This is a genomic window from Neolewinella agarilytica (genome assembly GCF_900110645.1).
Taxonomy (GTDB): Bacteria; Bacteroidota; Bacteroidia; order Chitinophagales; family Saprospiraceae; genus Neolewinella; species Neolewinella agarilytica.
The window spans coordinates 346,030-403,700 of the sequence record NZ_FOFB01000001.1; the positions used below are offsets into that span (position 1 = coordinate 346,030).

The following is a 57,671-nucleotide window of genomic DNA, read 5'->3' on the forward strand; positions in this document are numbered from 1 at the left end:
ATCGGACGCACAGCGTTGGGCAGAAACCTCATGTGCCAACGTAAACAGGGAGAGGAAGGTAAATAAGAAGATTATTTGGTTGGTCCGTACAAACAGACTATCCCCATAATTGGGGAATGGCAGAATAGAAGACATAGGTTTACTTTTTCAGCGTATGGATGAATGAGAGAGAAAACAAAAATAGGGGGAAGAAAAAAACACAAATTGTAACCCTCGTAATGAGTAGGAGGGTTAAAGATGACAAAATCTCATATAATTTCCAATAAAATGTATAGCTGGTCTACAATCAAAGGACAAGATCCGGGGAAGATTGACTTGCGGAACTCAACCGCTACCGGAGCAGCATCTCCTACCCTGTCCGGTTAAAAAAGGCAATGCCCGTTACGAAGGGCCTTAGCGGAATGGAAATGTTTGGAGGGGGCGCGGCCGCGGGTGCAAGGAAAGTCCTGGAAAAGCAAGGTGTTTGGTGGGCCGCAGTAATGACCTGGAGGAACTTTCGATTAACCGTAGCATCGTACACAAAAGCGCTCGGAGTCTATCTACCGATATACTCCGAGCGCTGGCCAATCGTAAACAATGACATTTAGCGAATCACGAAGCCAGTTCGTCCACGCGTCCGGCCGGCTTCATCCTGCAGCAGCATGAGGTAGTAGCCCGTGGGGAGTTCACTAAGGTCCCACCCGCCGGCAGCCTGCCCGTAAGTAGAAGATAGCAGCGGACGGCCCAGGAGGTCAGAGACAACGAGTACATCTTGCGAATTAACTTCTGCCAACGGGAGATTGACGTTCACCCGCCCGGCGGAGGGGTTAGGATAAACACTAATGGCAATTTCCTGTGCAGCCACTGCCCGAACACCTACCGGCAGGCCATCCTTAGCAATCCGGTGCCGGCTCACGTTAGTAATGATGGGCTCGTTGAAATCGAAGTAGATCGCCGCTTCGTTATCAATGATGTCTCCAGGCAGGAGGCTGACATCGTGGTCAATGCTGAAGGATACGGCACCCTGGCTTCCGATTAAGTTCGTAGAGCTGTCAGGCAGCATAATGTCATTGAAGGTAAACGAGATTACCCGATGGGTATCCACGCTGACGGTGTAAGGATGGCTGGCGGCCTCTACCTTGAAGGTGGCCATGTCCAGGGCTGCAGAAAGTGTATCCTGGATCACGACGGTAAAGGCCGTATCCGTACCGGTGTTCTGGAAACGAATCTCGTAATCCAATCGCGTTCCTTCGGGAATGTTTCCACCGCTGTACCCCAGTGGGTAGCCCATCTTATCGTTTGGATCATAAGCCCCTACGTTTTGGCGGCAGGCAATGGACTGAGCATTATTACCAAAGTCAAGCGCCAGAATATTGGCAAAGCCGGTGGAGAAATTACCGTTGGCGTTAGTACCACAGCCTTCCACGACGGCCGTTGGCTGCGGAGCACCCGGCGCGTTAGGTTCCTGATTCGTGATAATCATATAGGTTGACCCGTTAGCCGGCAGGGTAATGATGTAGTCTTCGCTGGGTTCCAGTAAACCGTTTTCAACGGGCGCTGGCGTGAGCATGATGCCATCTTCAACGACGATGTAGTTCAGCGGAATGGTCATGGGGTTATCCCCCACATTGGAAATAGTAAAGGTCAGGCTGTCTCCGGAACAATTGGAGCCGGTAACGTTAACCAACGCGCCATCCCAGTCTTGTGGCGCAACACAAGGCTCATCCGGCGTAATGGCCGCCTCGATACAATGTGTTTGGCCCAGTTGTGCATTACAGCTAACGGTGAATTCAAAGTAAATCCGGACGCTGGTGAAAGGAGGTACGTCTCCGAGATCAAAAGTAAAGGTTTGCCCGACCCGACGGGTCGCCGGAATGCTGGGGGTGGCATTGATCAGGAAATCGTCCAGGGTGACGGTCAGCTCCGCATCCAGAGCCGTTGCAGACCCCGTGTTTTCATATTCCACGTAAGCGTAGTTGTCAAAACAGCGACGCAGGAAGGGGATGGTTACTCCGGTAGACAGTAGCGGGCAGGAAACTAGGACGGGTAAAAAGACATTGACGCCTTCCACGGGCTCATCCGCCAGGGTAACCGTGACCAGATCAGGGCATTGGGTAAAGGGTTGCTCCGGGTCCAGTATCGGCTCTATGGTGTAGGTGCCAGGCACCAACGAAACAGACCATTCGCCCTGGTTATTGGTAAAGGTGTAGTATACATCTCCCGTGGCATCGTTGGTAACCTCAAGGAGGTAAGATGGTATTACTGTATCCTCTGCATCCAGGGTACAATTAGATGCTTCATCGAGCCAGAGGGTTCCTGATATTAGCTGGCAGCTGGGGTTGCCTAATTCATAGGTAAGCCGGACAGTATCACATCCGGGCGCTGACAGGATGGCGGTGTACAGACCGGGATAAGGGGAACACCAGCCCGCGGTATTCACTCCGGGAAATACGGATTCATCAAACTCAGGCGGCCCGTCCCAGTCAATTGTAATGTGCTCATAATCGATGTTGTTGAGTCCCATGATTCCGAAGCAGCCCTGTCCGTCACAAAAGACGGTATCCTGATCAAAGGGCTCAATCGTTAAGCCGGAAGGGATACTCTGATTCAATACGATTACACTTCCAAAGATGTTACAGGCATCGGGTCCTTGTCCTTCAACGTTATACCGGCCGGGCACGACGACCTCTACGGTCGGTCCGGAAAGTATCTGATTCAGCGGGCCGAACCAGGTATAAGTATATCTGGGTAAAGGGTCCGGAACACTCAGGGTGGCGCTGGTGGTTTGACAATCAAGAATGACATTGGGGCCCAGGTCGATGAAGTTGAGCGTGTCTTGAGAAACAACGGTGCGGGCAAGCCCCACGCAGTTATCAGCGTTGGTAACCGTAATATCATAGACTGTACCGATACCGGTAACTGTTATCGTTTGAGTGGTTTCCCCCGTACTCCAGTTGTAGAAAATTTCGTTGGGGTCTGCGCCCTCGACAACGGCCTCTAACACTACTGCCTCGCCGGAACAGAGCGTTCCTTCCGTGAGAATATTGACGGTCAGGTTTTGGTTTACAACCACCTCAAACACCGTGCTAACCATACAGCCTTCCGGGTTCGTTGCTTCAACCGTGTAGGCGCCAGGACCAAGGTCAGGAGTAAAGGTCTCCTCTTCCTGAATCAGAAACTCCTCCACCAGAACGTTTCCGTTGATCGTCAAAATCTGCACCTCGACCGGATAAGTGGAACTGAATACGGTCAGTTCTGAAGCAAGCGTATCTCCACATTCGGAGAAATCTCCGATGGGCTGTGCGAATACGAATAAGCTATCGCAATTAACCCTCCGGACCCAGCCCGCGTCAATGTCAGTAACCTGGTCACCGGGAGGGAGAAAAATAGATGAGTTGGTGGTCAAATTGCCATTAATGTCACTGTTGAGCACATCGTTTCCGGCGACCATAATGGTGGGCTCGAAGGTAAACTCGTCAGAATCCGCTTGAATTTGCAGTTGATAAAAGCCTGCGGAGATTTCATCAAATACAAAAAGACCCTCGCCGTCCGTCCGTGACTCTCTGAAGTCTCCATTTTCACCAATCAGCGTAACGGTTGCCGCAACGGGGGTAGTCTCCTCAGGATCCTGCAGGCCATTTTCGTTTTCATCCAGCCAGCTTCGGCCTTCCAGGTACGAACAGCCCAAAAAGTCCGTAAAGAAGGTGGTGTCTATCAAACAACCGGCGTCGTCTGTTGCCCGTAAAACGAAATCTCCCGGAAATAAGGGTTCCGTGATAAAAATCGGGCTTTGGAAAAACGAATCTCTGTAGATAAGGACATCCCCTGGTGCGAAAATGGATACATCGACGGGGAAATTGCCCCCAATTATCGTTAATTGTACGATATCCTCAAAGCAGAAGCCCGTATTGAAGGAGGCAACATCGGTTAACTCAAAACCGTAGCAAGGATTTTCAGGACATTCCGGGAAAGGGATCTGGAAGTTGAAGGCACAATTTGAGACCGTAAGGTCTCTGAAAATAAGGTTCCTTTCCGTTGTAATATCCAAGGGGCCAATGCGGTATACCTCTCCTGTATTATACTCTCCAACCAGATTATAACGCCTGAGTTCCCAGAGGCTGTCACCGGTGCCCTCAACCGAAAACTCTACGAAATAACTATCTCCGTCTTCCCCGCAGGAACTACTGACGAAAGAAACATCGATGAGACATTGGGCTGATAAAGCCACTGAAAAGAGAAGAAAACAAAGAGAAGTAAACAGACGCATGGGATGGGGGTTTGGGTCGGAGATTAATGGGAAGCAGACTATTCCACACTACAATGATCCGGCGACAAACACAAGTGGCAAAGGACACTTTTTAAAGATTGTTGAAGCTAAAAACAAGACACTATGACCTAAAGCCCAATAAATACAAATAAAAAAGACCCCAATTCCAGTCAAAAATTTAAAACGCCCGTACGATTGCAATCGTACGGGCGCCAAATAACTCAGGTAAAAAAGACAAATCTGCAAGTCATAGTGTCGGATAGGGCAGCTTGGAGAATCCTTTGCTTCTCCAAGCTGCTCTGCATCCTGCGCTCCGGCGCCCTTATTTAGCGATAACGAAACCGGCTCTGCCTTTTGCCTGTCCGTTAGCGTTGCTGACCACCAGGAGGTAGTAACCTGCGGGAAGATGACTTACGTTCCAGTTGCTGCTCAGCTGACCGAAAGTGGTAGCAGCCAGCTGGCGGCCGTACAGATCCGTAACGGTCAATACATCCGTCAGCTCTACGTCTGCGCGTGGGATATCCACCTTAATGATACCGGGCCCCGGGTTCGGAGAAATCCCTACGGCTACCTGACGAGCCAACTGCTGGCGGGTACCGACGGGCAGACCGTCTTTAGCGATCCGGTGACGGCTTAGGTTAGTAACGATGGGCTCGTTGAAATCAAAGTAGATCCGCGCCTCGTTATCAATGACATCTCCGGGCACCAGGTCCGCAGCGTGATCGATGCTGAAGTTAATCACTCCCTGACTGGCCGCAAGGTTAACGTTACTATCCGGCAGTGCGATGTTGGCAAAAGAGAAGGTAATCACCCGGTGGGTATCAATGGACACCGTGTAAGCATGGCTGGCACTCTCCACCTTGAAGCTGGACAGATCCAAGGCCGTGGAAATCGTGTCCTGAATAACAACGTTGAAGGCAGTGTCCGTACCGGTATTCTGGAAACGAATCGCGTAGTCCAGGCGAGTCCCCGCCGCAATGTTGCCACCGTCATAGCCCAGTGGGTAGCCCATTTTATCATTCGGGTCATAGGCACCAACGTTCTGGCGACAGGCGATGGCCTGGGAGGGCACATTGTTTCCGAGAGAAATAATGTTAGCGAAGCCCGATGAAGTATTACCAGCAGGATCGGTATTACAACCTTCCGCCACTGCCGTGGGGGTGGGTGAAGCGGGAGCGTTAGGCTCCTGGTTGGTAATGACGTGATAGGTCCGTCCGTTAGCCGGCAGGTTCACTTCAAAGATTTCTCCCGCAGGCAGCGATTCTACTTCAGTGGGCGCTCCGGACATCATGATGCCATCTTCCACTACCACGTAACTCAGCGGAACGCTCATCGGGTTATCTCCTACGTTTTGGATGGAGAAAGTAACCTCTTCACCGTCACACTGTCCGCTGGAGACATTGACGAGGGCACCGTTCCAGTCTTCTGGTGTGGTACAAGGCTCACTTGGGCTGATTACCGACTCAATACAGTGCGACTGCCCCAGGAAGGCCTGGCAGCTAACCGTGAATGTGAAGAAGATTCTATCGCGTTCAAATGGATTCACCGTTCCCAGGTTAAAGGTGAAGGTGTTTCCGTCCTGACTAACAGCGGGAATACTCGGTACGGCGTTGATCAGGAAGTCATCCAGGGTAACGGTAAGCGTTACGTCGTCTACGGAGGTGGAGCCAACATTAGCGTAGTCCACGTAGGCTACGTTATCAAAACAACGGCGCAGGAAAGGAATGGAAACGGAAGTCGTCATTAGCGGGCAATCCAGCAGAGCCGGAAGGAACACGTCGATGTTGGTGACTGACCCGGCCATAACCGTTCCGCCAGCAGGCGGCTCACAAGTACCGAACGGAAGATTAACATCCACCACCGGGCGAACGGTATAATCACCCACCGGAATGGTGAAACCATATTGTCCGTCCGCATTCGTGAGCGCATAATATTGTTCTCCCGTAGCAACGGAAGTAGCCACGATCATGACACCGGAAGCGGGTGTATCTTCTCCGTCAAGAGTACAGTTCCCGGCCTGATCTACGTACAGCACGCCGTTGAGGGCTGAGCACTCCACTGCTCCTTCTAACAGGAAGGTGAGCGTTACCGTATCACAGACGCCCTTCACCTGAGCAGCGTACAGGCCAGGGCCGTAATCACAGACAGGATTCCATGGATTCGTGATGAGACTCTCGCCATTCGGGAGGCTCCATTCAACTTCTGTGTCCGGAGTCAATTCAAAACCAAACTCTTCGATAAGGTAGACACAGTCAGACGCTCCGCAGAGGGAATCGCCGAAAGCCTCAATGCTGATATCCCGGCTGGCCAGAGAAAGCTCCGCCACCCAGGCATTGCCGGACAGAAAACAAGTACCGTTGGGAGAAACCGCAGATACGGCGTAGTTCCCGGGTTCAAAAACATCTACTTCCGGGCCGAAGAGTGTATCGCCGGCGGGCGTAATCCATTGGTACTCCAGAAAATCCGTCAGATCACCCGTTGACAGGGTTACCGGTCCGCCGTCACAGGGCAGATAGAAGGGGGCAAAAAAGTTGATGGTGGTGCCCTGCGGCTCAAATATGCTCTCGGCAAAAACCGTACAACCATTAGCATCGGTGACTTCCAGCGAGTATAAAACCTCTGGGCTTACTTGTTCCAGGCCCGCGGTTGTTGCAATCACTGCCCCACCCGCTGACCAGGTATAAGTGTAGGGAGCTGTCCCTCCCACTACGGTAGCGAATAAGGTCGGTACCTCAGCGGTATCGTTACAATCTCCACCGGATTGTTGAATAAAGACGCGAATGTCAGTTCCTTCCAGAATGGTGCCTGTGCCAATGGCTGAACAACCCAAAGCATCTGTTATGGTTACGGCGTAAGTGCCTGCAGCCAGTTCGATCGCTCTGCTACCTGTCTGTCCGTTGGTCCATTCATACGTATACGGAGGTGTACCACCTCCGGCGATGGCTAACAGCTCTCCGCCATTTTCCCCGGAACAGTCGGCATTGCGAATTATCTCAATCTCTGCAAAACAGTCTGCGGCCAGCCAGCCGGCGTCAATGCTTTCAACAAAGCCACCATTCTCAACGGTAAAGGGATTCGTAAAGCCGCCTTCGTGCATATCATTATCAACGGTGCGGTCGTCACCGGTCTGGTAAGCAGTCGGCTCCCGACCGTCCACTAAAGAGACGAATTCCAGAAAGTAGTCTCCCGCAGGTACGGCTTCAAAGGCGTAGCGCCCGGCCTGGTCTGTGGTAGTGGAACGGAACCTCACTTCGTCCCCTCTCCATAAGGTTACCAGTGCTCTTGCATCCGTTTCATCAGGATCCCGCAGGCCGTTAGCGTTACCGTCTAACCAGCTCCGGCCGGAAATGGCGCCACAACCTTCGTTGATAGTGATGATTTCTACAAGTTGGCAACCATTAGGATCCGTTGCGGTAACAGAATAGGTACCCGGGTCTTCGATGGTTAAAAAAGTTCCGTTAGGTGAAACGAAGCTATCGACCTGAATAACCTCAGCAAAGTCGGCTTCTCTTAGTTCAACCACCATGGGAAAATTCCCTCCTTCAAAAAAGACGGATAGAAATGAGGTGGTGTCACAGGCTCCTTCCAACTCCAGCCCCATAAAAAAGCCGAAGCAGGGATCGGTGTTCAAGCAGCCATCCGGGGCATCCAGATCGAGCGTCTGAACACAATCAGGCTCATCCAAATCACCGATATCAAGCACGACTACCTCCTGAAAAAAGGGCCCGAACGAAACGACGGTGTCAAAGGTTCCGGTAATGGTGTTACCGTCAATACTGGTTATCCAGCCGTTTCCTTCCCCAACAAATTCTACTTCAACGAACCAACCATCGCCATTTTCGCATTCAGCGGAAATGACGTTAGCTTCAAAGCATTGAGCGGAAAGAAAAGCGAGCGAAAAAAAGAAAAGTAAACTGAGTAGATAGCGCATGGGAGCTTAGATTACGATGTCAAAAACAAGGATGAATTGTTGAAGAATTCCTTCAACGCTACAATGATGCGGCCAAAACGAGATCAAAACAAGTACATATTCGATCAATTGTTGAGATACTTTTGGGCGCAAACGCAGGTTAAATGTTTAATTATAGGGCAAAGTGGTTGACAAATTACTATCATTGTTGAAAGCAAATTCCAGATAATGTCACTCCTTCAACAAACAATTCTCGCCCTGAGCGTGCACGAACGTCGCAGAGCCGTCAGTTGGCTGAATTGTGAGCTTCATAATCGCCGGGAAGATGTACGTCTTCTGTTCAAACTCCGGAGTGAGCAGGAGCAAACAGCCACACCACAGGCCGAATATAAGGCCGTTTATGGTGAGGCTGATTATGATGCGGACCGCTTTCGGCAGCTGGAGCACCAATTGTTGAAGCGCCTTGAAGCCTATCTGGCCTGGGAACACTACCAACGTGACACCGTTTCCCCTGACCGCCACCTGTTACTAAGCTTACGGGACCGGGGTCTTGACGATCATCGGCGGACGAGGCTGCGGCGCTACCGCCCCCGGCAGCCCAACGGTACTGACCGCCTTTCCTTCGAGTATTTCCACGCCCGGGAACAGTATGAGATGGAACTCGCCGCCTCCCGCGGCGGCCGCGTAGATTACCTAGGCCCGGAAAAAGCTCTCGAGCACTACGTAATCGCCCTTCGCCTCCGGCAAACCTGTAAGACGCTGGCTCACCAGCAGCTGCACAAAAGTGGTCAGCATTATGAAATTCCCCGCCTGGAGGCCTTATTCGCCGCTGCTAATCAAAAGCCCTTTCGGGAAGCTCCCTTCATTCGGCTATACTACCTCGTCACCCGCCTGCAGCTGGATGAGGCCGAAGCAGCAGAATCCTCTTTCCAGGAACTGATCCGATTGCTGGAATCGTCCGGCGCAAGCTTACCCGCTGAAGACCAGCGAGACTTACTCTTACTGGCCATTAACTACGGACTAAGGAGAGCCAACACCGGTTGGGAACCCGCCATTGCTGCTACCTTCACGCTTTACCGGTTGGGGCTGGACCGTGAAATCCTTTATAACCGGGGCCGGATCAGTCTCTTCGCCTTCAACAACATCCTGGGCCTTGCCCTCCGCCTGAAGGAAGTCGAATGGGCAACCCGCTTTATGGACACAGAAGCAGCAAGGCTCCCCGAAAAGGGCGGCTCCGAGGTCTTAGCCCTGGGCCGGGCCAGGCTGGCCCTGGCCAACAACCAGGACGGTGAGGCGCTGCATCATTTGCAACAAGCCGACTTCAAAGATTTTATCCATCACCTTACGGCCCGGGTGCTGCAGCTGAAAATTTATTTCCGGCAAGACAGCTACACCCTGCTGCAATCACACATCAGCAGTACCCGCAAGCTCCTCACCCGCCGACGCGGCATCGGTTACCACCTGCAGAACTACCGCAACATTTTTGCCCTGGCTAATGCAGTACTTCGCCTCGGCCCCGGAGACGATAAGGCCGCCGAGCAGCTCCGGCAACGTATAATCAGGATGGACCCCTGTACGGAGAAGCCCTGGCTATTGAGTGTGCTGAAGGGCTCATGATTTCCGTCCACTCCTTACCTTCGCCTCATGCCCCAAAACCTTAAACTTATTTCCGCTGGTGCCGGCAGTGGCAAAACGTACCGCCTGACGGAGGAAATGACTGCCTTACTGACGGCGGGCACCGCCCGCCCTTCCGGAATCATCGCTACCACCTTTACCAAAAAAGCCGCCGCCGAACTCCGGGAAAGAGTCCGGGTAAAGCTACTGCGGGAAGGCATGAGCCGTGAAGCCAACGAGCTGAAAAACGCCCTGATCGGCACGGTCCATGGGCTGGGTGTAAAGCTGCTGCGCCGCTTTGCCTTTGAGGCCGGGGTTTCTCCTCAGGTAGACATTATTGCAGAAGAAGACCACCAACGGCTCTTCAACCTCAGTATGGCAGCGGTAATCAGCCTGGAGACCATCGAAGAAATTGAAACGCTTTGCGACAAACTGGGTCTTAGCCGGGACGGGGAAAAATTCAACTGGCGAAAGGAAGTATTGCGGCTGGTGGAGATCATCCGAGGTAATAATTTTTCCGCCGCGACGATTGCCAGAAGCAAGGCCAACTCCTGGTCGAGCCTGGCCGAGTTGTTGCCTCCGGTGAATGAGCGGCTTACGGCGGAAAGCTTCACCAGCCGCCTTAAAATTGCCCTGACGGAAACCATTGCCGCCTTGCGGGGAAATGAAGAAGTTGACGGGACCAAAAAAACGGCCACGGCCATCAGCTATTTACGCCGGCTGTCGGGGCAGTTGCAACGCAGAGGCTACCTGCCCTGGCATGAGTTATGCAAACTTGCTCGTTTTGAAAAAGAGGTCGGGGCCAAAAGCCGGGAGTTTGTGGACATTATCGTCGACATTGGCCTGGCGCACACCACTACCGCTGCCTTCCAGAATGACCTGCATCGCTACCAGGATCTTCTCTTCGATGCGGCAGAGGCTTCCATTGCTGAATATGATCGCTACAAGAAAAGTCGTGGCCGAATCGACTACACTGATATGGAAGTGCTGGTGCTGGATTTGCTGGATCACCCGGGCGTCAAAGCCACCCTGGAACGGGAGCTCGACCTTCTGATGGTCGATGAATTCCAGGACACCAGCCCCATTCAGCTGGCCGTATTCCTCAAGCTGAGCAAGCTCGCCCGCCAAAGTGTCTGGGTCGGCGACCCGAAGCAATCCATCTACGGTTTCCGCGGGGCGGAGCCCCGGCTGATGAAGGCCGTCATGGAAGCCAGTGGCCCGATGGACCCGGCCAACATCCAGAAAAACAGTTGGCGTAGCCGGGAAGACATCGTCTATGCCTGCAATGCACTGTTCACCAAAGCTTTTCCGGAGATTCCGGAGCCAGCGGTGGTACTGGAACCCGTTCGCTTGCGCTCCGGTTCTTCCTTTGCACCTGCGGAAAGCGCCCAAATGGCCGAACGCTCGGGCATCCTGCACTGGCACTTTGAGCTGGAAGGCAAAGCCCGCTACGCAAAATCCTGGAACCAGGCGGTGGTGGCCAAGGCGGTCCGGGAACTGCTGGACAGTCCCCCACCCTGCCGCCCCAAGGGCAGCGAAGAGGAACGGTCTCTGCTCCCCGGCGACATTGCCATTCTCTGCCGGTCCAACTACGGCTGTGTTGCCATGGCCGAAGCACTTGCCGCCCAGGGCCTACCTGCGGCTATTGCCCGGACGGGGCTGCTGGACACCGCCGAGGCGCACCTCCTCCTTGCCTGCCTGAAGTATATGCTGAACCGGCAGGATAGTCTCTCCGTCGCCGAAATCCTCCTCTTCGGGCAGCGCTATGGCCTACCTGACATCATTGAGAAAAGGCTCGACTGGCTGGAATATTACGATACACTCTCGCCGGAGGAAAAACGCAAAGCTATCCGCTGGGGGCACGACGAAGTTCTCATTAAATCCCTCAACGAATTACGGGCGGCAACCTACGAACACTCCACCAGCGAGATGATCAACCTGCTGCTGGAACGGCTGGACCTGCGCCGCATCATCGTCGCCTGGGGCGACGGGGAGCAACGGCTCAGTAACATTGATGAACTCCGCCGCCTGGCCACTGCCTACGAAGACAATTGCCACCGGCAACACCGGGCTGCGTCCCTTGGTGGCTACCTGCTGTACCTGGATGAATTGCTGCGCGGGCAGCGGGATCAGCAAGGCGCCAGCGAACGGATGGACGCCGTCAATGTACTAACCTACCACCGGAGTAAAGGCCTGGAATGGCCGGCAGTGGTAGCCATGGACCTCGACCAAAAGCTACGGGCTGATGTCTGGGGCATCACCATCGTCTCGGAAACCGAAGAAGTGGACCTCGACCAGCCACTGGCTGGCCGCTGGCTCAAATACTGGGTTAACCCCTACGGCAAATTAACCAGTGGTGTTCCCTGGCTGGAAGCGCTTTCTGAAAGCATGTGGCAAGACTCCGCCACGGAGGAAGCCATGGCCGAAGAAGCCCGCCTGCTCTACGTTGGTTTTACGCGGGCGCGTGATTACCTCATCCTGCCCACCGCCAAAACCGGAGCGCCGTGGCTAGACCGGGCTTTTTCCCGGGGCGGGGGCATCATTCCCGTTCTGGATCCTAACAGTTCGGACGCGCCCTTTGACTGGGCCGGCCACGAAGTGACAAAGTACACCCAGACCTGGACGGAGCCCAGAAACCTGCCCTCGGGGGAACTCAGTCACCAGCCCGTTCCGTTTCTGGAAGGCCCTCGGGCCGGCCGGCAAACGATTGAGCCTGCGACCGTTACGGAGCCCTGGCTGCTGCAAACATTCGGTGACAGCAACGCAGCAGCACCATTTAGCTACTATATACCCCCGGCACTCGAACCTTCTATTGACGACCGCCTTTACGGACAAGCCGTCAGTCGTTTCCTGCAGGGAGACTGGTCAATGACGGACGAAGAACTCCGAAAAGAACGAGCTACTACTCTGTTGGCCAGCTACCTGCCTGGTGAGGAGATTGATGTGAAAAGTTTGATTCAGCAATCTACCGTCTTTAAGGATTGGCTCAGTGCAAAGTATGGAATGGAAGTAGCCCGACAGGTTCCACTTTCCACCATCTTCGACAACCGCAGCTTTCAGCGTAGTGTAGACTGGTTGGTGACCACTTCCCCCAACACCTATGTTCTGCTGATGGATATACAGCATGTCAGCCGGCAATTTGATCTTCAGCGTCCACTTTACCTTGCCGAGCTTAGTGCCCTCAGTGCCGCTGTAGAACAAGTCATGGGTGGAAAAGTGACTGATGCCTATTTACATTTACCGGCGATAGGCGTGGTGATTCAGGCAATCCCCTCCTTGCAGTAAACCGATTTACTTTCCAATGAAAATCCTCCTCCTTTCCGCCACTGTTTTCGAGATCGAACCCACGGTAAACAAGCTGCGGGCCCGGGCAGAATCTGAATCCGGCAATGTACTGACCTTTAGCAACGGCGTAACGATCGAAGTGCTGTTTACGGGAGTAGGACTAACAGCTACCGCCTATGCGCTGGGCCATCGTTTCGGCGGCGGCCAGCTGCCAGGGCTGGCCATTCAGGCGGGTGTGGGGGGCGCCATTGACCGGAAGATACCATTAGGTCAGGTAGTACGCATCAGCCGTGAAACCTTCGGCGACCTGGGGGCGGAGGAACAGGACGGACGCTTACTTAACCTTAGTGACATTGGTCTTCACCCCGGGCCACCCTTCGACAAATCAGGGGTACTACGGGCTCCGGCGGGGCTGGCCTCGCTACCCTTCCCGGAATGTGCCGGGCTTTCCGTCAATCAGGTCAGTGGCACGGCGGAGACCATCGCCCGGAGGCGCGAGCGCTTCCCCGAAGCGCAGGTGGAGAGTATGGAAGGAGCCGCTTTTTTCTATGCCTGTTTACAAAGCGGAATTGAGCCGTTACAACTCCGGGCCATCAGTAACTACGTCGAACCCCGCAACCGGGATAACTGGCGAATGGGGGAAGCGATTTCCAGTCTGAACGAGGCACTCTGGCGGGTAGTAGGAGCTTTTCTATAAAACCGCCAAAGTCAGCAATTTCACGGCAGCAGCAGGTGGCGCAGACGCAGGTACCGGGTAAAGGTAAAAGGCGGTGAAGGGTAAACTCATCGTTAACTTTTGCGAAAATTCGCAAAAGTTCTACACAATTTGCACCCCTCCTGTGGAAAACCACCCGGCCGGATTAAGTAAAGTTTAATTTTGTGAGAAATTTCCTCACCTGGGCATTTGGTACAGTGCACTAACCATTGCCCAATGATTACCCCTCACTACCATATGAAACACGTTTACTTATTCCTTTTCCTACTGATAAGTGGAGGAGTGGGCCTGCAGGCTCAAGCCACTACTTCTGCCATTAATGGCAGGATTACGGACTCCGATGCACTAGGACTGATTGGAGCTACCATCGCCGCCGTTCACACCCCAACGGGCACTCAATACGGCACCACCGCGCAGAACGACGGCTACTATTCCCTCAACAACCTGCGTATCGGAGGCCCTTACACCATTACAATTTCTTACATCGGTTACAGCGACGAGAAAATTGAAGGCATCTCTCTAAAGCTGGGTGAAAAGCGGACTCTTGACATTGTCTTGCTGGAAGCCGGTGAAACGCTCGATGAGATCGTCGTTTCTGCTGGCAGAAACAGCCTGATCAATAGTGAGCGTACGGGTGCCGTTACCCAGATTGGCACGGATGAGCTCCAACGGCTCCCTTCCATCAGCCGGTCAGCGAGTGACTTTACCCGCCTGGCTCCCAGTAGCGACGGCAACAGTTTTGGTGGTCGTAATGATCAGTACAACAACTTTACGCTTGATGGTTCGGTGTTCAACAACCCCTTCGGTCTGGATGAAGCTACCGCCGGTGGCCAGGCAAACGCTCAGCCTGTTTCCCTCGATGCCATTGAGCAAATTCAGGTAAACCTTGCCCCATATGACGTGACCCAGGCCGGCTTCACCGGTGCCGGAGTCAACGCGGTAACCAAAAGCGGAACCAATGAATTTTCCGGAACGGTCTACGGTTTCTACCGTAATCAGGACATGACCGGCAGCAAGGTCGATGGAGAAGACATCTTCGTTCCCGAACTAAGTCAGATACAAACAGGCGCCTCCTTGGGCGGGCCCATCATTAAAGACAAACTGTTCTTCTTCGCCAACTTTGAACTGGAACGCCGGCAGGACCTCGGTTCTAACTTCCTCGCCGCCCGCGCTGGCCTTTCCGGTGCGCAGGTAAGCCGTGTAGAAGCTGCAGACCTTGATGCGGTGAGCGATGCTCTCCGCAACCGTTTTGGTTACGAAACCGGAGGTTACGAGAATTACCTTCATGATACTGACAACGAAAAAGGGCTCTTCAAACTAGACTGGAACATTGCCCCGGGCAACACCATCACCGCCACCTACAACTTCCTGAACGCAGGAAGAGATCTGAATGCCAACCGCTTTGCTCTTGGCCGTCGTGGTCCGGATCAGCAGACCCTGCAGTTCTTCAACTCTGGCTACCGGATCAACAATAAGATTCAGTCGGGGATTATCGAGTGGAACAGTATTCTTTCGGATAAGCTGAGTAACAAGCTTCAGGTAGGTGCTTCTGACTATGAAGATTTCCGCGACCCCTTCAGCACGCCCTTCCCCAGCCTCATCATTCAGCGGGACGGAACGAATTACATCGTAGTGGGTCATGAGCCTTTCTCGATCAATAACCGTCTTGACCAGAACGTATTCCAGTTCACGAACAACCTGCAGTACTTCCAGGGCAAGCACACCTTTACCCTCGGAGTAAGCTTCGAGCGCTTTGATTTTGACAACAGCTTTAACCTGGGCGCCTACCCTGGTGTCTTCGGCCCCGTAGACGGAGCTGCCCAAAGCAGCCCGGAAGCATTCGTTGAAGCAGTCAACAATGGTGTCTTTGACTTTGCGGTCAACGGTAGCGATCCGGCCAACTTCGCCTTCGGCGCCATCCCTGCATTTGAAAACGGTAATGCTCCCGGCACCGGCTATAACGGAACCAGCTGGGCCCTGGCAGAAACCAATGTTGGCCAGCTTGGTCTTTACGTACAAGACGAAATCTCCGTTAATAAAGACCTGACGCTTACGTTTGGCCTGCGCTTCGACAAGCCGCTGTACTTCGACACCGCCGAAAAAATTGAAGAGAACATTGCCCGTCAGTGCTGTTATGACCCCAGCATCGTTTACTACGATGAGAACAACGAGGCAATCACCTTCAACCATACCGACTTACCGACAACCAAATTCCTCGTCAGCCCGCGCTTTGGGTTCAACTATGATGTTAAAGGAGACCAAACGGTTCAGCTACGGGGTGGTTCCGGCCTGTTCAGCGGCCGTTTCCCCTTCGTATGGATCGGCAATCAGGTGGCTAACCCCAACTTCTTCTTCTACAACATGACTGCCAGTGACTTCCAGTTCCCACAGGTTTGGCGGACGAACCTGGGGGGTGACTTCGCTGCGGGCAAAGGCTGGACGATCAGTACCGACCTCATTTACACTAAAGACGTCAACTCCATGATGGTCCGCAACTACGGCCTGAGAACGCCGGAAGGAACCCTGCCCGGTGTGGATGATCGCCCCGTTTACCGCTCTGCTGAAGACCGCGCGCAGTTATTCGGCTCTCCAACAAATGCTTATGTATTTACCAATACGGACATTGGCCGAAGCATCAACGCCAGCCTGGAGCTGAAGCGCAACTGGAGCAATGGCCTGTACACCAGCATCGGGTACAACTTCAACGACACCAGAGAAGCTTCTTCCATTGAAGCGGAGATCAGCTCGGACGCCTATGAACGGAACCCTGCCTTTGGCAACGTCAACCAGGCCGTTCTTTCACCAAGTCTCTACGGCAACCGTCACCGCGTAGTGGGCAGCGCCCACCGTGCCTTTACCTATGGAAGCGCAAAGCAATGGACGACCACCATCGCTCTCTTCTTCCAGTACGCCCAGGGCGGACGGTTCAGCTACACCTATAACGGAGACATCAACAATGACGGTTCCGGGCTGAATGACCTTATTTACATCCCCACTGAAACGGAGCTGGCCAGCATAGACTTCGTGGGTGGTGAAAGCCAGCGGCAGGCATTCAATGCCTTCATTGAGCAGGATGAGTACCTCAGCGAAAACCGTGGCAACTACCAGGAGCGCTACGCGATCCTGAGCCCATGGTATTCTAACTGGGATGTTCGCCTTGCGCAGCAGATCAGCCTTTCGGATAAGCGTAAGGTGGAATTCACGCTCGATATTCTCAACGTTGGCAACATGATCAGCAGCAGCTGGGGTGTACGTCAATTCCCTACTACTACACAGCCGATTGGTGTTAGCATTCAGGAGGATGGCACTCCAATTTACAGCTTTGATGAAAGTACCACCAGCACCTTCAATAACGACTTCAGCCTGCTGAGTCGCTGGCAGATGCAAACGGGGCTTCGCTTCCGCTTCTAGCTTTTATCAGACCTGACTGAATGTAAAGGCGGTGACACCTTAGTCGTCAGACCAGCTTTCCACCAACTGAAACAGGAGGAAACGACTCATCAGACCAATACGGTTCCCGCCTTTACATCTGTTGCATTAGCAATATAAAATCCCCGGCTACCCTATAGTAGCCGGGGATTTATTTGTTATGAGCCCTTAAGTATTGGTAGATAAGGTTTTCAGGCCTTCAGAGCCCTGAATTCAATCCAAATACCGCTTCGTCAGCCCTCCGTAGGCATCAATGCGCCGGTCCCGGAAAAACGGCCAGATACGCCGGACGTCCTCCGTACGTTGACGGTCGATGCTGACAACGGCGTGCGTCTCTTCGTCTTCGGGAGCCTGAAAGAGGTACTCCCCCTGTGGGCCGGCGACGAAGGAGCTGCCCCAAAACTGTATCCCTCCGGTAACACCGCTGGGGTCTGGCTCAAAGCCGGTGCGATTAACGGAGATGACGGGCAAACCATTGGCCACCGCATGAGCGCGCTGGCTGATGATCCAGGCATCCCGCTGGCGGGCTTTTTCGGCGGCATTATCCGTTGTTTCGTAGCCGATGGCGGTAGGGTAAATCAGCAGTTCTGCACCTGCTAAGGCCATGAGGCGGGCGGCTTCGGGGTACCATTGATCCCAGCAGACAAGGACGCCCAGCTTGCCAACGCTGGTCTGGATGGGCGTAAAGCCAAGGTCTCCCGGGGTGAAATAGAATTTCTCGTAGTAAGCGGGGTCGTCCGGAATGTGCATTTTTCGGTACTTCCCGGCGATGCTGCCGTCGCGTTCAATGACGACGGCCGTATTGTGGCATAAGCCAGGTGCTCTGCGTTCAAAAAGAGATAATACAAGGACACAATCCAGTTCTTGTGCTAACTCTCCGAAGTACTCAGTGCTTGGCCCGGGAATGGGCTCAGCCAGCTCAAAAGCCGCCGTATCCTCCGTTTGGCAGAAATACAATCCGGTATGCAGTTCCTGGAAGACAATCAATTGGGCACCACCTTCCCTGCACCTGCGTGCTGCGCCCGCACTCTTCCTGAGGTTATCCTCCCGGTTACCGGTGTTCGACTGTTGGACCAAGCCAACGCTAAGTGTAGAATCTTTACTTTCAGACATTTACTGCATCAAAGAATGGTGAAACAAATAACAAGAACCATAAATCTTCGTTTATGTGACCAACCTTAAACATCCTGTATTTCCGGATTAGTTTAGCTCATCTGAAAATAAAAAGCCATCGAACTGCCTCTGATTCTTAAGCTTATTCTCTTATTCTTTCTGCTGGCCATGCTTCCTGCACTCTGGGCCATTGGGCATTACGTCTATTTCTGGCTTACGGGGCAGGTAAGCCGGAACAGGGCAGAACCAGGGGAACTGCTCGACACGCCCGTCAGGACGAGTCATAACACGAAGTGGGGATGGTCCATACGGGAGATTTTAGGCCGGGTATTGCTTACCCTCCTGCTGGCTCCGGTAGTATTGATTTTCGTACTTATCGTAGTAGGCGGACTGCTAAGCCTGATGGAAAGCCTGCAGTAAAACCTTAGCGTAAGGCTGCTTGCCTTCTCTTAGTCCTCCACCTGATAATCATAGGGCAGCAGCTTACTGTCCTTTACCGTAGAGAGGGTCATGAGCGTCTTCAGACGCTCGATTTCATCAATCTGCTGCAGTGTCTTAAAGAGTAATCGCTCGTAGGTCGGGATGTCCTTACAGACAATCTTGATCAGGAAGTCTGCTTCACCAGTAATGATGTAGCATTCCGTGATTTCTTCAATACTCTCAACCTGCGACAGGAAGTTTTCGCGGGCCATATCTTTCCGCCAATCCAAAGAAACCAGCACGAAGGTTTTCACCATAAGACCGATGGCCTCCGGGTTTACCTGAGCGTGGTAGCTCTGAATGGTATCGTTTTGCTCCAGCTTCTTTACCCGCTCCAGGGTTGGAGCCGGGCTGAGGCCAATACGCTTGGACAGGTCCAGGTTAGTAATCTTACTGTTATCCTGCAAAATCTTCAGGATGTGCAAGTCTATTTTATCGAGTTTATCGGACATAGGGTAAACTATAACTGTTGGTGCGGCGAAGATAGCCGCACCAACAATTATTTCAAAATTTCGCCGTAAAAAGTATTTTATTTTACAAAAAAGCGATTATGGCCAAATTCCGAGCGCTATGTAATCACTGGATATCTTACTGATTGCCAGTGCAAAAGCGGCTGTACGCAGATCTTTGATCTCTGCGTTGTCACTATACATTTTATATACCTGGTTGAAGCCCTGAATCATAGTTTCCTCCAATCCGGACCGCACGAGGTCGATCTCATCCGCACCACGGATGATCAATTCCTTGTCTCTTTCGCTGATCGTTTTGCCCGTTGTGGCTTCAATCTGATCAACGATCCGTCGGTAGGCGCGCTCATCAAATCGCTTCTCCAGACGGCCGAAGCGCATGTGGCTAAGGTTCTTAAGCCACTCAAAGTAGCTAACCGTTACCCCGCCCGCATTGAGGTAGATATCGGGAATGACAATCACGCCGCGCTCAGCGAGAATTTTGGCTCCATCAGCCGTTACCGGGCCATTGGCAGCTTCAGCGACAATCTTAGCCTTCACGTTGGGAGCATTCTCGCCGTCAATCTGGTTTTCCAGAGCGGCGGGGACCAGAATGTCACAATCAAACTCCATCACGGCCCGGCGCTTGTCTTTGCCATAAATGCGGGCGTCCGGGTAGCTCAGGATGCTACCGTGATGCGCGCGGTGACGCAGAAGTGCGTGAATGTCGATACCATCCGGGTTATAGATAGCGCCTTCAACTTCAGAAACACCGATGATTTTCACGCCGCCTTCGTCCTGGCTAATGGTAGCCGTGTGCGAGCCCACATTACCTAGCCCCTGGATGACCATCGTCTTGCCCTCAATGCCCATACTGAGGCCGAGCTTATCCATCAACTCTTTGTTGTTGCAAGCTTCGCGAATGCCATAAAAGACACCACGACCGGTCGCTTCCGTACGGCCACGAACACCATTTTGATTAACGGGCTTGCCGGTTACACAACCTGCAGCGTTAATATCATCCGGGTGAAAAGAGCGATAGGTATCGTAGATCCAGGCCATTTCGCGGCTGCCGGTTCCGTAGTCAGGAGCGGGCACATCAACGGCGGGGCCGATGAATTTGCGGCGAATCAGTTCGGTGGTATAGCGGCGGGTAATTTTTTCCAGATCCTGTTCGCTGTACTCCCAGGGGTTGATTTTCACTCCGCCTTTCGCGCCGCCAAAGGGCACATCAACGATGGCACATTTGTAAGACATGAGTGTTGCCAGGGCAACAACTTCGTCCTGATTTACGTGATTCGAATACCGGATACCACCTTTGGTGGGGCTTCGGTGGTGGCTGTGCTGGGCACGGTAGGCTTCTAACACCTCCACTTTTCCGTTAATCTTTACGGGGAAGTGAATCTGGTAGACACCATTACAAACTTTAATTTGCTTAAGAAGGCCTTCGTCCAGGCCGGTGTGCGGCGCAGCCGCGTCAAAATAGCGATTTACGCTATCAAGAAAAGAAACATTTTTAGACATGATCATCAATTTGGTTCTCTAATCTGGTCAGTTTGCGATCCAAGGACCACAAGTAAATAGCAAGCCCCAGAAATACAAGGACGATTACTGCCACAACTACGTATAGTTTACCCATGCTACGCAGAAAGTCCGCTGGTGGTTCAGAAGCAGATTGTGCACAAAGTTGTGCAACGGTACTGGTAAACAGGAAAAGGGTAAGTGCAAGGCGCGTCATTGCCCGGGGAATTTGGTTAGGCCACAAAGGTAGCTCTGCGGTAGGGGCTAATGTACGCTTTGCTGCAACGCTTTTTCGGGAAATTACCGGAATATTGCGCCAGGTAACGGATCACGGCATTTTTAGGCACGTTGGTCACCAGATGAAGTGGGCGACGGCGCGCAGGTGCAGAGGGAAGTTGGAGGAGCAGGGATGGGGCGGACAACCCCCTGCACGACTCAATTCTCAACGCGGAGGCCGAAGAATAAAGGTAAAAACGGAGAACGGAGCTGGACGAAGTTGCCTCCGGATACGAGCAGTAGCGAGCCACCTCCGGTGGTGAGTTGACTGACATATACGGGCTTTTCCCGGAAGCCGCTGCGCGACTTTAACTACAGATCATCACAGATTCACACCAATTACTGCACAGATTTTGGACGCTACGCGACTTTACTTTCCGAAGGAGCGGAAGGAGAAGAGGAGTTGAAGGAGGTCGCTGCGCGACGTCTACCCACATTGTCGCCTACAAAATGTGTTAGGCCGCCAGATTACAAGACTACCAGGCCATCCATCTCCGTTCATCGAGTTCCCATCCCGTTTCATCGAAAGGATTTCTACCTTGGCTAAATCTGCGCTTACTTAGTGGTATCACTTTAAAAGCTGCGAGCATGAAACTTATCTCTTTCAATATCGACAACGACATCCTCGAGGTACACAACAATATGTGGACCGGCGTGGAAACCGTCACCTTTAATGGCTATGAAGTGAGCCGGCAGTTCAATTGGTTCCGTGGTGATCACGATTTTGCGATCTCTACTGATGACGGCAATGGCACCGACTATTACCGGGTAGTAATCCTGATGGGTATGGCCGGCATCACTGTTGATGTCTACCGCAACGAAGAAACGCTACTGGCCCAGAGCTCTGAAGCTAAGCGACGCAGCCGCCCCAACCGCTCCCGAAACGCCCGACGGAGCCGGGTCACGAATCCGGAAGCATTATACCACGAAGAAGACCTCGTTTAATGTTAAGAATCAGCATGCCCATTGGTAATGATCTACTGGAAATCCACCGCTACGGCTGGAAAGGAATCGACGAAGTACGTTGGAACGGCGAAGTGATGAGCCGCAAGAAACGCTTCTTCACCAGCAAGCACACCTTCGCCGTAGCGGATGAGTATGGAGAAGTTGCTGACTTCTTCGTCCGTGTTGGCGCTGGCCTCAACGGCACCTCCTATGGCATCAAACGTAATGGTAAAGTTTTACTGGGCACCTGGCGGGATCAGCTGACACACGTCAAGCGGGAAAAAATGCCCGAGCCTCCCGGCTTAGACCTCAACTCTTCTCCTCGTCGCCAGCGGGAAGCACCGCCGATGTCTGCTGATGACTGGCAGGAGAGCGAACTTGTATAGACCCTATTTATAACCCCAAAGGAATTTAGATGCGTGTTCTTAGTCTTCCCATTGGCAATGACCTGCTGGAAATCCATATAAACCTATGGAAAAGCCAGGAAACGGTCTACTTCAACGGGCAGCTGGCCAGTAAAAAGACGCATTTCATCGGCACGAGCCACCACTTCACCACAGACGCTGTTCACAGTTTTGGTGTCGATCATTTCCGCGTCGTCACCAGCTATGGCTGGATGGGCTTTCGCTATGATGTTTTTAAAAATGACCAATGTTTGCTGGCCAGCGGCCGGACGAATGTCAGTGCGCCGAAAATTGTCACCCAAATCAAATCCCGGAGTAAAAGCGTACCCCATATTTCCCGGTTGGATGATCCGGGACTTCCGGACAAAGAATTAATTGAGGACCTTCTGGTTTGATGGGCTCGGTTTCGGCCAGGCTTTCGTTCCTATCGGAGAACCCGCGAATTTCTACTACTCCCTCCCCAATTACCATCGTAACTTCGCCGCCGAAATAAGGTCAGTAGTCTTCTACTAAATGGAACGACTGCCTGACTGCTTGACTCATTGACTATCTGACTACACATGCCCGGCAGCACCTACGGTAAAAACTTCCGCATCACCACTTTCGGCGAAAGCCACGGCGTTGGCCTTGGTGTCATTATTGACGGTTGCCCGGCGGGGGTCGACTTTGACGAGGACTTTGTCCAGGCGGAACTCGCCCGGCGGAAGCCCGGGCAGAGCCGCATCGTTACCCAGCGTAAAGAAAACGATGGTGTACAGGTGCTCTCCGGCGTATTCGAAGGTAAAACGACCGGTACGCCCATCGGCATGGTCATCTATAATAAAGACCAGCGAAGTAAAGACTACGGACATATCTTCGACAAATTCCGGCCCAGCCACGCGGATTACACCTTCCACGCGAAGTACGGCATCCGTGATTATCGGGGAGGCGGCCGCAGCTCTGCGAGGGAGACGGCGGCGCGCGTAGCTGCCGGAGCAGTGGCGCAATTATTCCTGCGCAGCTACGGTGTCACCGTTAAAAGCTACGTTAGTCAGGTAGGGCATATCACCATCGACAAACCCTACCAGGAGCTGGACCTGAACCTCATCGAATCCAACGATGTGCGCTGCCCCGATCCGAAAGTAGCGGCGGCAATGGAAAAAGAGATTCTTGCCGTCCGTAAAGACGGAGATACTATTGGCGGCGTCGTCAGCTGTGTCATCACGGGTGTACCTGCTGGCTGGGGAGAGCCTGTTTTTGATAAACTACACGCTGAGTTAGGCAAAGCCATCCTGAGTATCAACGCCTGCAAGGGCTTTGAATATGGCTCTGGTTTTGCGGGCGTCACGCTGCGCGGCAGCCAGCACAACGATGCCTTCTATACGGAGGAAGACGGCACCGTCAGAACCCGAACCAACCGCAGTGGCGGGGTGCAGGGCGGCATCTCCAACGGAGAAGACATTTACTTCCGGGCGGCATTTAAATCCGTAGCGACCATCATTCAGGATCAAACCAGCGTCAATGAAGCGGGGGAAGAGGTCACCGTGAGCGGTAAAGGACGACATGACCCCTGTGTATTACCAAGAGCCATTGCCATTGTGGATAATATGGCGGCGCTGGTTTTAGCTGACATGTGCCTGAGGGCTCGGGGGAATCGGATGTAAGGCCTATTCCACTATCCAGGGATACGCCTTCTTAAAGCCCTTCTTCCAGGTAGCGTGCCAGTGTCCTTCACCGGGTTCGATATCGAACAAGAGCTGGTCTTCGGGCAGCCCGGCCACCAGGAGCCGGTCGCGCAGACGTTCGGAGCCTTCTACAATGGGCGTTTCCAGTTCACCGGAATTGATGAAAACGCGGAGTTTACTTACATCGGGGTGAGCATCCACCAGATCTAAGGACTGGGGTTCATCGACCCAGAGAGAGGGACTAAAGATGATGCCCAGACCGTAGACATCGGGGTAAGTCATCAAACTGTAGTGGGCCATCAGCCCACCCAGGGAGCAGCCACCGATGCCCGTAAATTCCGGTTCGGGCTTTGTGCGATAATTGGCATCCACCCATTGCTTTAGGCCCCTGGCGTACCATTCGGCGTGCTTTTTACCGAACACTTCGCCTTCTTCCCGTACCTGATCCGATGGATAGGGTTTGTATTCTGCCGAGCGGTTGTCTCCGCTAGAGACGCCGACCACGATGCAGGAAGGACCACCAAGAGAATCTGTTCGGTTGATCCATTCATCCACTTCCCACTCACTGCCTTCGCCGGTGATTTGATCAAACAGGTTATCTCCATCATAAAAGTAGAGGACGGGATAGCGGACGGAGTCATTGTCTTCATAGCCTTTCGGCAAGAATATTTCTACGTCTTTTTGCTCGCCGAGGTAATCCGCAGTTACCGCGGCCGGGAGGTGATGAGCGTTTTCGGCGAAGGTTGGTCTGGCAGTTTTGAGCCACTCTTCCAGCCACTGTTCGTGCTTCCAGTCGCGGTAGCCGTATACGATGTCTTCGTCAAAGCCGAAAGCAAAAATGATGATGGCCAGAAGACCAAGGACCAGGGAGGTCCAGCCGAAGAAGCGTAGCATAGTGAAATAATTCTGATATAAGTGTGAATCAAAAGACGTACAAAAAGGCGCCTGCTTGCTTCTGTTTTCCACCAACAGAAGCCATTTCTTGTTAGCGTCCCATCAAGATAAGGTAATTTTGCTCCCATCCGGTTAACAAGTAAGAAGATTGCCTTATAGCAAAATGTCTACCTTGTCTTAAGTTCTTACTCATTAGGAATTACTCATGATCACAAATAAATCGCTAATCTATCTTGTCGTAGTGGCTTTCCTTTTGCAAAGCTGTGTTGGCACGACCATTGATTTCATTTCAACCAGCAAGGAGGAAAGTCCAAAGGCTATGTTGTCTAAGTCTTCGATGATTGCTGCGGGGATAGATCCTGAAAAAATTGATGAACTGACGGATTATTTACGCCCATATCTAAGCTCCAATTTAGGTGACAGAAGACTGGAAAACTGGTACATCAACAGAACTAATTGGATCGATCTATTTACGGATCGACAAAATGTATTATACGCAGCTGAAATCGTTTTCGAAGAATGCCTTCAGGAGGGTAATCTTTCAAAGGCTGCCAACGTAAAAAATGCCATTAGCCGGATTTATTCAAATGATGGTGATTTCCCCGAAGCACTTAATGCCTGTGAGGAAAGTTTGAAGCTAGCCAAGCGCGCGCAAGATTCTATTGCTATTGGTTGGACTATGATGTCCATAAGCTCAAATTTCACCCTCCTTCATGACTTCCCTTCAGCAAAAGAATACGGATATAAGACACTGGCTTTTGCGCGCAGCATCGAACATCCAGCCATTGAAGCTGGAACTCTAAACGTATTAGGGGGAATTATTGCGTACCAGTCAAAGTACGATAGTGCTATTGCTGTTATTAATCAAAGCATAGATATTGCCCGACAGCACGGCCTGAAAGAAATAGAAAAAAGAGGAATCTTAAACGTATCCTACAATTACAACAGGCTTAATCGTTTTGACGAATCCATTGAATTTCTCAACCAGAATATCGACTTTAAAGAAATCTCGACTTCGATCTCTAACATCTTTCTCTGTTTCAATCTGCAAAGTGCTTACCTGGGGAAAAATGAATTTGAGATGGCCACCTTCTATCTGGACCGAGGGTGTGAAATGGCTGATGAAGTAGGGTTTGTTTACGCTCAAATGTTTTGTGAGAAATACCGAACGGAACTCTTAAAAGCACAAGGTTTATATAGCCAGGCTTTAGCTGCCATGGAGAAAGTAAACCAGATCCAGACCAAATTGATGGGAATAGAACAAACCAGGTCCGTTCAATCTATGAAAACCCGGCTAAAATTATTAGATAAAGATATTGAGATTGAAAAAAGGAAGGAGCAGGAAAAATTTTACCAAATACGACTAAGGGGCTCCGCTGCGATAAGTGCCTTTTTAGCCTTATTCATTCCAGGCATCTACTTTTTCATGCGCAATCGGCAAAAGCGAAAAACCGCCGAACAACAAAAACTAATTGCTGAAACAAAGTTACAGGCTCTTCAGTCTCAGATGCACCCCCATTTTATCTTCAACGCATTAGGAGGTGTTCAGAATTACATCTTAAAATCAGAAAAAATTGAAGCTTACAAATACTTAGGAAAGTTTGCGACATTATTGCGTTCCATTACCAAAAGTACGACTCAGGTCCACATTGAACTTGACCAGGAAATCGAATTCATTCAATCTTATCTTGACATGGAAAAACTTAGGTTCAGGGAGGATTTCACCTATTCTCTTTCAGTAGCCCCTTCCCTGATTAATTCCAAGGAGGAAATTCCAAGTATGGTCATTCAACCCGCAGTGGAAAACGCAATCCTTCATGGCTTAGCCGGGCTTACCCGGCAGGGTGAGTTAACCGTAGAGTTCAAGCCTGATGAAAACGGAAAGGGAATTTGGTGTGTGGTCACGGATAACGGGCGGGGGCGAGTAGCCGCCAAAAAAAATTCGCAAGACCAACAGGTTCAGGGTCACCTATCCATCGCGACGATCAACACCAGTGAAAGAATAGCCTGCCTTCGCCTTTTAGGCTACGATAATGTTGACGCCAGCATTGAAGACCTGTATGAGCATGGAGAAGCTTCCGGAACAAGAGTCACCATTTTCTTACCTTTTATGCATGCGGATCAACTGGTTACACCATAAGTCAATCGCCATCTAATCAGCACTGCTCATTCTAGCCACCCTACCCTTTTCTTCCATTCTTCTATTTCTTTCTCCCGACTGGCGAAGCTAACCGGTGCGGACTCCTTCTCCGCTACAGCTCGTTTTCTCATGACCTCCGTCTGCTGCTCCAGCGTGTTGAGTCCAATCGATTTTCGTCTTTGGTCAACCTTCACCAAATTATCACAGGGTTTTGGGCTGAGTTGCCCGTGTTCATCCCAATCGAACTGGGTTCCGTATAGCTGCGGCTTGCCTTCGAAGGTGGCGATACGGTCCGTCAGGTAAGCAAGGCTGACGGCGCTGGCCTCCTTTCGCCCAACGGCATGCTCGAGGAGTTGGGCGCATTTCTTCATAAAAGCTGGCCGGCTAATCGCGTGTTGGATCACTAACCAGGCCGCTTCACTCCCCTCTTCCCCGACCTTGTCTAGGGTCGGATAACCGATCTCGTTGATGATTACGTCAAGTGCCGCAGCATTACGATTATGCAGCGCCTCCATTTCTTCATCATAGCCCTTGCCCAGTTGACCGTTTTGAATGAGTTCCTGTCGTCGTTGCAAGTCCGCCTTCTTTAAGGCGATAATTCTTTGAGCGAGGATAGGATGCGTCCCGCTGTTATTTTCGCCTAAAACCCGAAGGCTCTCCCTCACTTTAGGGTCAAGCTCTCTGATTAGTTCATCCTGCCAATAAGTATATACATCCGGTACGCCCAGGACCACCATTTTGCTATTGTAGCTAAATGCTGTTGCCTCATTAATCAAATTTAGATGATGCGTTTCCATTACATAAACAACGGAGGCCCACTCAAGCATTTCTTCCGACAAAAAGGTAGTCTTGTGCTTTGTACAGCTCTTCTGGTTGGTACCTGCTGATTGGAATTGACAGCCGGAGAATTCTTGTTTACAATAGTCCTGTGCTGTTTTTGACCGATGAAGATTAGAGGAGCAAACGAATAATACATTCATAACATCTTTTTTCGTCCTCCTGAAAGGGAAGGAAAATTAAGGGTGGAAAAGCCTGCAGCTTTTGGCAGAAAGATAAACTTATGGCGTAAAAAGATCTCCCCGCCACTTTTCATTCGTGGCTACAGCCATTGGCCTACGGTAGCACCATTGACCTTACGAATACTCACCACCTCTCCACGGATTCTAGATCCCCTCACCCTGCACCTGCGGTTGCGCCCACCTTTGCAATAGAGCGTGTTTAAAATTAACCCATTGGGCTACCTGCGCCTAATATCGTTCTGGATTACGTTGCTTCATCAGTCACTTGGCTACGGCCAAGCTCCTTCTTCGCGCCTTATCCAAAACGATATCAGTCAGCAGTCGCCTCAAAAGTCAATTTCAATCACGCTCTTGAACAAACCCACCGTACTATGCTCCTTGAAAAAATCAAGAATCGAGAATCGAATTTAACTACCTTCGCGCCTATGACCGACAATGGAACCTTCATCGTTGAAGGAGGGCATAAGCTCTCCGGCGAAATCATCCCACAGGGCGCTAAGAACGAAGCGCTACAGATCATCAGCTGCTGTCTGATGACGCCCGAGCCCGTATTACTTGAGAACCTACCTGACATCCTAGACGTCAATAAACTACTCGACCTGCTGGCGGGCCTAGGCGCAGAGGTTGATCGAATAGACCGGCAAACGGTGCGCATCACGGCTAAGAACATCGACGTAGAGTACATGCTGAGCAAGGAATACGTGAGTGATGCCCAGCGCATTCGTGGCTCCGTCATGCTCATTGCGCCCATGCTGAACCGCTACGGCCGCGCTACCCTGCCCAAACCTGGCGGCGATAAGATTGGCCGCCGCCGACTGGACACCCACCTGCTCGGCCTGCAGGCCCTCGGCGGAGACTTTCAGTACGACGCCGACCGCCACATCTATACCTTCACCACCAAGGGGTTAAAGGGCACGTACATCCACATGGATGAGATCAGCGTCACCGGCACCGCCAATGTCGTAATGGCAGCGGCCCTGGCCGATGGCGAAACCACGATCTACAACGCCGCCTGCGAACCTTACCTGCAACAGCTCTGTAAGATGCTGAACCGGATGGGCGCTAAGATTGAAGGCATCGGCTCTAACCTCCTGAAAATCCAGGGCGTCGACAGCCTCGGCGGCACCGAACACCGGATGCTGCCCGACATGATCGAGATCGGCTCCTTCATCGGTATGGCCGCCATGACGGGCTCGGACATTACGATCAAAGACTGCTCCATACAGAACCTCGGCATCATCCCCCGCACCTTTGAACGGATGGGGATTACCCTGAACATGAAGGGCGACGACATTCACATTCCCGCCCACGACCATTACGAAATTCAGAGCTTCATTGACGGTGGACTGATGACCATCTACGATGCTCCCTGGCCCGGCTTCACGCCGGACCTGATGAGTATCTGTCTCGTCACGGCCATTCAGGCTCGCGGCTCCGTACTCATCCACCAGAAGATGTTCGAGAGTCGGCTCTTCTTCGTCGATAAGCTCATCGACATGGGTGCTCAGATCATCCTCTGTGACCCGCACCGAGCCACCGTGATCGGGATGGATCGCCGGGCGCCGCTGCGCGGCATCTCGATGTCCAGCCCCGACATTCGTGCCGGTGTCTCTCTCCTCATTGCCGCCCTCTCCGCTGAAGGCACCAGCCGGATCGATAACATCCATCAGATCGACCGGGGGTACCAGGATATTGACGGGCGACTGCGGGCTTTGGGAGCTTCTATAGTAAGGGAGTAAGGGAGTAAGGGAGTTAAAGGGAGTAAGGGCAATGCAAACTCGAAACCGGACGCTCTCCGCTCAGCAGCCCCATGAAAGGGTGAAAAGAGAATAAGAGATCTATTTTACCTTTACGCTCCGGTTTCTTTAGCCTCCTTTACTCCCTTAATCATTTATTCCTTTAATCCCCTTCCCCTTTGCTCATCTACAACGTCACCTCCAAAATCGACCACCGCATCCACGCCGAATGGCTAAAGTGGATGGAACGCGCCTACCTGCCCGCCGTTATGGAAACAGGGACGGTGGAGCGCTACCAGCTGACCCGCTTACTGGGCGTTGACGAGACTGACGGACCAACTTATGCCTTGTTGCTAACCTTCAACTCCCGGCTGGTCTTCAATATCTATCAGGAAAAGCATCTCCTGAGTAATCAGAAAGCCATTAAGGATAGGTGGGGAGATTCCGTTCTTAGCTTTCCGAGTATGCTGGACGTGGTGCTGAAGGGATAATTCTTTAGTTCGCCGGTCTTTTGGTATGTTGGGCCTCCAAATCGCCCATGCATTAAAAGATCGACATGCCTATACTCATTACTTTCCTCGCCGTTTTGGCCCTGTTGGTGCTCATCATCTGGCTGAAATGGCACCCTTTTATTGCGCTCATTCTGGTTGCCATTGGTGCGGGCCTGGCGCTTGGTATGGGAACGACGGGAACCATGGAGGCCATTAAGGGCGGCGTTGGAGGTACGCTGGGAGGCCTGGCGATCATTCTGGGTTTAGGAGCTGTCTTGGGCGGCGTCATTGCCGAAACCGGCGCGGCGCAGGTCATCACCAACCGGCTGGTGGAAGGACGAAAAGGGATGGCGGTCCTCTGGGGCCTTTGTCTGGTGGGTTTTCTGGTCGGCATCCCTTTGTTCTACTCGGTGGCTTTCGTGATGATGGCCCCGATCATCATCAGTGCTTCTGAGAAAACGGGGCTTCCGCTGGCGATGGTGGCCGTGGCTACGGTGGCCTCGCTGTCGGTTACCCACGGTTTTTTACCGCCGCATCCGGCACCAGTATTGATTTCAGACACCTACGGGGCCGACATTGGCAAAGTGCTTTTGTATGGTCTCATCCTGGCCATTCCGTCGGTCATTCTGGCTGGTCCGTTACTGGCCCGGACGCTTAAGAATATGCCGCAAACGAAGGGCGCCTTAGCCTTCGACAAAGTGAAACTCCCCGAGCAGCTTCCCGGCTTTGGAACCAGCCTTTTGTGCGCCTTACTCCCTGTGTTGTTATTGGGGGCGGGGACGCTGGTGCAAAGCTTTGTTGGAGGAGCAGCGGACGGCAGCACGGCGGGCTTCAGCCCGCTCAGCCTCATCACCGATGCCACCTTCGCCCTGCTGGTCGGGGTACTGTTTGCCATGTTCGTGCTCGGCCGGCAGACAGACATCTCCATGGCTCACCTCATGAAGCGGGTCGGCAAACAACTCGCGCCCATGGCGGCGGTTTTGCTCATCATTGCCGGAGGTGGTGCCTTCAAGCAGGTACTCGTTAATAGCGGTACGAGCGACTACATCGTCCAGTCCCTCGAAGGCTTCAACGCTAACCCTATCCTCATCGCCTGGCTGATTGCGGCGGCGCTGCGCGTCACCCTCGGCTCTGCCACCCTGGCGGCCATCACCGCCGCCGGCATTGCCCTGCCCCTGGCGCAGAGCGGCGCTGCCAGCCCGGAACTCCTCGTGCTCGCTACCGGTGCCGGCAGCCTTACCCTGAGCCACGTCAACGATACCGGCTTCTGGCTATTCAAGGAATACTTCGGCCTCACCGTCCCGCAAACGCTGAAGAGCTGGACGATGATGGAGACGATTGTGTCCGTTATTGGGCTGGTGGGGTGTTTGGGGCTTTCTTATCTGGTGTAGCCACGGCTTTAGCCGTGCGCTAATAACCTACTCCACAATCTGCAAAACCAAAGGCGCATGGTCTATCTCCGTCCAGGTGCCCATCTGCACGTAGCTATCGGCACCTCCTACGTAGTTGCCAAATTCTCCGATATCCACCGGCCGCTCCCCAATAAAAAAGACCATTTCGTGATCACTGTATCCATGTTTATCTCGCATAGCGAACAAGTCATCCATCATTTCCGGACCAGTCGACCGGTAGATATACGACCAAAATCCACGATTAAAAAAGGAAGGTAGCGTATTGGATTTGCATTTGAGCGATACTTGTGCCGGAGGAGGATCGAGCGTAGCTTTATTATAAGGTTCCACCGAAGATTCATGAACCCCCACGTAAACGCCATCCACAATCAAAATAATTTCGGCGTTACCAATATCGCTGTCTGGAACTTCGGGTTTAAACATCTCCACGTCTACCGCCCCGGAATTACTGCGCTTAAGCTTAAACCGGAGTGGCTTCTCAAAAGACTCACCAACGGTAACCTTGGAAAATCCTTTCATCGATCCATGAGCATCACCTAGATACAGGGTATAATTGCCGAAGGGGTAATTACAATCCTGGAAAACCCTCAGGTCATAGCCAGGGAAACCAGCAAGATAGCTCCGGATGCTTTCCACTTCAGCCGGTGTTGGTAGCCTCTTGAAATAAAAGTCGATTTCCTCAATGCCAGAAAGATCCATTGGGTCCTCGACCGTTGGCACCTTTATCTCAACCAAAGTCACCTGATCATACGGACTATCATCAATCACCTGCACCGCATAGCGTCCCATATGCGTATCGTAGACGACCCCGGTACTTAGGAAAGCTTCTGGCCCAAACTCCGTGTCCAGCAAAAAGTCAAGGCTTACCTTACGATCATTATAATAGGCAACTATTGATTGCCCTGGAGGCCAGTCTATGTCTTCGAAAGCTTGGCGAAACGTGCCCGTTTCAACGGTGTGTGTGAGGAACGAACTCCCAACACCCTCAAACGAATCCTCCCCAAGTATTTTTCTTAATCTATCCACTGGGCGGGGCATCTGCCGGCCTTCAACTACGATTTTGGGCCAGTCTTCTACTCCTAACTCATTGAGAGGATAGCCGTTTACAGTAAAACCATCGGTAGGCCCATCTTCGCCTGCAATGAAATTTGTACCAGGAGGCAATAACTCCAACGGCTCCTGATTGACGAGTACGCGTAATTTACCTTCAGATAATTCTGGAAGGGTGGCTTCTAATACTCGGCTAAAATAACCTCCGGAGATTATGGGATGTTTAATCTTATCCCCAATCATTGTTTCTACAATTTTTTTCTCCACATCATAAGTTACAGATAGGGGAATAAAGCCTTTTACCTTCTCTTCCAAAGAACTATTTCGGTCCAAGCCAATCATACGAACCATTTTATGATCCGGCACAGGCGGTAAATAATTCACCCTAGCAGGACTATTTTGGCCGTACTGCAACTCCAGCGAATAGTTTTTATCAAATGGTGCTTTGTATAGATACAAGCGAGTACCGGGAACTTTACTTAAAATGGCCCGTAATTGCAGATACTCATCTACCGTAACCATCCTGTCTGTATATACCTCAATGCTCGTTATCTCCTGCGGCAATATCCCCTGATAATAATCATAGTAGGGGTCTCCCTTTTCCGCATAAGCGGCCAGATAGCTACCGGAGGAAGGATGTGTTAGGTCCGTCATCGTCCCATTCAACGTCACCATTGCAATACCCAACCATAACAGTAGGCCAAGAGCGGCAGCAACGCCCACCAGTCGGTATTCCGGCATCCCACTCAGGCGAACGATGCGGCTTTTCAGGCTGGGCTCGGAGAAAGGCAGCGCGAGTGCCAGCCCCTGGGCAGCCTGGCTTTGGCGGACGAGCGCCAGCTGGTAACTGCGACGGTCAGAGCCGCGCTTGACGACTTCCTTATCGACGAGATATTCCAGGTTAGCGCGCATTTTGGTGCGCAGCCACCAGGCCGTCGGGTGAAACCAAAACAGGCAGAGGAAGACCTCGCTGATCAGGATATCCACGGTGTGAAACTGCCGGGCGTGGACCCGCTCGTGGGCCAGGATATGCTCGAAGTCACCGTCATCCGGCACGTCAATGCTGAAGTAGAGCAGATGACCGAAGGTGAAGGCCTGGCCGGGTTTCGCCGAGGGGTGCAGCAGTCGGTAGCTTCCATCACCATTTGGGCGCGAACGCAGGTGCAGACGCAGGATAAAGGCGAGGCGGAGACCGAGCAGGAGAAAGGACAGCAAGCTCACAACTCCGTAAATCAGGTACAATTTGGGCACCGGAGCCTTGGTCACCGGAACGTGTATTTCCGGCTGCACGGAATCATCAACAAAGAATGTCTCCGAGGTGGCTGGGGGCAATGCTTCTATTGGCGCAATGGTTTCTTCCATTAACGTAATCGTTCCCTGCACCGACTGGGTTACCACCGGCGCCGGACTCTCCAACTCCACAAAGGGTAAGGCGCAAACCGCCACCATGGCCAGAAGCAGCAACAGGCGATTCAGGGAGTATCGCTCTGAATAGCGCAGCAACAGGTAGTAGGCAGGCCACAGGGCGAAGAGGAGAATGGTGGCGGTTAAGAGGTAATTCATAAGGCGTTAGTTTTAAGGTGGGTGTTTATTGCTGAACCTGGACCTTGAAGCGTCCCGCAGTATTGCGGGACGCTTCGAGGTCGGCTTATTCCTGCTCGTCAATCATTTTCAGGATATCCTCCAGGTCTTCACGGCTGAGCTTCTTGTTGCGGGCGAAGTGGGATACGAGGGCTTTGTGGCTGTCGTCAAAAAAGTCAGCGACAACACGCTTGATGTCACGCCCAAAGAACTGCTCCTTCGGGATAGCCGGGAAATAGCGGTAGGTCGGCCCGAAGTCTTCATGGTCGACGTAGCCTTTTTCCTCCAGCTTTCGAATGACGGTAGATACCGTAGTGTAGGCGGGCTTCTTGCCCTCCATCTCAGCAATGATCTCCTTGACGAAGGCTCGCTCCAGGCGAAACAGAATGCGGAGAACTTCTTCTTCTTTGCGGGTTAATGGTTCCATACCGACAAAGCTATGCCTAAAAATATCGTCGTGCAACTATTTTTATAGTTGAACAGCTATTTTAACAGTTCACTGCTCCTCCAACTCCCCCTGCACCTGCGATTGCGCCCTAAAATATTCAGCTCCGCAATAGTAACTTAGCCCCATGAAGCATCTACTTCCCCTCTGCCTGTTCCTGCTGCTGGGCTCAGTCGCATTAAATGCCCAATCCAGTGAGCAAATCACCAGCGACGCCCAAAAAGCACTTGCTGCGTTCGACACCCCCGGCTTCGCCATTGGCGTCATCAAAGACGGTAAAGTCCTCCTTTCCGAAGGCTTCGGCACCCGCACGGCCGGCAAAGAAGAGACCGTTGACGGCAACACCCTCTTCGCCATTGCCTCCAACAGCAAAGCCTTTATTTCCACGGCCATCGTCAAATTACACGAAGAAGGGAAGCTGGACCTGGACGCTCCGGTCCAGACCTACCTCCCCTACTTCCAGCTCTATGACGAGTATGTGAGCCAGCACACCACCGTCCGCGACCTACTCTGTCACCGGGTTGGGCTGGGTACTTTCAGCGGCGACGCCATCTGGTACAAAAGTGATAAGAGCGCGGAGGAGATTGTCCGTCAGATTCGTCATTTGCCGCAGGCTTACGGCTGGCGCGCGGGCTATGGCTACACCAATCTGATGTTCATCACGGCCGGAGAAGTGATCCGCTCCGTCACGGGCCAAAGCTGGGCGGAATACGTGCGGGAGAACTTCCTCACCCCTCTTGGGATGAGCCGCACCCAAACCTCTGTCCTCCCCCTATCAAAAATGGACAATGTTGCTACGCCCCACGTCACCCATCGCAACAACCTTCCGCTCAAGATGGCGCCCTGGGAGGCTTCCGGTGCCGCCGGCGGCATCATCTCCAGCACCAACGACATGCTGCAATGGATGCGGGCACAACTTGGCGAAGGAACGATTGAGGGCAAAGAGATTTTCCCGGACAAAGTACAGGATCAGACCTTCAAGGTTCACAATGCCTACGGCGGCCAGCTATCTTTCTCCGCCACTGGTTTAGGCTGGTTCATCTACGAGCGGGAGGGCAAAGCCATCGTTACCCACGGCGGTGGCTACGACGGGATGTATTCCCGGGTACTGATGATCCCTGAGCTGGAGCTGGGCATCGTCGTTTTATCGAACAGCATGACTGGTTTGTCGTCAGCCCTGGCGAGCCGGGCCCGCGATCTGGCCCTGGGCCTGGATGATGCCAACTGGCTGGCAAAAGCCACTGAAGGGGAGATGATCGGACGGGAAAACTGGGATCAGAAATTCGAAGAGCCGAAAGCAAGTCGGGTGTCAGGCACCAGTCCATCCCTAAAGGAAGAAGACATGATCGGCACTTACACTGATCCCTTGTTCGGAGAATTTGAAGTAGCCAAAAGCGGTAGCGGCGAGCTGGAACTCCGCTTTGCCGGCAGCCCCCGCCTCAACGCCAACCTCAGCCACTGGCACTACGACAGCTGGAAGCTCGAATGGCACGAGCCACACGCCTGGTTTGACTTTGGCACGGTGCAATTCCTGAAAAACAACCGGCAGCAGGTAACGGGGCTTCGCTTTGATGTGCCGAATGATGATATTTTCTTTGAGGAGCTGGAGCCGGTGAAGGAAAGGAAGTGATGTAGTCGGTAGTGATGTAGTCGGTAGTAATGTAGTCGGTAGTGCTGTAGTAATGTAGTATTGTAGGCGGTAGTGCTGTTGGGCTAGCAATGCCAGAGCAAGGTTATCTTACTGCCGAAAAAGAACTTCTATGAAACAACGTTATTCCCTTCTCCTTTTCGCCCTTTTCCTCCCTTTACTCAGTTTCGCCCAGGATACCGCTTTGCCTATTTTCCCCGACGACTTCGTCGGCGACTGGGCCGGCGAACTGGAGATTTTCAATGCGGAGGGCAAACGAATGTCCGTCTCGATGGAATTAATCATCCAGCCGATCAACGACACGAGCTACACCTACACCATCATCTACGGCGAAGATAAAGTGGCGGGTAAGCGCGACTATATCATCGTCCGGGGGGCTGACGGCCCGCACCATTGGGTTTGTGATGAGCAGAATACCATCTTGCTGGACGGCTACTACCTCGGTGGCGTATACCAGAGTGTATTCACCGTAGCGGGCAACTATTTGACCTCTGACCTGGAATTCCGGAGAGACCAGCTCCTTTACTCTATCCGCAGTGGAGAAGAAGCCCCGGTCAGAACCACAGGCGACAGCGGTAGCGGTGAGGAAAAAATACCCGCTGTTAACTCTTTTTCGGTGAAAGGATTTCAACGTGCCCGCCTGAGTAAATTAGACTAGTCAAGACCGAACATTCGCCAGAAGGCCATGCGTTACAGGGAAAACCAAATAACGATCATGACCAAATTCTTCCTGGCTTCTGCCATTCTCCTTCTGGCTACCACTATTTCCTATGCGCAGGTAAACGCTTCAGTCGGTGAGGCCTCTGACCGTCCGGCCACCACCTACCAGAATGCTCCTGCCTTGCAGAACTTCGTGGCAGGTTTCCCTGAGATCAACGTAGGCTTTCTGCACGTCTACGCCAACCCCTCCATTGACCCCGAAGAAACCTACCTGATGCGGGGAACAGAAGCCAGCAGCACCCTGAAGGCGCTTCTGCCCGTAGACTTTCAGAAAATGGCCAGAAATATGGACGCTAAAGTGTACGGCGCGGCGGCCATTCGTGGCATCAACGAAAATATGTACATCGTAAGGATGGACGGCGCAGAGCAGGACCGCCTGGAATTGTTTGCCATCCGGGGAAACAAAGTGGTACACTTAAAAACCCTCGCTTACCAGTTCTGTGAAAGCGGAAAGTGTGAACAACTCGACAGCTATATCACTGATGTTGACGGCGATACCAATCTGGACCTTGTCCAGATTTCCCGCGTTATGCGTAACAGCGGAGTGACCGCGGAAACCAAAAAAGTATTTACCCTTCAGGAGCGGAACCGGGAGTGGAAAAAAACAAACCAACTGGAGGTGCCGTGGGAGAGTATCAAATTTTACGACTCCCGCACGGACGACAAGTAAGCAACTTCCCCTTTAGGGTCAGTACGACCGGTGATCCTCCCTTAAAAGCGGGAGGATCACCGGTCTTTTTTTAGCCCCTACTCTTCTTCCGGGTCTTTTATGCCCAGAAACGGCTTCAACTCTTTCCAGAGTTTTTCGGAAGGTTCGCTCAGTTGAGGACTCTCTTTGCCTGCCCGATAATTGCTTAGAATATCAAGCAGTACGTTAATGCGTCCTTCCGTATCGAAGAACTTATTAACGATAGCTACCCGCCGGCTTTCCACCAGGCAATAGCCGGATTGGAAGTTGCCCTTTTCGTAACGGACGGTATAGCCCAACTCTTTGGAGAGGGTTTCTAGCTTCTTGAGGCTGTGTTTGGTCATGGATACCATGGGGGCGAAGATAGTAATGATAGTAGGATAGTAGGGATAGTATGGTAGTAGACTGTAGGGCAGGGTCAGCGGGTTGTTTCTTGTAGAAGTGGGGTTCACTCCATCTTTTTCCTTTGTGGGATTAAGGAGACGGCGTACCTGGGCGCAGCACGCAGGTGCAGAGAAGGTTAAGAAAGCAATGTAGTGGCATTGTCAAGCGTATTACTAAGGTTGGGCCTCTACAACAAGCCCGGTTATTTTTTACCAAACTATCTTTGCCCCATGCAAAAGTGGATAATCGTACTACTTGTTTTTCTGGCGGGCACCGGCCTCTCCGCCCAGACCTTCCGGGGTTCGGTGGTGGCGGGGATGAACATCAGCCAGATCGACGGAGACGCGCTCTTCGGCTTTCACCAGCCAGGTGTCAACGCAGGCCTAAGGGTAGTAGCGATCCTGAACGACCGTTGGCGGGTCGGGCCGGAGATACTGTTCAGTCAGCAGGGCGCCCAGCGCCCTAACACGAGCGCCAACATCAGTATTTACGACAGCTTCCGGCTCAACACCCTGGAAGTACCGCTGATGGCTTACTACAAAGACTGGCGCCTCACGGCCGAAGGCGGCTTCAGCTACCAGCGATTGATCAACTATGAGGTTATTGGCGACAATGGCGAAGACGTAACGGCGCAGACGGATTTGCAGGACAATCTCTTCGCTCTCAAACTCGGGGCAACGATCTACTTTTCGCCCAATTGGGGCTTGAACGTCCGCTGGTCAAAGCATATTCTGGATATTGACGTAGACAACGGCATCAATACTTCTTTCAAGGGGCGTTCGGTAAGTGTCCGCGCAGTATATACCTTTGGCGCTGGTGAATCCTTGCCCAAACCAATTGATCCGGAATGATACAACGATGTCTTGCCTCTCTGCTTTTTATAAGCCTTCTTTGCACCTGCGGTCCCTCGCCCGAAAACGAAACGGTGGCTGCTGATCCGGTGGCTGCTCCTACAAGCGCAACCTCGTCACAAACCGCCTTCCCCTCCATTCCCCTGGAACGCCTGCAGTACATTTTCGAGAACGCGACCTATATGGATGCGACTTTTTACAATCTCCCCATCTCGATTAACCAAAGCGAGCTGCCCCAGATTCAGGCCACCATCGGAGGTATTGCCGAGGCGACCATGCCACTGGAAGCCGGCTGTACCGCCATCGGCCACATCTGGTTTCAGGTGAATGGCAAGAATATTGAAGAGGCCGATATTTTCTACAACGAAAAGTGCGTCGGTTATCTGTGGTACGAGAATGGCAAGCCTGCTTATTCGAATATGATGACCGAGGAAGGCTTCAACTTTTATGCGAATATTTTCGCGCAGGTGCAATCACAAACGCCGCAGTAGAACTTTGGCATGTTGGTATTTTGGTTCTTTGGGCTGCCGCCTACAAAATGCGGCAGCCCAAAGAACCAAAATACCAAAGAACCAAAACACCAACTGACCAAAGAACCAAACATGCCCACCCGCCGCGCCGTAATTGACCTCGGCAGTAACACCTTCCACTTATTGATTGCCGACCTCGATGAGGAAGGCGTTCTACGGGATGTATATCGCGAACGGATTTACGTTAAACTTGCCTCGGAGGGTATTGCCACCATCGGAGATACTCCTTTCGCGCGCGGAATTGCTGCGCTCCAGCATTTCCGCCGGGTCCTTGACAAATACGGCGTCAGCCAGCTGAAAGCAATCGGCACAGCGGCGTTGCGGACGGCCTCCAACGGGCCCGCCTTCATTCTCTTAGCCAGGCGCGAAGCCAATATTTCCATTGAATTGATCTCGGGCGACGAAGAGGCCCGCCTGATTACCCAAGGGGTGCTGGCGGCCATTCCTCCGGTTCAGGAGCGGGTGTTGATTATGGACATCGGTGGTGGATCTACGGAGTTCATCATCGCCGGCCCGGCCGGCGTGCACTGGCAACAGTCTTTCCCCATCGGGGTGTCCGTGCTGCATAATGGTTTTCACCATTCCGACCCCATATCGGCGGGAGAAATCTATCAGCTTGAGGACTTCCTGCTGGAGCAAACTGCCCCGCTCGCTGCCGCACTGCGGCAGTTCCCGACCCATCACCTGATCGGTGCAGCGGGCACCTTTGACGTATTAGCCGAGGCCCTCAAAGACCCTGACGCCCCACTCCACCCCAGCAGTCATCAACTTAATCTTTCGGGGCTGGACGAGCTCTCCGACCGCATCATTGCCGCCAACATGGCAGAGCGCCTGGCCATGGAGGGTATTCCCGATCAGCGGGCCGACCTGGTCGTAGTAGCCATGATTCTGCTACGGTTTACTTTCAAGCTCGCGAGCATTGACCGGGTGACGGTGAGTGACTGGGCGATGAAGGAAGGGGTGTTGTTGGGTGGGTAGAGGCAGGACCGGACGCTCGAAGGTCCCGGAATCATCATTACCTCAAGATATTTTTTAGTTCCCAGCAACCCTATTACCACGGTGGCGCGTTACTCAAAAGCAAAGAACCCCGTTACATGGCAACTGAAAACGAATTAAACGAACTGCGAAGAGCATTGGAGGCATCACCGGACAATGTGTACCTCCGCCGTCTTCTCATCAATAAACTAAGGGGAGTAGCTGGCTACGAGCAGGAACTGGAAGGACACTTGAACGTCCTTATCCGCAAAGAACCCCGGGATCTGGAGCTGAAGGAAGCCCTGATCGAGGTCTACTTCGCCCAAAAGAAATACTCTACCTGCCTGATCATCTTCGAAGAGATTGGCAATCCGGATTACATCAGTCCGGAAACCCGGTTACTCGTTGCCAAAAGCTACCTCAAAGACGGAGACCAGGGCCGCGCCGGAGAGGTCTACCGCTCCGCCATTGAGGAAGACCCTACGCTGGAAGACGAGGAGCTCGACAAAGAATTTCGCCTCAGCGGAGACTTCGATTTGGGAGAGCTGGAGCTCGAAGAAGACGACCTGCGTGTAATGGACAAGCCTACGACCAAGTTTGCCGACGTTGGCGGCATGGACGGCGTGAAGCGGGAAATTGACCTGAAGATCATTCAGCCGCTGCAACATACGGAGCTGTATAAAAGCTACGGTAAAAAGGTGGGCGGCGGCATTTTACTGTACGGGCCTCCGGGATGCGGGAAGACTTTCATTGCCCGGGCTACCGCCGGGCAGATCGACGCCAACTTCATCAACGTTGGCCTGAACGACATCCTCGACATGTGGGTCGGCAACAGCGAGAAACAGCTGGCCGGATACTTTGAATTAGCCCGGGAGAAAAAGCCCTGTGTACTCTTCTTCGACGAAGTGGATGCCCTGGGAGCTAAGCGCAGCGATATGCGGCAGAGCGCCGGGCGCAACGTCATCAATCAGTTTTTGTCGGAGCTTGACGGCGTAGACAAAGACAACGACGGCATCCTCGTTATCGGCGCCACGAACGTACCCTGGCACCTGGACACGGCCTTCCGCCGGCCGGGACGCTTCGACCGGATCATCTTCGTCCCGCCGCCCGATGAGGCCGGCCGGGAAGCGATCTTCAGACTCAAGATGGAGGGTAAGCCACAGGATAAAATCGACTACGCGAAGCTGGCCAAAAAAGCCAAAGACTTCAGTGGTGCTGACATCAACGCCGTAATCGACATTGCCGTAGAGGGAATCCTCGAAGAGGCCATCCGCACCGGAGCTCCCCGCCCCGTAGGCACCAAAGACCTGTTGGGAGGCATCGAAAAGCACCGCCCCTCAACGGCCGAATGGTTTACTACTGCCCGGAATTACGCTATGTTTGCCAACAAAGGCGGGCTATATGACGATATTCTTAAATACATGAAATAGCTTTTTGGTTCGTTGGTCTTTTGGTTCTTTGGGCTACCGCACGTGGAAGACGTGACAGGCGTACTAATGAACCGTCCATTGCCGCCTACAAAATGCGGTAGCCCGAAAGACCAACAGACTAAAAGACCAACGAACCAACAGACCAAATCCTCCCCCTTGCCCCTCTCCTTCCCCGCTCTAATTGAACGCCTCAACATCCTGCAACAGCAATCCCGCTGGCAGGACTGCAAGGAATTGCTGGAATCCTACCTGGCGGACTCTCCGGATGACAGCATAGCACAACTCTACTACGTCAATACCCTGACCAATCTCGGCGAGAAAAAACTGGCGCGGGAGCTCATTGAGCCGATGCTGGAAGAAAGCCCTGATGACCCGCACGTATTGCGATTGGCGGCGATCATTGAGTTGAATGACGACAAGCCTAAAGTGGCCGAAAAGTTCGCCGCCCTGCTGGTGGAAATGAACCCGGAGGACGACGATGCCCACACGCTGATGGCGAAGGTTAAGCTAGACCAGCGGAACTACGACGCCGCCCTGCAGTATATCGATCAGGCACTCGCGCTCGACCCCGAAAACCAGGAAGCACTCAACTTCAAAATATACATCAGTGGTTTCCTCGGTAAATCCGACACGCATCAGGCCCTGCAGGACGCGTTAAACCTCAACCCGGAAGACAGCGGTACGGTGGCCAACCATGGCTATCAGCTGCTGCGGGAAGGAAAAGTAAAGGAAGCGCTCGAGCGGGTTAAATATGCCCTCAGCCTCAACCCGGAAAACCAGCTGGCGAAATACGTCATGGTGGAGGCGCTGAAGGCCCGCTTCTGGCCCTACCGGATGTACTTCAAATACAAAGAAGCGATGGCCAAGTTGTCGGGTGGTGCCAGTTTTGGCGTCATGATTGGTCTGTGGTTTGGAGTCAACTGGCTCAACCGCCTGGGCGCGAACAACCCGGATCTGGCTCCCTTCACGACGCCGGTGGTTTACTTCATGGTGGCACTCTTTTTACTGACCTGGATCATTGATCCAATCATGAACTTCTACCTGCTAACCAACCCCTACGGCCGGTTTTTGCTGGACGACGATGACAAGCTAATGGCCCGGTTGGTAGGTGGCTCGCTGGGGCTTGCTCTCCTGTCTTTAGCCGCCTGGTTTGGCACAGGTCTTTTCACCTTTCAGGCGCTGGCTTTTGCCTTCCTGGTGCTTACCATTCCCCTGGGCAGTTTCCTGCGGCCCATCCGCAAGAATCAGCGGATGATTCTAACGGTTTACACCATCGCCCTGGCGGTGACGGGCATCAGCGCCATCCTGCTGGAGCAAGGTTTCCTGATCAACGTCGCGCTCTTCGGCCTGCTGGCCTACCAGTTCATCATCAACGGAATGATGGCGCGGGAAGGAGGACGGACGTTCGGGGAGTAAAGAACGTGGGCGACGGAGCGCAGGTGCAATGAACGCCCGGCGAACGCTGCTTCCAGCAGCGACCGGACAAAGCGGCTTCCAGACGCGCTACCCGCTTACCGCGCGTACAGAGTACGCTTCGGGCCGATGCGTGCGGAGCGTACGCCGGGCACGTTACCTTTCAAAGAGGTACATCCTGCAGTTAATATCGTCAATAATACTCCTTCTGGAGATTTGAAAATTCATAAAACCGTCCCAGCGGATATTGAGGCTTTTAGTCGGTCGGGTGAAGGAGTTCAGCACAAGCTGCCCTTCTACGTAAAAGAAGGTAAATCGGCGATTAAACCTACCCCGGGTATCACAGTTAAAGGCAAAGGTTCCTTCGTCTTCGTAAAAAATGGTTTCCGTGGAATCCGCACTAACTACGAAGTAGGTCGATTCGATGTGATAGGTACTGTCTTCTCTGAGTTCGAGCAAAAACTGAAAACAATTGTCCCCGATACATTCCGGTGTGTCATCGCAGGTCAGACCAGCTGTATACCAGCTATTGATTAATACTTCAGGTAATTCACCAGCACAGGGAGTCGAGGAGTTTTCATTAATCGTCATCTCTTCCTCTTCCTGAAAGAGGCTGCAGGAGATTAAGGAAAGCAGCAGGACGCCCAAAGAAATACGAATAATGCTCATTCCTGTAAGATAAGCCCACGGTTCGCTTATAGTAGAAAGATTAAAGTGTCCGAAACTAATTTGTCGGTTATTCGACAATGATAAGTCAACGGGTAGTCAGGGCTTATCCTCGCCAAAGCGGCTTCCAGCTGCGCTACCCATTTACAGCGTGTACGGAATACGCTTTGGCCCGTCGCGCGCGGAGCGGCGCGTACGCCAGACCAACCTTTCCCCGCCAGAACCGTTCCCTTCTCGTAACTCCACGGAATCAATTATCCTCATGCGTATTTCTTTTTTCTCTCTGCTTTTTGTCCTCCTCTGTATTAGCTGTAGCCCTAAGACGGCAACTGTGGCTAAAGCAGCCGAAAAAGCTCCTCAGCAGACGACTTCCACTGCACCTGCGCCAGCGCCTCCAACCACCTCGGCCGCTACGGCACCTATTCTCTCAGGTCTCGCCCCTGGCGTCAATGACACCTCCCTGCTTTGGAAAATCAGCACTCCGGGCATCGCCCAGCCCAGCTATCTCTTTGGCACCATTCACATCATTCCGGAAGAGGACTACTTCCTGCCCAACCGGGTAGTGGCCGCCATCAACGACAGCGAAGAGTTGATCTTCGAAATTGATCCGCGTGACATGCAGAACCCCGCCAAACTGATGGGGCTGATGACCAAGATTAACATGCGCGGAGACACTAGTCTGGAAGATCTGTTACCCGCAGAACAATACGCAGAAGTGGAAGCCTACTTTACGGAATCCGGCCTGCCCTTTTTCATCTTCAAGCGGATGAAACCTTTATTCCTCTCCGCCATGGTCGGGCAGGACATGGCCGCCATGGCCGAAGGCGGCGGTATGGAAGGTGGCGGCATGAAAAGCTACGAGATGGAGCTTACCAAGCTGGCGGAAGCCGGAAGTAAGGAAATCGGCGGACTGGAAACGATGGAATTCCAACTTAGTCTCTTTGACTCCATTCCCTACGGTGCTCAGGCGACTATGCTTTACCAGGCCATTCAATCCGAATCCGCAGGTAAAGCGGGAGATGCACCTAACGAAATGGACGAACTCGTCTCCCTCTACCGTCGCCAGGCTATTGCCGAGATGGCCAGCACCATCTCCGACGAAAGTGCGGGCGTTGCCCGCTTTGAGGAGCTGTTGCTGACCAAGCGAAACGAAAACTGGGTGCCGCAGATTCGCGACAACATCAACGCCGCCAATGCCGGCGGCAAGTTCTACGCCGTCGGTGCCGGCCACCTGGGCGGAGCCCGGGGCGTAATTGCGCTGTTGCGGGGAGCAGGGATTACGGTGGAGCCGGTTTATTGAGTAGGGTATCAGGGTGCAAGTTGCAGGGTGCAGGTTGCAGGTTGCAGGTTGCAGACGTTGCAGGTTAATCTTGCAACCTGCAACCTGTACCTTGCAACCCGCAACCCGTACCTTGCAACCTGCAACCCGCAACCTGATACTTGACCCCATGAACCTATCCGTAATAAAAATCGGCGGCAACATCATCAACAACCCCGCCGCCCTTCACGAAGCCCTGGACTATTTTGCCAGTCTGGTGGAACCTGCCATTCTCGTCCACGGCGGCGGCCGCAAGGCCAGCCAGGTTATTACCGAAATGGGCCGGGAACCGGTTATGATCGACGGGCGGCGTATTACGGATGAGGCTACGCTGGAGATTGTCACCATGGTCTACGCGGGCTTATTGAACAAGAATGTGGTGGCTCAGCTGCAGCACCGTGGCACTAATGCTATTGGGCTTAGCGGGGCGGATGCCAACGCCATCCTGGCCGAGAAGCGGCCGGTTAAAGACATTGACTATGGATTTGCGGGCGACGTAAAGGCCGTTAACGCTCCCCTACTCGATGGTCTGCTCCGCCTTGGGCTCAGACCGGTAATGTGCCCCATCACCCACAATCATAAAGGCCAGCTGCTGAATACTAATGCGGACACCATCGCCAACGAAACAGCTACCGCAATGGCTGCTCACGGATACGAAGTCTCCCTGCAGTATTGCTTTGAGTTCCCCGGCGTAATGCGGGACATTAAAGACTCCGATTCTGCCATCCCTTCATTGACTCCCGGGAGTTACGCCGACTTTAAAGCCGATGGAACTATTGTGGGCGGGATGATCCCAAAACTGGACAATGCCTTCGCCGCTGTGGGAGCAGGGGTGAAAGAGGTGGTCATTGGTGACCTGGCAGCTTTGCGCGCCGGCAAAGGTACCCGGTGTACGCGTGCATAGCCAGGAAGCGGAAGAGTTGGGTTTTCAGGAGACCGTTTTTCCAGCCCGGAAACTTCTCATTCTGCCTTTCTCGTCCCGCACCCGTTCTTTCTAACACAAAAAAGGGCCGCCACTTTCGCGACGACCCTGGGGACAAAACCAAATGTGTCTAAGGTGTATTCTAAAAGGATAACCTTCTCTTAGCGAAGAACGATGCGGGATATACCGTTTGCTCCATTGGCGGAGGTAAAACGTAACTGATAAACACCCGCCGGCAAGCCCTGAATGTCCATTTGGTGCGTTGCTTCCGCAAAGCGAATGGACTCAGCCCGGAGCATGCGACCGGAGGCATCGAAAAGCTCTATTGTCCCTTCGGTGGTGTTAGTGGGAAGTTCTACAGTTACTAAGCCGCTCGTCGGGTTGGGGTAAACTTTGAGGTGACTTACGTTGAGTGTTCGCGGGCTAAGCAGGGAGGTGGTAATTGCCTCCAGATCATGGCGAACAATGTAGCCGCCGTCGCCCCCCGTAAAGTAGTATTTACCGTCAGGGGTCATCTCTCCCGAGCGGTGGCCAAAACAGGTTCTGGCGGGTGTCGTCCAGGTTTGTCCATTGTCCGTGCTACGCATCAAGAGTCCGTCGTTGCCACTCCATTCACTAACGTAGATATCTCCGTTACTGCGGCGGCGGTAATCGTACCCTCCGGCGATAGAATTACCAGTACCCCAGGTCATTCCACCATCGGAAGTAATATAACGGGTAGAGGCATTAGAAGCCCACCCATTTAGCTTATCGGCAAAGAAAATGCCCCGCAAATTTCTGCCAGGTGAGGCCGTCATTGTCCAGGTAGCGCCTCCATCCTGTGTGATCGCCGCTTCAGCGGTGGTAATTAAGGCTCCGAAGTTATTGTCCAGAAAGAAAAGCTCGGAAGCAGAAAGCCCAAGGTCATGCTGAACAGGATTAAAGCTGTTTCCGTCCGCAGAAACCGTTACGGAATAATTGGTTCCGTGGAGGTAAAGCTCTCCGTTGGGCTTAAGGTAGAAATCCGAGATACTTTCTCCGTCCGGAATGACGCCAATGGGGAGCAGGTCAACAAAAGAGTCTCCACCGTCCCGACTAATTCGGACATCACCATTTACAATAATGATCAATTCATTAGCGGAGAGTGCCAGTAATCTGAAGGTACGGATTTGTTGCCCCGTAGGTATCCAGGTTTGGCCTGCGTCGGTTGTTTTGATGAGATTAGGGGTGCCGTTCGCGGCTGCATATCCAACGGTGGGAGTAGCGAAGCTGATTTCCTCAATAGTGCCACGGGGATGTTCATTTACGTCTATCCATTCAGCGGCGCCTTCGGCGAGGTACATAATCTGATTGTAAGAGTTGGCCGCGAAGAGGTCATTGCCCCGGCGGTGAACGCCTCTGTTGAATCGTTCTGCTCCGGAGGGAGAAGTACGCGCCCAGGTAACTCCTCCGTCGAGGGTTTCCTGAATAACACTGACGACGGCTCCGCCGAGAACACGATCCGCCGAAAGGGCTTCCATCCAGACGAAACTGGCTGGTAATCTTTCGGTGTTACGCTTGGTGAAGGTCTGACCTCCGTCCGTAGTACCATAAAAGTCTCTGGGAGAGTCGAAAATAAAGCCGGTATTTTCGTCTAACCAGGTGATCAGACGAATACTTGCGGGGTGATCGTAGCCCGTAGCGGTCCAGGTCACGCCACCATCGGTGGTTTTATAGAGTCGTTCGTTAGTTCCGTAGAAGCCGATGTTGCTATCGAGGAAATAGAAGTTGCTGGAAGCAAATTCAGGCAGAGTGATGTTTACCCAGGTATTCCCGCCATCGGTAGACCGTAAGGCATTAGAAGAGTTTCCGGACGCGAAGACGGTAGTATTCGTCAGCCAGTGCAAATTTCCGGCTTCAACCTCTGTTTCAATGGATCTCCAGGCTCCGCCGTTTTGCTGGCGGTAGAGGTCAATGCCACCAACCACTACCAAAGCGGCGGTAGCACAACCACCGGGAGGACAGGCTACGGAAGAATACTGCTCATCACCGCCGGCAGGGCCATCAACCAGTTGCCAGTCAGCAGCATTGCCGCTGGAGTAAAGGAGAACACCACAGCTGCCGCCGGCGTAGCCGGCGCCCATGTCATCGACGTGTACATCCTGTAGTTTAGAGGCATAGCCTACCGGATAAACGGATGGATCTATTTGAGAGGATAATGAAGTAGAGAACAACAGGATTCCCACAAGAGCAAATAAAGGAGACTTCATAATAATTGAGTTGATAGGTTATAAAAAAGAGCGATAAAACGAATAAAATGAGGCGGGGTAAGCGGACATCCGATTTAGCGCGTCCGAACCGGTTTTCCCTTCTATTTGAAAAGACGTTCCTGACGGTCTAAATCCATATATGTTAGCGGGCGACGACCCGCAGAACGGCACCAGACGCAAGCATCCGGAGGGTGTACACCCCGCTCTTCAAATCCAGATTCTGCACCTGCGCTCCGTCGCCCAAATGTTGGAAACGTGCAACTTCCCGCCCCTGAAGGTCCAGTACCTGCACCTCGTCCGCGACGGCGGAATACACGGTCAGCGCCCCGGAGAACGGATTGGGGTAAGCCCGCTCCTGACCGAAGGCAACATCGACTAACAGCACTTCGCTAAAGCTGAAAGTCCCGTTAAAATCGACCTGACGGATCCGGTAATAATTGCTCCCCGGCAGCGGGCTTTCGTCCAATAAGGTGTAGGTGTTTTCTCCGGACCCACTATCAGCCATTATTTCGCCAATGGAAGCCCAGTTGCGGGCATCCGCACTTCTCTCCACCAGAAATTTTTCGTTATTGATTTCTTCGACTGTCACCCAATCGAGGCGAACGGTCTTACCGTCCGGCGTGGCCACAAAGCTTTTCCAACTCAGGGGTAGTAATGAACAGGCAGCTTCTACCTCTGCGTTGCTGGAACAATCGAAACCATTATTGGCAAAAGAAGTCGATACGGAAGGGTCAGCGACTGCATTACAAAAGCTCTCGATGGCACAATCAGACAGATCGGTGTTGCCGGAAACAATCAATTCATCGAGCACGGTTTTGTCCTCCAGCCCGCTCAGGTTGGCCAGCGCGGTATTATTTTCCATCTGCATATTAACGACCGAGCCACCGCTCGCCAGTCGCCCTCCGCTGGGCGGGCCAAGAGCACTGATATCCGTAAGCAGATTATTATTATCAATTGCCAGATTCTGCAAATCTCCCACTACGTTGTCAAGTCCATCCAATGAGGTTACTGATAGATTATCAATGATCAGACTTCCCGTTGCAGCCTCACCACTACCGCTACCGATTGTGGTCAGGTTAAAAAACGGGGTAAGCGACCTGACGCCCGCGAGGTTTTGCAGCATCAAACTCTCTACGGATTCCAGATTAAAGAAAGGCGAAAGCGTGAGGAGGTCAGCCGCATCGACAATATTTAGCGAAGCGGGCAGGTTGACACAATTAGGGTAATTCTGAAGGAACTCATCAGCATCCGCCTGGCTGCCGATCATCACATCCTCCTCCGGGCAGATGGTACCACAGGGATTTCCGTTCGAGCAGAATTCTGTTTGAAAAGAAGCAGCGGATCCCCCCAGCGGTAAGCCGTCATTTCCAGAAAAATTGGTAGTTACCCCGGAACAAAGCGAGGAGTAGGCTGCCGGATAGCACCCCGTCAGTGCATTATCGTTGAGAAAGAGTTCCGACAGAGATGAAAGATTCCCCAGGAAGGCGGGCAGCGGCCCGTCGAAGGAATTCCCCGCAGCCCGGTATTCGGTCAGGTCCGGGGCATTCAACACGGGTAAGGGGCCGGCGAAATCATTGTCAGAGATGTTGAACTCCTCCAGATTCACCAGATTACTGACGTTAGTCGTCACCAGGCCCGTCAGGTTATTCCCATCCAGGCGTAAGAAACGGAGCGTTGTTGTAGCCGCAATACTCACCTGGAACGGTCCGATAAAGTTATTCTCTCCCAGCAAGAGGCGGTTAAGCACACCATTATCATCAAAAGTACCGGGCAGTAAGCCATTCATGTTATTGTTCTGCAGGTTGAGGGACTCGAGCGCAGGGATCGTTAACAGCTCTGCAGGGATGGCCCCCGTAACATTAGTATTAGAAATTTCGATGGACCGAAGCTTCACCATTGCCTGCATGCCCAGGGGTAAATTTCCGGTGATTTCATTTCCACTCAGCCCAAGTAACTCCAGGTTGACCAGATTAATAATAGAAGCGGGAATCGTACCCTCAAGTAATGAGTTAGAATTCAGGTTGAGCCCAATCAGTTGGGTAGCGTTACCAACGTTAGTCGGAATGGAACCCGTGAGGTTATTGGTGAAGAGCGAAAGCCCCTCCAGATTGGGCAGATCAAATATTTCAGCAGGGATTGGTCCGGTAAGGTCCGGATTCAGGGTGATACTTATGGTGCGCAGGCCCGTTAGTTGGCCAATCTCGGGAGCGATTGTACCCACCAGGTTATTATTGCCAAAGGTCCTGATCTCCGTTACCTGGCCATCGGTACAGCTGATGCCAAACCAGGTGCCGTCGCAGGGGGTGCAGTTGGTGCCGGCAGCACCGGCCGCCCAGCCGGTATTATTAGTCCAGTTGGGTCCGCCGGCGGCGTTGTAGAAGGCTAACAGAGGAGCCAGTTCAGACGCACACTCAGCCTTGATTTCCGCTTCAGAATTGCATCCGGTAGCGTTATTCGTGAATGCATTTAAAGGCAATAAAATCGCAGGGTCCAAAATGGCAGTACAGATCGACGAAATACTACACTCGGAAAGATTTGTGTTCCCCTGAAAATTGATGAAGGGGCCGACAATAACTATATCATCAACTTCGCTAATATCCTCCAGCAGAGGGTTATTTAATATGAGAAGTGTATTAAAAACATTCCCCTCTTTATCAAATGGAGAAAGAAAATCAAGGGTTTCAATAGTAGAACAACCGGTTATGCTAATTGAGCCATTTAGCTCTGCACCAGCCATGGCGCTGAGATCATAGACTTCACTGGTAAAAGATATCGAAATGCCTCCAAGCGAGGTGACGGAGTTAAAGGGCACGAAGTTCACTCCGGTCAGGCTGGCTAAAACCAACTTCCCGCCTACGGTCTCCAGTGGGAGAAATCCATTAGCCATTGTTGATTCCAGGTTATGAAGGCGCTGAAAAAGGAGGTCTCCCCCGACAGAAACCAGTCCAAAACCATCAATGTTCTGCAAGCTTGAAATGTCACGGTATATTGCATTCCCCCCTACGGTGACTAAGTCCAGTGCTTGCAAATTATTGGCATCATCTTCCACGAGCAGATCCCCTGGCAGGTTTACGCAGTTGGGATAGGCGGCCACAAAATCAGCAATTTCCTGATTAGTGGTAAGTGTCAGGTTAGTGGGGCAATCCGGATTACCGAGGCAGGCCGCCTGGGCTTCGAAAAAGTTAGCGCAGTTGCCCGTGTTCCCGGAGATGGTCAGGCTGGCTACCGGGGCGGTGATGGCAGCACAGATGCCCGAGGCGGCACAGTCGGACAATACGGCGTTATCGGCAATAGTCAGGGCGGTGGAAACAGCTACGTTTGCCAGGCCATCCAGGTTTTCCAGATTGGGGTTATCGGAGATGACAAGTGAGCCGGCCGACTCAACATTGTCCAGCACGTTAATCGTTTTCAGGCCGGGGTGGTTGCGAATAAGAAATTGATTGCCAACTGTTTCCAGGGAAAGGGCGACAGAGGCCAGGTCGCTGGTAAAATCGAGGTCAGAAAGGCCGAAGGAGCCATCAACTACCTGCAGTTGGGCCAGGCCCTCCAGGTTATCAATGGGGGTGCTGCGGATGGTCAGGTCGCCGGCTACGTAGACGACGTCTTTGAAGGGGATCAAGTCCGTGACGTTATTCTGAATATTCAGGTCGCCGTTGAATTCGGTACAATCAGGGTAAGTGGCGAAGAAGGCAGCCACTTCAGCGTCGGTTTCCAGCACCACGTTTCCGGCAGGACATTGGGCGCGGCCGCTGGTGCAAAGGAAGGCTAAAAGGCAGAGGAGGAAAAGGAGTCGGACTAACTTCATAGCAGGTTAGATTATGGGATGTTGGTTTGTGTCTACGGCAAAGTTGGGCCCACCCTCACCTCCTTTTCCTCACCCAAATGGGTGATTCCGGCACCATCCGCTGTCTTTTGTGCAAATGGAGGCTTTATTAATTCACCCATTCGGGTGAGTTGTTTATCCCTGTTAGCGGGCTTACTTTGTGACCATGACTCCTTCACCTAAGAGTATATTAATTATTGAAGACGAGGCAGTTATTGCCATGGAGATTGAAGCCGCCCTGCGGTCTCTCGGTTATCGCATCGCGGGTAAGGCCCGTAATGGCGACAAAGCTCTCGACCTGCTGGCCAGCACAAAGCCCGATCTTGCGCTGCTGGACATTGAACTTAAGGGCACCCTCAACGGCATTGACCTGGCGCGCATTATCCGGGAGAAGTACAACTTCCCCTTTGTTTTCCTGACCGCTTTCTCTGACCGGGCAACACTGGACTCCTTGCGGGACACCCTACCCTACGGCTATATCGTCAAGCCCTTCAACGAAAGCGACCTGTACACCACCATTGAAATCGCCCTGGATAAATTTGCCGCTGAGCAAGCCCCCGTTTTCCCTACTATCCTTTCTCTCAACGAGCGGCTTAAGGAGCCGCTCACCGAACGGGAATACGAAACACTTCAACTACTCGACGAAGGTCTCTCCTACCGTGAAATCGGCGAGCGGCTCTTCCTGAGCGTCAACACCGTAAAATCTTACCAGAAAAATCTGTTTGCCAAAATCGGGGCTTCTTCCCGCCATCAGGCAGTCAGTTGGGTGAGAGGGGGGCGGTAGTATGGTAGACGGTAGTGTTGTAAGTGCAAATGCGGGACTGGACTATTCATCCAGGTCTCTACCGTTCTACCGTCTACAGTTCTACCGTCTACCGAATCCAAATTCATCTTCTATATTCTAGTCATGTCCGCCATCTTCACCCACCGGGGTCTCTTCCACTGCTCTGTTATCCTCTTACTCTGCACCTGCGGCAGCGCCTCTTTATTCGCTCAGCTGAACAAGGATCCGCTAAAGATATTTCGGGACAGCGTGCACCTGCGCATCAGCACGCTGGAAAGTGATTCCTCTATTCTGGTAGAATACATCACGCTGGCCGCTCGCCACCGCAACCCGGATACGGCCCGTGCCCGGGCATACCTTGACACCGCTGCGCAGATGGTTAACCGCAATCCAAATCCTTTTGACATCGGTGGCCTGGAATACGAAAGAACCCGTTTTTTACGCCGGGTGAATGAAGCCGGGAAGGCCAGAGCATCCATTAACAAGGCCATTGAGGCTTACGCCCAGATTGATTCGACGAAGTTTTTATCTCAGTGTTACGGAGTATCCGCCGAGATGCACCTGCGGGCCGGAGAAGTTGATAAATCGATTGAACAATACCAAAAATCCATTGAGCTGGCCCGCAGCATTAATGACCCGCGGCAGGAGGCTACGATGCTCAATTCACTGGGGTTGCTACACCGGCGGGTTGGCAACCTGGATGAAGCCTTAGAATACCTTGTTGTAGCCGGTGAAAAAGCGGAAGAATTGGGAGAATCACGTGTTGTGGCTTCTGCCATTAATAACCGGGCCATTATTCATAAAACCAGGCGGGAATTCCCGGAAGCCCTGCTACTTTATAAAAGAGCGATGGAACTGGCGCTGGCCGAGACACCGCTCGATGAAATGGGGGTTGGTTATGTCCACAACAATCTCTCCGGGGTTTACAAGGAAATGGGACAACCAGAACGTGCGTTGGTAGAGTCCCGCCTGGCCTACGATATCTTCTCCCGCCTCGGGGGGCCGAGGGAGCAGTGTGCTGCCCTCATCGGTATGGGAGTGAACCTGGCGGATCTGGATCGGTTTCAGGAGGCCATTCCCAGCTACCAAAAAGCCATTACTATTGGCAAAGACTACAATATGTTTCAGGTGGCGGCCCTGAAGGGTATTGCTCAGGCCTACAAGGGTTTACGCCAATTGGACAGCACGGTACACTACCTGGAACTGGAAGCCAATCTACGACAGGAGATCAAGGAAAAAGAGCGTATCAAGGTACTGGCCGATATGGAAGGCAAATACCAGACCGCAGAAAAACAACGGGAAATTGATAAACTCGAATATGAGGAAAAACTCAGCCAGGCCCGCATTCAACGGCAGGGATGGATCATTGGCCTTGGTCTTTTGGCGCTCAGTATTGTTTCCTTCCTGCTCTACCGGGTGTTTCAGCAAAGGCAACGAATTTCGGAACAGCGCCAGCAGTTGTCCAAATCACTGAAGGATAAAGAGACGCTGCTAAAAGAGATCCACCATCGCGTGAAGAACAACCTTCAGATGGTGAGCAGTCTGCTCTCTCTGCAAAGTCGGTATGTTTCGGATGACACCGCCGTAGCGGCCCTGAAGATGGGCAACAGCCGGGTACGGAGTATGGCTCTGATTCACCAAAAGCTTTACATGAGTGATGAGGTGAGTACTACCGTAAAAGCAGGAGAGTATCTGCAAAAATTGCTGGATGAGTTGGTGGGGAATCTCACCCCTCCCGGATTAGCCTTAACCACCAGTACGGATTTAGAAGACCTTGAGTTAGACATTGATACTATGATTCCGATGGGCTTAATTGCCAATGAGCTGGTAACGAACTCCTTGAAGTACGCTTTCAAGGATCGTCAAAAAGGAACGATTAGTTTATCCCTGAAAAGGCTTGACGGCAAGATCACACTCCATCTGTCAGACGATGGCATTGGCACTGCTAAAAACCCCGCCGAAGCGCCTGAGTCTTTTGGCTACCTTCTCATTAATTCTCTCAGCGAACAGCTGGAGGGTGAACTTGCGGTAGACGGAAACGACGGTATGAAAGTGACGCTTACCGTCCCTGATTAAAGAATTTAGAAATGGATACTTTAAGGCAATGAGATTAGTGTACCCCTTTCTTCTTCACCATTCCGCCGTAAGTATCATTGATACTGCTCATGGTAAAGAAAGCAGACTCATCGACGCTGCGAACGAGCCTCGTCAGTTTACTTATTTCCAATCGGGTAATCACGGTATAAATGATATCTATTTCATGGCCTTCTTTACTGCTGCGATAACCTCCCCGCCCGCGGTAGATAGTCACGCCGCTTCCTAATTCCTCCACGAGGATACGGCGCACCTCTTCTGACTGCTGACTAATGATGGTTACTCCCGTGTATTCTTCGATTCCATCGATTACGAAGTCAAGGGTCTTGGAAGCTACGATGTAAGTAAGTAAGGAGTACAGCGCCTGTTCAACGGAAAGCAGGTAGGCAGCAGCTCCGAAAATGACGATGTTAATCAGGATGACCCAGTCGCTCACCTTCAGCCCCAGTTTTCTGCTCAGAAAAATGGCCAACACCTCGGTTCCGTCCAGCACACTGCCCCCACGCATGGACAAGCCGATTCCCGCTCCCAGAAAAAAGCCACCAAAAACGGCAACCAATAATTTATCATCAGTCACCTCCGGGAAGTGGACCGTGTAAATGGTAATCGCCAACAGGGTAATGGCGATGGCTGTTTTCACCGCAAAACGCTTTCCAATAACCCAACGGGCCAGCACCAAAAAGGGTAAATTAATGGCCACCAGTAATACGGAAAGTCGCCAGCCAGTCAGGTTGGCTACCAAAAGAGAAATCCCCGTTACGCCACCATCAATAAATTGATTGGGCAACAACAAACTTTCCAGCCCGAAGGCAGCGGAGGCGACGCCAAGGATTATAAAAATCAGATCCTTCAGGTTGTTAAGAAGATGGGTTTTACTCATGCGCAAAGAACGCGATACTATGGTGAACAGTTCTTACCAATCGTTAAAGGTTTCAACTACAATCATACCCGGCAGATATGTTTTGTAACTTTCCTCTTATCCCAAAAACACCCCTCCGATTTAATGCTATCTCCCTTTCGTTTTCTCACGACGCTCTTCGTTCTTGCTTTTTGTCTCCCCCTGTTTGGTCAGTCCGGAGAAGAGCACCTTAATTGTGCTACCGATGAGCTCCACCAAAAGCTTCGGGCGACTGCCCCTGCTTACGGTGAGGACCTCGACGACCTGGAAGCAGCGTGGTCCCGGGAAGCCCGAAAGGCAAGGCTCCAAAAGTCCAGCCCGCCCCCGTTCGTCCTTCCCATTGTTTTTCACATCGTCCACCAGAACGGGACGGAGAATATATCTAACGCAGACATTCAGCGTAGCCTTGACTTTACGAATCAGGCCTTTGCCAATACGGGCTACTACGATCAGGGCACAGGTTCCCCTACCAACATTGAGTTCTGCCTGGCGCGAAGAGACCCTGACAACCAGGCCACCAACGGCATCAACCGCATTGTGTCCCCGCTAACCGATCTGGATAGTGATAACGATCGGGACCTGAAAGACCTAAGCCGTTGGGAACCCCGCGACTATGTCAACGTCTGGGTCGTCAAAGAAATCTGCGGGCTGGGGCTGGGCTGTGGCGTGGCGGGCTACGCCTACTACCCCAGCGCACATGGCGGCCGGGTGGACGGCATCGTCGTAGAAGCCCGCTGGCTGGCGGGCGATGAAGCCAAAGTCGGTGTCCTCATTCATGAGCTCGGTCACTACCTGGGCCTGCGCCACACCTTTGACGGCGGCTGCACGAATGATGACTGCACGACCGACGGAGACCGGGTTTGTGACACGCCTCCGGATCAGTCTAAAGTAGCCGTCCCTTGCTCCGGAACGTCCAATAGCTGTACGACGGATACTGACTCCGGGTTCGCTACTGACCAGAACGACATGTTCATCAATTATATGGACTACGGCTTCTTCAGCTGCTACTCAGCCTTCACCGCCGGACAGCGTGACCGGATGCACTTTTTCCTCGACGGCAGAAGAAATAGCCTGCTGGAAAGCCTTGGCTGCCTCAATCCCTGCCCGGCCGTAGTCGACGCCAGCTTCAACGGTGGAGACGTGACGGTAGAAGCGGGTACTACCCTCAACTTCACTAACCTGAACAGCAACGGCGACAGCTATGAGTGGAGCAGCAACGGAACGACCTTCTCCACCAGCTTTAATGCCAGTCGGCTGTTTGACCAGACGGGCACTTTCATCATTCGTCTCAGGGCAGAGAGTAATGACAATCTCTGCCTCTCCGATGAGTTTGAGCAGCGGGTCACCGTTATCTGCAGCGTTACCGCTGGCTTCACCCCCCCGGATACGCTGGAGGTCGGCAGAGAACTCCTTTTCATCAATACCTCCAGTACACAAATGAATACAAGTTGGACGGTCGACAACAGCTCTGCGGGCAATGACC

At 52.5% G+C, this 57,671-nt stretch carries 42 protein-coding genes (2 of these 42 only partly in view); 26 read left to right on the plus strand and 16 right to left on the minus strand.

The window, feature by feature from the left end; genetic code table 11:
- The 3 genes from BM123_RS01290 to BM123_RS01305 form a co-directional block, all read right to left on the minus strand.
- Positions 1-135, minus strand: the beginning of a protein-coding gene (locus BM123_RS01290; RefSeq protein WP_090164992.1) for a T9SS type A sorting domain-containing protein. The gene continues 879 nt to the left of window position 1, outside the view; 135 of the gene's 1,014 nt are visible here — the first part of the coding sequence; it begins with the start codon at positions 133-135; the stop codon falls past the left edge of the window.
- A 448-nt stretch (positions 136-583) separates the two neighbouring features.
- Positions 584-4,246, minus strand: coding sequence for a DUF7619 domain-containing protein (locus BM123_RS01300; protein WP_090164994.1), 3,663 nt, complete (start codon positions 4,244-4,246; stop codon positions 584-586).
- 322 nt (positions 4,247-4,568) lie between these two features.
- On the minus strand, positions 4,569-8,177 hold the full coding sequence (locus BM123_RS01305; RefSeq protein WP_090164995.1) for a DUF7619 domain-containing protein: 3,609 nt from the start codon (positions 8,175-8,177) through the stop codon (positions 4,569-4,571).
- Between the two features lie 207 nt (positions 8,178-8,384).
- On the opposite strand from BM123_RS01305, the gene BM123_RS01310 reads away from it, so the two are divergent.
- The 4 genes from BM123_RS01310 (at position 8,385) to BM123_RS01325 (ending at position 17,181) form a co-directional block, all read left to right on the plus strand.
- Positions 8,385-9,773, plus strand: a complete 1,389-nt coding sequence (locus BM123_RS01310; protein ID WP_090164996.1) for a hypothetical protein — start codon at positions 8,385-8,387, stop codon at positions 9,771-9,773.
- 27 nt (positions 9,774-9,800) lie between these two features.
- Positions 9,801-13,055, plus strand: coding sequence for a UvrD-helicase domain-containing protein (locus BM123_RS01315; protein WP_090164997.1), 3,255 nt, complete (start codon positions 9,801-9,803; stop codon positions 13,053-13,055).
- Positions 13,056-13,071: 16 nt separating this feature from the next.
- The gene (gene mqnB, locus BM123_RS01320; protein WP_090164998.1) at positions 13,072-13,752 is read left to right on the plus strand and encodes a futalosine hydrolase; all 681 of its coding nucleotides are present in this window, start codon (positions 13,072-13,074) and stop codon (positions 13,750-13,752) included.
- A 255-nt stretch (positions 13,753-14,007) separates the two neighbouring features.
- Positions 14,008-17,181: a TonB-dependent receptor gene (locus tag BM123_RS01325; RefSeq protein ID WP_090165191.1), complete on the plus strand. Its 3,174-nt coding sequence runs from the start codon at positions 14,008-14,010 to the stop codon at positions 17,179-17,181.
- 231 nt (positions 17,182-17,412) lie between these two features.
- Here BM123_RS01325 and BM123_RS01330 read toward each other — a convergent pair whose 3' ends face one another.
- Positions 17,413-18,312, minus strand: a complete 900-nt coding sequence (locus tag BM123_RS01330) for a carbon-nitrogen hydrolase (protein ID WP_090164999.1) — start codon at positions 18,310-18,312, stop codon at positions 17,413-17,415.
- Positions 18,313-18,480: 168 nt separating this feature from the next.
- Between BM123_RS01330 and BM123_RS01335 the strand changes: the two genes are divergently transcribed.
- Positions 18,481-18,732 (plus strand): hypothetical protein, encoded by a 252-nt coding sequence (locus tag BM123_RS01335; RefSeq protein WP_090165000.1) that lies wholly within the window; start codon positions 18,481-18,483, stop codon positions 18,730-18,732.
- A 29-nt stretch (positions 18,733-18,761) separates the two neighbouring features.
- Here the strand turns inward: BM123_RS01335 and BM123_RS01340 are convergent, their stop codons facing one another.
- The 3 genes from BM123_RS01340 to BM123_RS24505 form a co-directional block, all read right to left on the minus strand.
- Positions 18,762-19,244: an Lrp/AsnC family transcriptional regulator gene (locus BM123_RS01340; protein WP_090165001.1), complete on the minus strand. Its 483-nt coding sequence runs from the start codon at positions 19,242-19,244 to the stop codon at positions 18,762-18,764.
- Positions 19,245-19,340: 96 nt separating this feature from the next.
- Positions 19,341-20,768 carry a Glu/Leu/Phe/Val family dehydrogenase gene (locus BM123_RS01345; protein WP_175489213.1) on the minus strand — a complete coding sequence of 476 codons (1,428 nt, stop codon included), beginning with the start codon at positions 20,766-20,768 and terminating at the stop codon, positions 19,341-19,343.
- A complete protein-coding gene (locus BM123_RS24505) occupies positions 20,755-20,976 on the minus strand; it encodes a CcmD family protein (RefSeq protein ID WP_090165002.1) in 222 nt (73 codons plus the stop codon). Before BM123_RS24505 ends, BM123_RS01345 begins: the two co-directional genes overlap by 14 nt.
- Before the next feature lie 647 nt (positions 20,977-21,623).
- Here BM123_RS24505 and BM123_RS01355 point away from each other — a divergent pair.
- The 4 genes from BM123_RS01355 (at position 21,624) to aroC (ending at position 24,027) form a co-directional block, all read left to right on the plus strand.
- A complete protein-coding gene (locus BM123_RS01355) occupies positions 21,624-21,980 on the plus strand; it encodes a hypothetical protein (RefSeq protein WP_090165003.1) in 357 nt (118 codons plus the stop codon).
- Positions 21,980-22,366 (plus strand): hypothetical protein, encoded by a 387-nt coding sequence (locus BM123_RS01360; protein WP_090165004.1) that lies wholly within the window; start codon positions 21,980-21,982, stop codon positions 22,364-22,366. Before BM123_RS01355 ends, BM123_RS01360 begins: the two co-directional genes overlap by 1 nt.
- A 29-nt stretch (positions 22,367-22,395) precedes the next feature.
- Positions 22,396-22,779 carry a hypothetical protein gene (locus BM123_RS01365; protein ID WP_090165005.1) on the plus strand — a complete coding sequence of 128 codons (384 nt, stop codon included), beginning with the start codon at positions 22,396-22,398 and terminating at the stop codon, positions 22,777-22,779.
- Positions 22,780-22,944: 165 nt separating this feature from the next.
- Entirely contained in the window at positions 22,945-24,027 is a 1,083-nt protein-coding gene (gene aroC / locus BM123_RS01370) for a chorismate synthase (protein ID WP_090165006.1), read from the plus strand.
- A gap of 3 nt (positions 24,028-24,030) precedes the next feature.
- On the opposite strand, the gene BM123_RS01375 is transcribed toward aroC, so the two are convergent.
- Positions 24,031-24,942 carry an alpha/beta hydrolase gene (locus tag BM123_RS01375; RefSeq protein WP_090165007.1) on the minus strand — a complete coding sequence of 304 codons (912 nt, stop codon included), beginning with the start codon at positions 24,940-24,942 and terminating at the stop codon, positions 24,031-24,033.
- Between the two features lie 205 nt (positions 24,943-25,147).
- Here BM123_RS01375 and BM123_RS01380 point away from each other — a divergent pair, with 205 nt between their 5' ends.
- Positions 25,148-27,082, plus strand: a complete 1,935-nt coding sequence (locus tag BM123_RS01380; RefSeq protein WP_090165008.1) for a histidine kinase — start codon at positions 25,148-25,150, stop codon at positions 27,080-27,082.
- Positions 27,083-27,108: 26 nt separating this feature from the next.
- On the opposite strand, the gene BM123_RS24510 is transcribed toward BM123_RS01380, so the two are convergent.
- Positions 27,109-28,062, minus strand: coding sequence for a DUF6624 domain-containing protein (locus tag BM123_RS24510; protein ID WP_245748377.1), 954 nt, complete (start codon positions 28,060-28,062; stop codon positions 27,109-27,111).
- A 464-nt stretch (positions 28,063-28,526) separates the two neighbouring features.
- Here BM123_RS24510 and murA point away from each other — a divergent pair, with 464 nt between their 5' ends.
- The 3 genes from murA to BM123_RS01400 all read left to right on the plus strand — a co-directional run bounded on the left by murA (position 28,527) and on the right by BM123_RS01400 (position 31,719).
- Positions 28,527-29,840 carry a UDP-N-acetylglucosamine 1-carboxyvinyltransferase gene (gene murA, locus BM123_RS01390; RefSeq protein WP_090165194.1) on the plus strand — a complete coding sequence of 438 codons (1,314 nt, stop codon included), beginning with the start codon at positions 28,527-28,529 and terminating at the stop codon, positions 29,838-29,840.
- Between the two features lie 176 nt (positions 29,841-30,016).
- The gene (locus BM123_RS01395; RefSeq protein WP_090165009.1) at positions 30,017-30,328 is read left to right on the plus strand and encodes a DUF4286 family protein; all 312 of its coding nucleotides are present in this window, start codon (positions 30,017-30,019) and stop codon (positions 30,326-30,328) included.
- A gap of 65 nt (positions 30,329-30,393) precedes the next feature.
- On the plus strand, positions 30,394-31,719 hold the full coding sequence (locus tag BM123_RS01400; protein ID WP_090165010.1) for a gluconate:H+ symporter: 1,326 nt from the start codon (positions 30,394-30,396) through the stop codon (positions 31,717-31,719).
- 27 nt (positions 31,720-31,746) lie between these two features.
- On the opposite strand, the gene BM123_RS01405 is transcribed toward BM123_RS01400, so the two are convergent.
- A complete protein-coding gene (locus BM123_RS01405; RefSeq protein WP_090165011.1) occupies positions 31,747-34,353 on the minus strand; it encodes a M56 family metallopeptidase in 2,607 nt (868 codons plus the stop codon).
- Between the two features lie 85 nt (positions 34,354-34,438).
- Complete coding sequence (locus tag BM123_RS01410; RefSeq protein ID WP_090165012.1) at positions 34,439-34,798, minus strand: BlaI/MecI/CopY family transcriptional regulator; 360 nt, start codon at positions 34,796-34,798, stop codon at positions 34,439-34,441.
- A gap of 145 nt (positions 34,799-34,943) precedes the next feature.
- On the opposite strand from BM123_RS01410, the gene BM123_RS01415 reads away from it, so the two are divergent.
- The 3 genes from BM123_RS01415 (at position 34,944) to BM123_RS01425 (ending at position 37,854) form a co-directional block, all read left to right on the plus strand.
- A complete protein-coding gene (locus BM123_RS01415; protein WP_090165013.1) occupies positions 34,944-36,446 on the plus strand; it encodes a serine hydrolase in 1,503 nt (500 codons plus the stop codon).
- A 130-nt stretch (positions 36,447-36,576) separates the two neighbouring features.
- Positions 36,577-37,122 carry a hypothetical protein gene (locus BM123_RS01420; RefSeq protein WP_090165014.1) on the plus strand — a complete coding sequence of 182 codons (546 nt, stop codon included), beginning with the start codon at positions 36,577-36,579 and terminating at the stop codon, positions 37,120-37,122.
- Between the two features lie 57 nt (positions 37,123-37,179).
- Positions 37,180-37,854, plus strand: coding sequence for a hypothetical protein (locus BM123_RS01425; protein ID WP_090165015.1), 675 nt, complete (start codon positions 37,180-37,182; stop codon positions 37,852-37,854).
- Between the two features lie 77 nt (positions 37,855-37,931).
- Here the strand turns inward: BM123_RS01425 and BM123_RS01430 are convergent, their stop codons facing one another.
- A complete protein-coding gene (locus BM123_RS01430; protein WP_090165195.1) occupies positions 37,932-38,225 on the minus strand; it encodes a hypothetical protein in 294 nt (97 codons plus the stop codon).
- A 261-nt stretch (positions 38,226-38,486) separates the two neighbouring features.
- Between BM123_RS01430 and BM123_RS01435 the strand changes: the two genes are divergently transcribed.
- The 5 genes from BM123_RS01435 (at position 38,487) to BM123_RS01455 (ending at position 43,458) form a co-directional block, all read left to right on the plus strand.
- A complete protein-coding gene (locus BM123_RS01435) occupies positions 38,487-39,107 on the plus strand; it encodes an outer membrane beta-barrel protein (protein ID WP_090165016.1) in 621 nt (206 codons plus the stop codon).
- A complete protein-coding gene (locus BM123_RS01440) occupies positions 39,104-39,598 on the plus strand; it encodes a hypothetical protein (RefSeq protein WP_139211715.1) in 495 nt (164 codons plus the stop codon). The genes BM123_RS01435 and BM123_RS01440 overlap by 4 nt, the downstream gene beginning before the upstream one ends.
- 111 nt (positions 39,599-39,709) lie before the next feature.
- The gene (locus tag BM123_RS01445; RefSeq protein ID WP_175489214.1) at positions 39,710-40,615 is read left to right on the plus strand and encodes a Ppx/GppA phosphatase family protein; all 906 of its coding nucleotides are present in this window, start codon (positions 39,710-39,712) and stop codon (positions 40,613-40,615) included.
- Positions 40,616-40,731: 116 nt separating this feature from the next.
- On the plus strand, positions 40,732-42,042 hold the full coding sequence (locus BM123_RS01450) for an ATP-binding protein (protein WP_090165019.1): 1,311 nt from the start codon (positions 40,732-40,734) through the stop codon (positions 42,040-42,042).
- Between the two features lie 156 nt (positions 42,043-42,198).
- On the plus strand, positions 42,199-43,458 hold the full coding sequence (locus BM123_RS01455; protein ID WP_175489215.1) for a tetratricopeptide repeat protein: 1,260 nt from the start codon (positions 42,199-42,201) through the stop codon (positions 43,456-43,458).
- A 153-nt stretch (positions 43,459-43,611) separates the two neighbouring features.
- Here BM123_RS01455 and BM123_RS01460 read toward each other — a convergent pair whose 3' ends face one another.
- Positions 43,612-44,124 (minus strand): hypothetical protein, encoded by a 513-nt coding sequence (locus BM123_RS01460; RefSeq protein ID WP_090165021.1) that lies wholly within the window; start codon positions 44,122-44,124, stop codon positions 43,612-43,614.
- Between the two features lie 259 nt (positions 44,125-44,383).
- Between BM123_RS01460 and BM123_RS01465 the strand changes: the two genes are divergently transcribed.
- The gene (locus BM123_RS01465; RefSeq protein ID WP_090165022.1) at positions 44,384-45,421 is read left to right on the plus strand and encodes a TraB/GumN family protein; all 1,038 of its coding nucleotides are present in this window, start codon (positions 44,384-44,386) and stop codon (positions 45,419-45,421) included.
- 148 nt (positions 45,422-45,569) lie between these two features.
- On the plus strand, positions 45,570-46,343 hold the full coding sequence (gene argB, locus BM123_RS01470) for an acetylglutamate kinase (protein WP_090165023.1): 774 nt from the start codon (positions 45,570-45,572) through the stop codon (positions 46,341-46,343).
- Positions 46,344-46,522: 179 nt separating this feature from the next.
- Here the strand turns inward: argB and BM123_RS01475 are convergent, their stop codons facing one another.
- Together BM123_RS01475 and BM123_RS01480 are read right to left on the minus strand one after the other, a co-directional pair.
- The gene (locus BM123_RS01475; protein ID WP_090165024.1) at positions 46,523-48,589 is read right to left on the minus strand and encodes a T9SS type A sorting domain-containing protein; all 2,067 of its coding nucleotides are present in this window, start codon (positions 48,587-48,589) and stop codon (positions 46,523-46,525) included.
- Positions 48,590-48,731: 142 nt separating this feature from the next.
- On the minus strand, positions 48,732-52,394 hold the full coding sequence (locus tag BM123_RS01480; RefSeq protein WP_090165025.1) for a T9SS type A sorting domain-containing protein: 3,663 nt from the start codon (positions 52,392-52,394) through the stop codon (positions 48,732-48,734).
- Between the two features lie 184 nt (positions 52,395-52,578).
- Here BM123_RS01480 and BM123_RS01485 point away from each other — a divergent pair, with 184 nt between their 5' ends.
- Positions 52,579-53,196, plus strand: coding sequence for a response regulator transcription factor (locus BM123_RS01485; RefSeq protein ID WP_090165026.1), 618 nt, complete (start codon positions 52,579-52,581; stop codon positions 53,194-53,196).
- Positions 53,197-53,319: 123 nt separating this feature from the next.
- Positions 53,320-55,272 carry a sensor histidine kinase gene (locus tag BM123_RS01490; protein WP_090165027.1) on the plus strand — a complete coding sequence of 651 codons (1,953 nt, stop codon included), beginning with the start codon at positions 53,320-53,322 and terminating at the stop codon, positions 55,270-55,272.
- A 34-nt stretch (positions 55,273-55,306) separates the two neighbouring features.
- Here BM123_RS01490 and BM123_RS01495 read toward each other — a convergent pair whose 3' ends face one another.
- Positions 55,307-56,170 (minus strand): YitT family protein, encoded by an 864-nt coding sequence (locus BM123_RS01495; protein WP_090165028.1) that lies wholly within the window; start codon positions 56,168-56,170, stop codon positions 55,307-55,309.
- A 123-nt stretch (positions 56,171-56,293) separates the two neighbouring features.
- Here BM123_RS01495 and BM123_RS01500 point away from each other — a divergent pair, with 123 nt between their 5' ends.
- Positions 56,294-57,671, plus strand: partial view of a M43 family zinc metalloprotease gene (locus BM123_RS01500; RefSeq protein WP_175489216.1) — the start only. Its footprint extends 3,611 nt past the window's final position; the window shows 1,378 of its 4,989 coding nt (coding positions 1-1,378); its start codon is at positions 56,294-56,296; its stop codon lies off the right edge, out of view.

Coding starts and splice junctions, on each gene's coding strand:
- BM123_RS01300 (WP_090164994.1), bottom strand. CDS start 4,246: ATGCGTCTGTTTACTTCTCTTTGTTTTCTTCTCTTTTCAGTGGCTTTA.
- BM123_RS01305 (WP_090164995.1), bottom strand. CDS start 8,177: ATGCGCTATCTACTCAGTTTACTTTTCTTTTTTTCGCTCGCTTTTCTT.
- BM123_RS01310 (WP_090164996.1), top strand. CDS start 8,385: ATGTCACTCCTTCAACAAACAATTCTCGCCCTGAGCGTGCACGAACGT.
- BM123_RS01315 (WP_090164997.1), top strand. CDS start 9,801: ATGCCCCAAAACCTTAAACTTATTTCCGCTGGTGCCGGCAGTGGCAAA.
- mqnB (WP_090164998.1), top strand. CDS start 13,072: ATGAAAATCCTCCTCCTTTCCGCCACTGTTTTCGAGATCGAACCCACG.
- BM123_RS01325 (WP_090165191.1), top strand. CDS start 14,008: ATGAAACACGTTTACTTATTCCTTTTCCTACTGATAAGTGGAGGAGTG.
- BM123_RS01330 (WP_090164999.1), bottom strand. CDS start 18,312: ATGTCTGAAAGTAAAGATTCTACACTTAGCGTTGGCTTGGTCCAACAG.
- BM123_RS01335 (WP_090165000.1), top strand. CDS start 18,481: ATGCTTCCTGCACTCTGGGCCATTGGGCATTACGTCTATTTCTGGCTT.
- BM123_RS01340 (WP_090165001.1), bottom strand. CDS start 19,244: ATGTCCGATAAACTCGATAAAATAGACTTGCACATCCTGAAGATTTTG.
- BM123_RS01345 (WP_175489213.1), bottom strand. CDS start 20,768: ATGATCATGTCTAAAAATGTTTCTTTTCTTGATAGCGTAAATCGCTAT.
- BM123_RS24505 (WP_090165002.1), bottom strand. CDS start 20,976: ATGACGCGCCTTGCACTTACCCTTTTCCTGTTTACCAGTACCGTTGCA.
- BM123_RS01355 (WP_090165003.1), top strand. CDS start 21,624: ATGAAACTTATCTCTTTCAATATCGACAACGACATCCTCGAGGTACAC.
- BM123_RS01360 (WP_090165004.1), top strand. CDS start 21,980: ATGTTAAGAATCAGCATGCCCATTGGTAATGATCTACTGGAAATCCAC.
- BM123_RS01365 (WP_090165005.1), top strand. CDS start 22,396: ATGCGTGTTCTTAGTCTTCCCATTGGCAATGACCTGCTGGAAATCCAT.
- aroC (WP_090165006.1), top strand. CDS start 22,945: ATGCCCGGCAGCACCTACGGTAAAAACTTCCGCATCACCACTTTCGGC.
- BM123_RS01375 (WP_090165007.1), bottom strand. CDS start 24,942: ATGCTACGCTTCTTCGGCTGGACCTCCCTGGTCCTTGGTCTTCTGGCC.
- BM123_RS01380 (WP_090165008.1), top strand. CDS start 25,148: ATGATCACAAATAAATCGCTAATCTATCTTGTCGTAGTGGCTTTCCTT.
- BM123_RS24510 (WP_245748377.1), bottom strand. CDS start 28,062: ATGAATGTATTATTCGTTTGCTCCTCTAATCTTCATCGGTCAAAAACA.
- murA (WP_090165194.1), top strand. CDS start 28,527: ATGACCGACAATGGAACCTTCATCGTTGAAGGAGGGCATAAGCTCTCC.
- BM123_RS01400 (WP_090165010.1), top strand. CDS start 30,394: ATGCCTATACTCATTACTTTCCTCGCCGTTTTGGCCCTGTTGGTGCTC.
- BM123_RS01405 (WP_090165011.1), bottom strand. CDS start 34,353: ATGAATTACCTCTTAACCGCCACCATTCTCCTCTTCGCCCTGTGGCCT.
- BM123_RS01410 (WP_090165012.1), bottom strand. CDS start 34,798: ATGGAACCATTAACCCGCAAAGAAGAAGAAGTTCTCCGCATTCTGTTT.
- BM123_RS01415 (WP_090165013.1), top strand. CDS start 34,944: ATGAAGCATCTACTTCCCCTCTGCCTGTTCCTGCTGCTGGGCTCAGTC.
- BM123_RS01420 (WP_090165014.1), top strand. CDS start 36,577: ATGAAACAACGTTATTCCCTTCTCCTTTTCGCCCTTTTCCTCCCTTTA.
- BM123_RS01425 (WP_090165015.1), top strand. CDS start 37,180: ATGACCAAATTCTTCCTGGCTTCTGCCATTCTCCTTCTGGCTACCACT.
- BM123_RS01430 (WP_090165195.1), bottom strand. CDS start 38,225: ATGGTATCCATGACCAAACACAGCCTCAAGAAGCTAGAAACCCTCTCC.
- BM123_RS01435 (WP_090165016.1), top strand. CDS start 38,487: ATGCAAAAGTGGATAATCGTACTACTTGTTTTTCTGGCGGGCACCGGC.
- BM123_RS01440 (WP_139211715.1), top strand. CDS start 39,104: ATGATACAACGATGTCTTGCCTCTCTGCTTTTTATAAGCCTTCTTTGC.
- BM123_RS01445 (WP_175489214.1), top strand. CDS start 39,710: ATGCCCACCCGCCGCGCCGTAATTGACCTCGGCAGTAACACCTTCCAC.
- BM123_RS01450 (WP_090165019.1), top strand. CDS start 40,732: ATGGCAACTGAAAACGAATTAAACGAACTGCGAAGAGCATTGGAGGCA.
- BM123_RS01460 (WP_090165021.1), bottom strand. CDS start 44,124: ATGAGCATTATTCGTATTTCTTTGGGCGTCCTGCTGCTTTCCTTAATC.
- BM123_RS01465 (WP_090165022.1), top strand. CDS start 44,384: ATGCGTATTTCTTTTTTCTCTCTGCTTTTTGTCCTCCTCTGTATTAGC.
- argB (WP_090165023.1), top strand. CDS start 45,570: ATGAACCTATCCGTAATAAAAATCGGCGGCAACATCATCAACAACCCC.
- BM123_RS01475 (WP_090165024.1), bottom strand. CDS start 48,589: ATGAAGTCTCCTTTATTTGCTCTTGTGGGAATCCTGTTGTTCTCTACT.
- BM123_RS01480 (WP_090165025.1), bottom strand. CDS start 52,394: ATGAAGTTAGTCCGACTCCTTTTCCTCCTCTGCCTTTTAGCCTTCCTT.
- BM123_RS01485 (WP_090165026.1), top strand. CDS start 52,579: ATGACTCCTTCACCTAAGAGTATATTAATTATTGAAGACGAGGCAGTT.
- BM123_RS01490 (WP_090165027.1), top strand. CDS start 53,320: ATGTCCGCCATCTTCACCCACCGGGGTCTCTTCCACTGCTCTGTTATC.
- BM123_RS01495 (WP_090165028.1), bottom strand. CDS start 56,170: ATGAGTAAAACCCATCTTCTTAACAACCTGAAGGATCTGATTTTTATA.